At 69.1% G+C, this 57671-nt stretch carries 48 protein-coding genes and 1 tRNA gene (1 of these 49 running past the window's edge); 22 read left to right on the top strand and 27 right to left on the bottom strand.

All coding sequences use genetic code 11. The features are described from left to right. From BMZ18_RS17915 to infC, 17 genes are all read right to left on the bottom strand, one after another. A protein-coding gene (locus BMZ18_RS17915; RefSeq protein ID WP_074922356.1) for a DNA-3-methyladenine glycosylase crosses the window boundary here: on the bottom strand, positions 1 to 248 show its 5' end (the start). The gene continues 385 nt to the left of window position 1, outside the view; the window shows 248 of its 633 coding nt (coding positions 1–248); its start codon is at positions 246 to 248; its stop codon lies beyond the left edge, outside the window. Between the two features lie 47 nt (positions 249 to 295). After that, positions 296 to 517 carry a Trm112 family protein gene (locus BMZ18_RS17910; protein ID WP_068101601.1) on the bottom strand — a complete coding sequence of 74 codons (222 nt, stop codon included), beginning with the start codon at positions 515 to 517 and terminating at the stop codon, positions 296 to 298. Positions 518 to 550: 33 nt separating this feature from the next. Then, the gene (locus BMZ18_RS17905; RefSeq protein ID WP_068365813.1) at positions 551 to 3535 is read right to left on the bottom strand and encodes an AMP-binding protein; all 2985 of its coding nucleotides are present in this window, start codon (positions 3533 to 3535) and stop codon (positions 551 to 553) included. A gap of 139 nt (positions 3536 to 3674) precedes the next feature. Next, positions 3675 to 5117: an argininosuccinate lyase gene (argH, locus tag BMZ18_RS17900; protein ID WP_068365805.1), complete on the bottom strand. Its 1443-nt coding sequence runs from the start codon at positions 5115 to 5117 to the stop codon at positions 3675 to 3677. Next, a complete protein-coding gene (locus BMZ18_RS17895) occupies positions 5114 to 6340 on the bottom strand; it encodes an argininosuccinate synthase (RefSeq protein ID WP_068101606.1) in 1227 nt (408 codons plus the stop codon). Before BMZ18_RS17895 ends, argH begins: the two co-directional genes overlap by 4 nt. A 58-nt stretch (positions 6341 to 6398) precedes the next feature. Continuing rightward, complete coding sequence (locus BMZ18_RS17890; RefSeq protein WP_068365806.1) at positions 6399 to 6917, bottom strand: arginine repressor; 519 nt, start codon at positions 6915 to 6917, stop codon at positions 6399 to 6401. Next, positions 6914 to 7843, bottom strand: a complete 930-nt coding sequence (gene argF / locus BMZ18_RS17885) for an ornithine carbamoyltransferase (protein WP_068365807.1) — start codon at positions 7841 to 7843, stop codon at positions 6914 to 6916. Before argF ends, BMZ18_RS17890 begins: the two co-directional genes overlap by 4 nt. After that, a complete protein-coding gene (locus BMZ18_RS17880) occupies positions 7840 to 9048 on the bottom strand; it encodes an acetylornithine transaminase (protein WP_068101614.1) in 1209 nt (402 codons plus the stop codon). The genes argF and BMZ18_RS17880 overlap by 4 nt, the downstream gene beginning before the upstream one ends. Then, entirely contained in the window at positions 9045 to 9965 is a 921-nt protein-coding gene (gene argB / locus BMZ18_RS17875; RefSeq protein ID WP_068105728.1) for an acetylglutamate kinase, read from the bottom strand. The genes BMZ18_RS17880 and argB overlap by 4 nt, the downstream gene beginning before the upstream one ends. Before the next feature lie 38 nt (positions 9966 to 10003). Next, entirely contained in the window at positions 10004 to 11212 is a 1209-nt protein-coding gene (argJ, locus tag BMZ18_RS17870) for a bifunctional glutamate N-acetyltransferase/amino-acid acetyltransferase ArgJ (RefSeq protein ID WP_068365808.1), read from the bottom strand. Further along, positions 11209 to 12252 (bottom strand): N-acetyl-gamma-glutamyl-phosphate reductase, encoded by a 1044-nt coding sequence (gene argC, locus BMZ18_RS17865; protein ID WP_068365809.1) that lies wholly within the window; start codon positions 12250 to 12252, stop codon positions 11209 to 11211. The genes argJ and argC overlap by 4 nt, the downstream gene beginning before the upstream one ends. Positions 12253 to 12297: 45 nt before the next feature. Continuing rightward, the gene (gene pheT / locus BMZ18_RS17860) at positions 12298 to 14820 is read right to left on the bottom strand and encodes a phenylalanine--tRNA ligase subunit beta (RefSeq protein WP_068365810.1); all 2523 of its coding nucleotides are present in this window, start codon (positions 14818 to 14820) and stop codon (positions 12298 to 12300) included. 78 nt (positions 14821 to 14898) lie between these two features. Beyond that, a complete protein-coding gene (gene pheS / locus BMZ18_RS17855; protein ID WP_068365811.1) occupies positions 14899 to 15969 on the bottom strand; it encodes a phenylalanine--tRNA ligase subunit alpha in 1071 nt (356 codons plus the stop codon). A 117-nt stretch (positions 15970 to 16086) separates the two neighbouring features. Further along, positions 16087 to 16923, bottom strand: coding sequence for a TrmH family RNA methyltransferase (locus tag BMZ18_RS17850; protein ID WP_068365814.1), 837 nt, complete (start codon positions 16921 to 16923; stop codon positions 16087 to 16089). Further along, positions 16920 to 17306 carry a 50S ribosomal protein L20 gene (rplT, locus tag BMZ18_RS17845; protein ID WP_068101628.1) on the bottom strand — a complete coding sequence of 129 codons (387 nt, stop codon included), beginning with the start codon at positions 17304 to 17306 and terminating at the stop codon, positions 16920 to 16922. The genes BMZ18_RS17850 and rplT overlap by 4 nt, the downstream gene beginning before the upstream one ends. Positions 17307 to 17357: 51 nt before the next feature. After that, positions 17358 to 17552 (bottom strand): 50S ribosomal protein L35, encoded by a 195-nt coding sequence (gene rpmI, locus BMZ18_RS17840; protein WP_068101631.1) that lies wholly within the window; start codon positions 17550 to 17552, stop codon positions 17358 to 17360. A gap of 71 nt (positions 17553 to 17623) precedes the next feature. Then, positions 17624 to 18271, bottom strand: coding sequence for a translation initiation factor IF-3 (gene infC, locus BMZ18_RS17835; RefSeq protein WP_068105734.1), 648 nt, complete (start codon positions 18269 to 18271; stop codon positions 17624 to 17626). Positions 18272 to 18657: 386 nt separating this feature from the next. Here infC and BMZ18_RS17830 point away from each other — a divergent pair, with 386 nt between their 5' ends. Then, positions 18658 to 19059 (top strand): DUF1844 domain-containing protein, encoded by a 402-nt coding sequence (locus BMZ18_RS17830; RefSeq protein WP_170851511.1) that lies wholly within the window; start codon positions 18658 to 18660, stop codon positions 19057 to 19059. 52 nt (positions 19060 to 19111) lie between these two features. Here BMZ18_RS17830 and uvrA read toward each other — a convergent pair whose 3' ends face one another. Beyond that, a complete protein-coding gene (uvrA, locus tag BMZ18_RS17825; protein ID WP_068366646.1) occupies positions 19112 to 22024 on the bottom strand; it encodes an excinuclease ABC subunit UvrA in 2913 nt (970 codons plus the stop codon). A gap of 236 nt (positions 22025 to 22260) precedes the next feature. On the opposite strand from uvrA, the gene BMZ18_RS17820 reads away from it, so the two are divergent. The 3 genes from BMZ18_RS17820 (at position 22261) to BMZ18_RS17810 (ending at position 26578) form a co-directional block, all read left to right on the top strand. Beyond that, on the top strand, positions 22261 to 22947 hold the full coding sequence (locus BMZ18_RS17820; RefSeq protein WP_068366649.1) for an MBL fold metallo-hydrolase: 687 nt from the start codon (positions 22261 to 22263) through the stop codon (positions 22945 to 22947). A 153-nt stretch (positions 22948 to 23100) separates the two neighbouring features. Next, positions 23101 to 24135, top strand: a complete 1035-nt coding sequence (locus BMZ18_RS17815; RefSeq protein ID WP_074922354.1) for a DoxX family protein — start codon at positions 23101 to 23103, stop codon at positions 24133 to 24135. Positions 24136 to 24256: 121 nt separating this feature from the next. Continuing rightward, positions 24257 to 26578, top strand: a complete 2322-nt coding sequence (locus BMZ18_RS17810) for a HelD family protein (protein ID WP_074922352.1) — start codon at positions 24257 to 24259, stop codon at positions 26576 to 26578. Positions 26579 to 26671: 93 nt separating this feature from the next. On the opposite strand, the gene BMZ18_RS17805 is transcribed toward BMZ18_RS17810, so the two are convergent. After that, positions 26672 to 27124: a universal stress protein gene (locus tag BMZ18_RS17805; protein ID WP_068101644.1), complete on the bottom strand. Its 453-nt coding sequence runs from the start codon at positions 27122 to 27124 to the stop codon at positions 26672 to 26674. Positions 27125 to 27351: 227 nt separating this feature from the next. Between BMZ18_RS17805 and BMZ18_RS17800 the strand changes: the two genes are divergently transcribed. Next, complete coding sequence (locus tag BMZ18_RS17800; RefSeq protein ID WP_068366746.1) at positions 27352 to 30270, top strand: alpha/beta fold hydrolase; 2919 nt, start codon at positions 27352 to 27354, stop codon at positions 30268 to 30270. Next, positions 30267 to 31151, top strand: a complete 885-nt coding sequence (locus tag BMZ18_RS17795; protein ID WP_074922351.1) for an ABC transporter permease — start codon at positions 30267 to 30269, stop codon at positions 31149 to 31151. Before BMZ18_RS17800 ends, BMZ18_RS17795 begins: the two co-directional genes overlap by 4 nt. A 50-nt stretch (positions 31152 to 31201) precedes the next feature. Here the strand turns inward: BMZ18_RS17795 and uvrB are convergent, their stop codons facing one another. Then, complete coding sequence (gene uvrB / locus BMZ18_RS17790; RefSeq protein WP_068365671.1) at positions 31202 to 33364, bottom strand: excinuclease ABC subunit UvrB; 2163 nt, start codon at positions 33362 to 33364, stop codon at positions 31202 to 31204. Positions 33365 to 33456: 92 nt separating this feature from the next. On the opposite strand from uvrB, the gene BMZ18_RS17785 reads away from it, so the two are divergent. Together BMZ18_RS17785 and BMZ18_RS17780 are read left to right on the top strand one after the other, a co-directional pair. Then, positions 33457 to 34980, top strand: a complete 1524-nt coding sequence (locus tag BMZ18_RS17785) for an ATP-dependent DNA ligase (RefSeq protein WP_068365672.1) — start codon at positions 33457 to 33459, stop codon at positions 34978 to 34980. A 41-nt stretch (positions 34981 to 35021) separates the two neighbouring features. Further along, positions 35022 to 35543, top strand: a complete 522-nt coding sequence (locus BMZ18_RS17780) for a ribonuclease FAU-1 family protein (RefSeq protein ID WP_068365673.1) — start codon at positions 35022 to 35024, stop codon at positions 35541 to 35543. A 4-nt stretch (positions 35544 to 35547) separates the two neighbouring features. On the opposite strand, the gene coaE is transcribed toward BMZ18_RS17780, so the two are convergent. Further along, positions 35548 to 36765: a dephospho-CoA kinase gene (gene coaE, locus BMZ18_RS17775; protein ID WP_068365674.1), complete on the bottom strand. Its 1218-nt coding sequence runs from the start codon at positions 36763 to 36765 to the stop codon at positions 35548 to 35550. Between the two features lie 196 nt (positions 36766 to 36961). Between coaE and BMZ18_RS19535 the strand changes: the two genes are divergently transcribed. Next, positions 36962 to 37186, top strand: coding sequence for a hypothetical protein (locus tag BMZ18_RS19535; RefSeq protein ID WP_068101662.1), 225 nt, complete (start codon positions 36962 to 36964; stop codon positions 37184 to 37186). A 150-nt stretch (positions 37187 to 37336) separates the two neighbouring features. Here the strand turns inward: BMZ18_RS19535 and rpsA are convergent, their stop codons facing one another. After that, positions 37337 to 38809: a 30S ribosomal protein S1 gene (gene rpsA, locus BMZ18_RS17770; protein ID WP_068101665.1), complete on the bottom strand. Its 1473-nt coding sequence runs from the start codon at positions 38807 to 38809 to the stop codon at positions 37337 to 37339. A gap of 234 nt (positions 38810 to 39043) precedes the next feature. Here rpsA and BMZ18_RS17765 point away from each other — a divergent pair, with 234 nt between their 5' ends. Continuing rightward, positions 39044 to 39931 (top strand): class I SAM-dependent methyltransferase, encoded by an 888-nt coding sequence (locus tag BMZ18_RS17765; protein WP_068365676.1) that lies wholly within the window; start codon positions 39044 to 39046, stop codon positions 39929 to 39931. 28 nt (positions 39932 to 39959) lie between these two features. Here the strand turns inward: BMZ18_RS17765 and BMZ18_RS17760 are convergent, their stop codons facing one another. Beyond that, positions 39960 to 41063, bottom strand: a complete 1104-nt coding sequence (locus BMZ18_RS17760; RefSeq protein ID WP_068365677.1) for an isocitrate/isopropylmalate dehydrogenase family protein — start codon at positions 41061 to 41063, stop codon at positions 39960 to 39962. A gap of 20 nt (positions 41064 to 41083) precedes the next feature. Between BMZ18_RS17760 and BMZ18_RS17755 the strand changes: the two genes are divergently transcribed. Beyond that, positions 41084 to 41626: a 2'-5' RNA ligase family protein gene (locus tag BMZ18_RS17755; protein WP_068365678.1), complete on the top strand. Its 543-nt coding sequence runs from the start codon at positions 41084 to 41086 to the stop codon at positions 41624 to 41626. Here BMZ18_RS17755 and BMZ18_RS20230 read toward each other — a convergent pair. Beyond that, a complete protein-coding gene (locus tag BMZ18_RS20230; protein WP_261776763.1) occupies positions 41614 to 41739 on the bottom strand; it encodes a hypothetical protein in 126 nt (41 codons plus the stop codon). The two genes, BMZ18_RS17755 and BMZ18_RS20230, sit on opposite strands and share 13 nt — an antisense overlap. 82 nt (positions 41740 to 41821) lie before the next feature. Here BMZ18_RS20230 and BMZ18_RS17750 point away from each other — a divergent pair, with 82 nt between their 5' ends. Beyond that, on the top strand, positions 41822 to 42820 hold the full coding sequence (locus BMZ18_RS17750) for a GlxA family transcriptional regulator (protein WP_068365679.1): 999 nt from the start codon (positions 41822 to 41824) through the stop codon (positions 42818 to 42820). Positions 42821 to 42964: 144 nt separating this feature from the next. Continuing rightward, positions 42965 to 43336 (top strand): thioredoxin, encoded by a 372-nt coding sequence (gene trxA, locus BMZ18_RS17745; RefSeq protein WP_068101671.1) that lies wholly within the window; start codon positions 42965 to 42967, stop codon positions 43334 to 43336. Between the two features lie 121 nt (positions 43337 to 43457). Here the strand turns inward: trxA and polA are convergent, their stop codons facing one another. Then, positions 43458 to 46196, bottom strand: coding sequence for a DNA polymerase I (polA, locus tag BMZ18_RS17740; protein WP_068366716.1), 2739 nt, complete (start codon positions 46194 to 46196; stop codon positions 43458 to 43460). A gap of 209 nt (positions 46197 to 46405) precedes the next feature. Here polA and BMZ18_RS17735 point away from each other — a divergent pair, with 209 nt between their 5' ends. Genes BMZ18_RS17735 through BMZ18_RS17720 form a run of 4 tightly spaced genes read left to right on the top strand, consistent with a single transcriptional unit; the run spans position 46406 to position 50594 of the window. Then, positions 46406 to 47788, top strand: a complete 1383-nt coding sequence (locus BMZ18_RS17735) for a branched-chain amino acid ABC transporter permease (protein WP_170851510.1) — start codon at positions 46406 to 46408, stop codon at positions 47786 to 47788. Position 47789: 1 nt separating this feature from the next. Continuing rightward, positions 47790 to 48782, top strand: coding sequence for a branched-chain amino acid ABC transporter permease (locus tag BMZ18_RS17730; protein ID WP_068101674.1), 993 nt, complete (start codon positions 47790 to 47792; stop codon positions 48780 to 48782). Continuing rightward, positions 48772 to 49788 carry an ABC transporter ATP-binding protein gene (locus BMZ18_RS17725; RefSeq protein ID WP_068364153.1) on the top strand — a complete coding sequence of 339 codons (1017 nt, stop codon included), beginning with the start codon at positions 48772 to 48774 and terminating at the stop codon, positions 49786 to 49788. Before BMZ18_RS17730 ends, BMZ18_RS17725 begins: the two co-directional genes overlap by 11 nt. Next, positions 49785 to 50594 (top strand): ABC transporter ATP-binding protein, encoded by an 810-nt coding sequence (locus BMZ18_RS17720; protein WP_068364150.1) that lies wholly within the window; start codon positions 49785 to 49787, stop codon positions 50592 to 50594. The genes BMZ18_RS17725 and BMZ18_RS17720 overlap by 4 nt, the downstream gene beginning before the upstream one ends. Before the next feature lie 74 nt (positions 50595 to 50668). Here the strand turns inward: BMZ18_RS17720 and BMZ18_RS17715 are convergent, their stop codons facing one another. Then, positions 50669 to 51862: an ABC transporter substrate-binding protein gene (locus BMZ18_RS17715; RefSeq protein ID WP_235606538.1), complete on the bottom strand. Its 1194-nt coding sequence runs from the start codon at positions 51860 to 51862 to the stop codon at positions 50669 to 50671. On the opposite strand from BMZ18_RS17715, the gene BMZ18_RS20120 reads away from it, so the two are divergent. Then, entirely contained in the window at positions 51855 to 52112 is a 258-nt protein-coding gene (locus tag BMZ18_RS20120) for a hypothetical protein (RefSeq protein ID WP_235606539.1), read from the top strand. The two genes, BMZ18_RS17715 and BMZ18_RS20120, sit on opposite strands and share 8 nt — an antisense overlap. A gap of 88 nt (positions 52113 to 52200) precedes the next feature. Here BMZ18_RS20120 and BMZ18_RS17710 read toward each other — a convergent pair whose 3' ends face one another. Then, complete coding sequence (locus BMZ18_RS17710) at positions 52201 to 52803, bottom strand: ANTAR domain-containing response regulator (RefSeq protein WP_068364147.1); 603 nt, start codon at positions 52801 to 52803, stop codon at positions 52201 to 52203. Positions 52804 to 52924: 121 nt separating this feature from the next. Here BMZ18_RS17710 and BMZ18_RS17705 point away from each other — a divergent pair. The 4 genes from BMZ18_RS17705 to BMZ18_RS20115 all read left to right on the top strand — a co-directional run bounded on the left by BMZ18_RS17705 (position 52925) and on the right by BMZ18_RS20115 (position 57633). Next, positions 52925 to 52998, top strand: a tRNA-Leu gene (locus tag BMZ18_RS17705). 753 nt (positions 52999 to 53751) lie between these two features. Further along, positions 53752 to 56859: a type I restriction-modification system subunit M gene (locus tag BMZ18_RS17700; RefSeq protein WP_244516593.1), complete on the top strand. Its 3108-nt coding sequence runs from the start codon at positions 53752 to 53754 to the stop codon at positions 56857 to 56859. Continuing rightward, positions 56856 to 57371, top strand: a complete 516-nt coding sequence (locus tag BMZ18_RS17695) for a type I restriction endonuclease (protein ID WP_244516592.1) — start codon at positions 56856 to 56858, stop codon at positions 57369 to 57371. Before BMZ18_RS17700 ends, BMZ18_RS17695 begins: the two co-directional genes overlap by 4 nt. Before the next feature lie 25 nt (positions 57372 to 57396). Next, positions 57397 to 57633, top strand: coding sequence for a hypothetical protein (locus BMZ18_RS20115; RefSeq protein WP_244516591.1), 237 nt, complete (start codon positions 57397 to 57399; stop codon positions 57631 to 57633). The last annotated feature ends 38 nt before the right edge of the window (positions 57634 to 57671 follow it).

The following is a 57671-nucleotide window of genomic DNA, read 5'->3' as shown; positions in this document are numbered from 1 at the left end:
CACACGATGTTCGCGCATCGGTGCATCCCGTAACTGAGGTAGACGTAGAGCCGGCCCGCCGGACCGAACATCACGGAGTTCCGCGGTGTGGGTCCGCGGAACGAGTGCGCCGCCGGATCCGGCCACGGTCCGGCCGGGTCACCCCCGTACGCCTCGACTTCCACGATGCGCACGGCGACGTCGCCGTGGCGGAGGACGCCGCCCAGGATGCGCCGGGCGGCCGTGACCGGGTCGGACCGACCGAGCACGGACGCGAGGTCCGTGTCGGACGCGTCGTCCGCATCGCCCTCCGAGGTCAGACCGCGGCCTCCGGCTCGACGGCGCGCGCGAGGATGTCGGCGTGTCGAGCATCGTCGGCATCGCGAGCATCGTCGACGAGCAGCACCGGAATACCGTTCTCGATCGGGTAGATGCGGCGCAACCGAGGGTTGTAGAGCAGCTCGTCCTGGATCAGCAGCAGCGGACCCTTGTCCTGCGGGCACGCCAGAATGCTGTGCAGGCGGGCGTCGACACTCATCGGAACTCCTGTGCTCGGGGGAATGCTGTCACCCTACGATCCCGAGCGGCCGACGGACGAAGCACCCGCCGACGTCGAGAACCGGTCCGCCGCGACCGCCTTGGTCAGGCGGCGGTACTCCCCCGATCCGTCGGCGTAGAAGGCGCGCGGGCCCGGCGCCGGCAGTCCGGCGGCGCGCAGAGCCTCGTCGACGGGCCGGAACGCGGCGCTCACCGGAATGTCGGCCACCACGTGGACGAGGTCCGGTCGCTGCTCCGCGGGCAGCGCGGCCAGTGCCTCGCCGACGGCCCGTGCTCCGAGACTCATCCCCGGACGCAGCGTCACGGCGCACACCGCCCACTGCTCGCCGGGATCGCCCACGCCGTAGGTCACGGCGAGGTCGACCTGGTCGAGGCCGGACACGGCGTCGACGACGGGCTGCGGGTAGACGGGCCCGTGCGCCGTGAGCACCACCGACCGCTTGTTGCCGAGCAGCCAGAAGTCACCGCCCTCGTCCCGGCGGAACATGAGTTCGGTGGGTGTCCAGACGTCCCCCGCCTCGAACACACCGCGCATGTAGGAGCCGCTGACGTCGTCGAGTCCGGGACGTCCCAACAGGACGCCGGGCTCGTCGTCGGCGCAGTCGCGGACGAACCCGTGATCGTCGGTGACGAACCGCGCGGTGACGGGGTCGTACGCCGCCAGGGCGACCCGCCCGCTGCCGGGGAGGGGACGGCCCTTCGACCCGATCTTGACGCCGGCGACGTTGGCCAACACCACGTCGCCCTCGGTGGAGGCGTAGAACTCGAGCACCCGGGCAGGGGCCAGGCGGTCGACCGTGCGTCGCCAGAGGTTCACCGGCATGCCGGACCCGATGAACAACCTGATCGGATGCAGCCGCGGCTCGGGAAGATCGGGGTGATCCAGGAGGTCTCGCATCATGGCCCAGGTGTAGGACACCACGGTCACGCCGTAGCGCTGGACCTCGTCCGCGAATCGCTCGGGTGCCAGCCCCCGCGAGAGCGCGATCCGTGATCCGCCCGCGAGCGCGCCGCCCACCGCGACCAGCAGCCCGGCCGAATGATGCAGCGGGGCAAGGCAGTAGACGGTGTCACTGCGGGAGAGCCCCGCCGAGCCGGCGGTGCCGAATGCCGACAGTGCCCACCGGTAGTTGGTGACGTATTTCGCGTCGAGGGTGTCCCCGGATCCGCTGAACAGGACGAAGGCGAGTTCGCGCGCGCGGCCCGGGTTGGGGACGTACCACCCCGGGAGGTCGATACTGCTCGGATCGACCTGCTCGAGATCGACCACGGTGTCCGACGTCGGGACCGACAGGGCGCGACTCTCGCCGCCGCCGAGGACCAACACCTCGAAGCCCAGGTCGACGGCCGAGTCCAGATTCTCCGGGTCGACGATCACCATCTCCGCACGGCCGAGACGCATCGCGACGCCGACGTCCGGTGAAGGCTGCACGAGGACGGCAACGGCGCCGATACGGGAGAGGGCGGCGACGGCTGCGAGCGCGCTCGGCCGGGTCTCCATCAGCACCCCGATGTGCATGGCCGGTCGGATTCCGTGCGCGATCAACCCGCGCACGACGTTGTCGATGCGCTCGTTCACCGCCGCGTACGAGTACACCCGGTCGTCGAAGACGAAGCACTCCGCCGACGGCGCACGACGGTTCTGTTCGGCGAGCAGGCGTCCCATCGACACCGGGGAGTGCGGCTGGAGCTGGCCGAGCCTGGCCAGCTTCGGCAGCGTGCGCACGGCTTCGGTCGAGATCTCTCGCGAGCCGCGGACCGCTCCGGCGGCGGCGGACACCGCGCCGCGGCCGATTCCGACCCCCACTTCGGCGATGGTCGCCGCGGTGTGGACCAGTCGCGCGCTGACCGACACCCCGCTTTCCGACGGGGGGTGGTCGTCGTACGACATCGCGCGGACCTCGAGGGGTCGCGGTCCGTTGCCCTCGCGCCAGTCGATCCACTTGGACGTGATCGGCCACGTCTGCGTCGCCGCCGTGCTGCCGACGACGAGGCCGAAATGACCGGCCCGCAGGTCCGCCTCGAACACCTGCGCACGCGGCGCGGCCCGTCGGATACCCCGAACCGCGAGCGGTTGGCCGATGTCGTCGACCTCGCCGACGAACGCGAGGATCGGGACCGTCAGCTCGGTCAACGACACGACCTTGCCCCGGATCGAGAACCCGCCGGTCATCATGCGGTTGTGGACGACGAACTGGGTCAGCAGTTCGGCCACCGCCGGGCCGGACCAGGCCACCCACCCGTCCATGGCGAGGAATCGACGCTGCGATTCGCGCGGCAGCAACGCATCTCGGTCGTGGAGCTGGAGCAGGAAGTCGATCCGACTCTTCACGGTCTTGGCCGGGTCGAGCAGTTGGAACCCGGTGCGAGCCATCCAGTCGGTCACCGCGAGCCGCGTGAACACGTGCTCCGCGAGGAACTCCGCACCGCGCGTGGCCACCCCCGCCGGGATGCCCAGTGGGAGTGCGGCGAGCGTGTCGACGGGACTGCCGAAGGTGACGATGCTGGCGATGTTGCGACTCGAGCGGTACGCAGCGGCCTGGTAGCAGAACATCCCGCCCTGCGAGTAGCCGGCGAGGTGCACGTCGCGACCGGTCTCCCGGGCCACGAGGTCGACGATCTCGCTGATCGCCACGATGTGGTCGGTCAGAGTGCGGTTCCAGCCGCCTTCCTCGGTGGCGGGCGAGCCGAAGTCGACCACCCACGGGTCCATGCCCGCGGCGTGAAGCAGGCCCACTCCCCCCTGATCACGGGTGACGTCGTACACGTCCGCCGCCATCATCATCGGCGGGACGAGCACGACCGGCGGTCCGGACGGGTTCTCGTCGGCGAAGTACCGACGCAGTCGGTACATCGGATCCCGCGCGACGACGGTGAACGACGACGGCACGGCGTCCGTCTCGAGCCCGCCGAGGCGGAGAACCTCGAGCCCGTTCTGCGCGGTGGCGACGACGCGACGCAGCGACGTCGTCACGGACCCGGCGTCGAAACCCAGCACCTGTTCTCCTCCGTCACCGAACACTGCGCGCACCGATCACCGAGCACGGCACGCACCGACCCACTCGCCGCCGGCGCCCCGCCACCGGCGGATCACAGCGTCTCACACCGGCACGGGGTCTCCCGCGGACTCCGCCGGATCAGGCCTCGGGCCACTCCCGCAACCGCGCTGCGAGCACCCGAACACCGGCCAACTGCTCGGCGACGCGGACCGGAGCGGTACCGCCGCGACTGTCTCGCGACGCGATTGACCCGTCGACGGTGAGCACGCTGCGCACCTCCGGACTCAGGGCCGGATCGATCGCGGCGAACTGGTCGTCGGTGAGCTGATCCAGCTCGCGTCCGCACTCCTCCGCGACGCGCACGCAGGCACCGGCGACCTCGTGGGCGTGCCGGAACGGAACACCCTGACGCACCAGCCATTCCGCGATGTCCGTGGCCAGCGTGAAACCGGCCGGCGCGAGATCCCGGAGGCGGTCGGTGTGGAACTCCAGCGTGCCGATCAGGCCGGTCAGTGCGGGCAGGAGCAGATCCAGTTGGAGCACGGAGTCGATCACCGGCTCCTTGTCCTCCTGCAGGTCTCGGTTGTACGCGAGGGGCTGCGCCTTCAACGTGGCCAGCAGACCGGCGAGATTGCCGATCAGTCGACCGGTCTTGCCCCGCGTCAATTCCGCCACGTCGGGGTTCTTCTTCTGCGGCATGATCGAACTGCCCGTGGACCACGCGTCCGCGAGTGTCACGTAGCCGTACTCGGGCGTGCTCCAGGAGACGATCTCCTCGGCGAGCCGAGACAGATCGACGGCGGTCATCGCGAGGACGAACGCCGCCTCCGCCGCGAAGTCGCGCGAGCTGGTCGCGTCGATGGAGTTCTCGGCCGACCCGTCGAACCCCAGTTCGGCGGCGATCTTCTCCGGGGACAATCCGAGCGAGGACCCCGCCAAGGCGCCGGACCCGTAGGGCGACACCGCCGCTCGCCGATCGAAGTCCCGGAACCGTTCGACGTCCCGCAGCAAGGGATGTGCGTGCGCGAGCAGGTGGTGAGCCAGCAGAACCGGCTGCGCCGCCTGCGAATGCGTCTTGCCGGGCATCACGGCGTCGGGGTGCGCCGCGGCCTGTCCGGCCAGCGCGTCGACGACGTCCAGTACGCCGATCGACACGCGGCGGACCGCGTCGCGGAGCCACATGCGGAACAGGGTGGCCACCTGGTCGTTGCGCGACCGTCCCGCCCGCAGCCGACCGCCCAGTTCGGGACCGACGCGCTCGATCAGACCTCGTTCGAGCGCGCCGTGCACGTCCTCGTCGGACTCGGCCGGCCCGAAGGCGCCGGAGTCGACGTCGGCGGCCAGCGCGTCGAGACCGGCGAGCATCGCCTCGAGGTCCGGCGCGGTGAGCAGACCCGCCGAATTCAGCACGCGCGCATGCGCTTTCGACGCTCGCACGTCGTACGGCGCCAACACCCAGTCGAAATGGGTGGACTTGCTCAGGGCGGCCATGGCGGCCGCGGGGCCGGACCCGAACCGGCCGCCCCACAGGGCGCCCGTGTTGGTGCCGTGCCCGGCGGCGCCGGTCGGCTGGTCCGTCACAGGTCCGACTGTCCCTGTGCACCGACGGCGCCGCGGTCCCGACGCGCGGCGATCTTCGACGACAGACCGTGCAGCTGCACGAATCCCTTGGCGGACGACTGATCGAAGGTGTCGCCGGCGTCGTACGTCGCGAGGTTGAAGTCGTAGAGCGACTCGCCCGAGCGTCGTCCGTTCACCACGATGGACCCGGCGTGCAGGACCAGGCGGATCTCACCGGAGACGTGCTGCTGGGTGTGCTGCACGAAGGTGTCCAGCGCGCCCTTGAGCGGGGAGAACCACAGACCGTCGTAGACCTGCTCGGCCCACTTCTGGTCGGTGTGGCGCTTGTAGCGACCGAGCTCGCGCTCGAGGGTGACATGCTCGAGCTCCTCGTGCGCGCGGATGAGCACCATGGCGCCGGGGGCCTCGTAGACCTCGCGGCTCTTGATGCCCACGAGTCGATCCTCGACCACGTCCAGGCGACCCACGCCCTGCTTGCCGGCGCGGGTGTTGAGCTCTTGGATGGCCTGCAGCACCGACACCGGGCGCCCGTCGATAGCCACGGGACGGCCCTTGTCGAAGGTGATCACCAGCTCGTCGGGCGCGGTGAAGTTGGCCGTCGGGTCCTCGGTGTAGTCGTAGACGTCCTTGGTCGGCGCGTTCCACAGGTCCTCCAGGAAGCCGGTCTCGACGGCACGGCCCCACACGTTCTGGTCGATGGAGAACGGGGACTTCTTGGTGACGTTGATCGGGATCGCGTTCTCCTCGGCGAAGGCGATGGCCTTCTCGCGGGTCCACGCGTAGTCGCGCACCGGCGCCAGCACGTCGAGTTCCGGTGCGAGCGTGTTGAACCCGACCTCGAAGCGCACCTGGTCGTTGCCCTTACCGGTGCAGCCGTGCGCGACGACGGTGCCGCCGTGGGCGCGTGCGTTGTCGACGAGGTGCTTGACGATCAGCGGGCGGCTGATCGCCGAGACCAACGGGTACCGGTCCATGTACAGGGCGTTCGACTGGATGGTCGGCAGGCAGTACTCCTCCGCGAACTCGTCGCGGGCGTCGACCACCACGGACTCGACGGCGCCGCAGTCGAGTGCTCGCTGGCGGACGACGTCCATGTCCTCACCGCCCTGGCCCAGGTCGATCGCGACGGCGACGACCTCCTTGCCGGTCTCGCGGCCGATCCAGCTGATGGCGACGGAGGTGTCGAGTCCACCGGAGTAGGCGAGGATGACGCGTTCGGCCATGAGGTTGAGCTCCTTGTGTGTCGTGGTTCGGTTCGCGCGAATTCCGTGGTGCGGAACGTCAGTGCGCGAGATGTTCGATGCGGTCCGCGAGGTCGCGTCCGGTGAGGGGTTCGCGGGCGATCACGAAGATCGTGTCATCCCCCGCGACGGTCCCGACGACGTCGGGCAGCGATGCGCGGTCCAACGCGCTCGCGAGATAGTGCGCGGCCCCCGGTGGTGTCCGCAGCACGGCGAGGTTGGCACTGGCGTCGGTGGACACCAGCAGCTCGCCGAGCAGCCGGGACACCCGTCCGGTCCCGCCGGACACCCCGCGGACGGGGCTGCCGTCCTCGGGGACGAGGTAGACGCCCGGTCCACCGTCCGCTCCGCGCAGTTTGACGGCCCCGAGCTCGTCGAGGTCCCGCGAGAGCGTGGCCTGGGTGGCCTCGATGCCCTCGGCGGCCAGCAGATGCTGCAGCTCGGGCTGCGACCGCACCTGGTGCTCGCCCAGCAGCGCGACGATGCGCGCCTGCCGCCCGGCACGGGTGGACGCCGTGACCGGCCCCCGCGACTCCGGCTCGGTTCGGGGGGACGTCACCGCGACTGCTCCAGCAACCACACCAGCACCGCCTTCTGCGCGTGCAAGCGGTTCTCGGCCTCGTCCCACACGCCGCTGTGCGGTCCGTCGAGGACGGCGTCGGTGATCTCCTCACCGCGGTGGGCGGGGAGGCAGTGCAGGACGAGCACGTCGGACGCGGCGCGCGCGAGAAGGTCCTCGTTCACCTGGAACGGACGCAGCGGACCGATCCGATCGAGCCCGTCGTTCTCCTGACCCATCGACGTCCACGTGTCGGTGACCAGGACGTCCGCATCGGTGGCGGCCGCGATCGGATCGGAAGTCACAGTCACCGACCCGCCGGTCTCGGCGGCGCGGGCCTCGCCGGCCGCGACCACGTCGGCGTCGGGCAGGAAGCCCTCCGGTGCGGCGACGGTGACGTGCATGCCCGCCGTGACGCCGCCGAGCACGAGCGAGTGCGCCATGTTGTTGGCGCCGTCACCGAAGTACGACAGCCGCAGCCCGGCCGTCCTGCCCTTGCGTTCGGCGATGGTCTGCAGATCGGCGAGCACCTGGCAGGGATGGAACTCGTCGGACAGGGCGTTGACGATGGGCACGGTCGCGCCCGTCGCCATCTGCTCGAGACGCTTCTGCCCGAACGTCCGCCAGACGACGGCGTCGACGTACCGGGACAGGACGCGCCCGGTGTCCTGGAGGGTCTCCTCGCGGCCGAGCTGGGTGCTGCGACCGTCGACGACGACGGCGTGTCCGCCGAGCTGGGCCACACCCATCTCGAAGGAGAACCGCGTCCGGGTGGAGTTCTTCTCGAAGATGACGCCGACGCCGCGCGGACCCTCCAACGGCCGCCGGGAGAACGGGTTCTTCTTGAGTTCCGCTGCGAGAGCGAGGATCTCGGCCTGCTCGGCCGGACTCAGATCGTCGTCCCGCAGGAAGTGTCGGAGCGTCACTGCGCTGCCTCCTTCGGTGCGGCGGCCCCGTCGAGGACCGCCGGCAGTGCGGCCACCAGCGCGGCGGCCTGATCGTCGGTGAGAATCAGCGGCGGCGCCAACCGGACGACGTCCGGCTGTGCCGCATTGACGAGGAACCCCGCGTCGCGCGCGAGCCGTTCCACCTCGGGTGCGACGGGTGCGGTCAGCACGACGCCGAGCAGCAGACCCGCGCCGCGCACGTGGTCGACCAGCGGATGACCGAGGCTCTCGATGTCGTGGGCGAGCGACTTGCCCAGCCGGTCCGCCCGCGCCAGTAGATCGTCCTCGCCGATCGTCCGCAACACGGCGAGCGCCGCGGCGGCGCAGACCGGGTTGCCACCGAACGTCGTCCCGTGCTTGCCCGGCGTGAGCAGCTCCGCCGCGCGGCCGACCCCGATGGTGGCGCCGATGGGCAGTCCGCCGCCGAGGCCCTTGGCCAGGGTGATCACATCGGGCACGATGCCGTCGCGCTGATGGGCGTAGAACCAGCCGGTCCGGCCGATACCGGTCTGCACCTCGTCGAGAACCAGCAGCGCACCCCGGGCAGCGGTGATCTCGCGCGCGGAGGCCAGGTACCCCGCCGGCGGCACGACGACTCCGCCCTCTCCCATGATGGGTTCGAGGAACACCGCGGCGGTGGTCTCGTCGACGGCGGCGTCGAGCGCCGCGACGTCCCCGAAGGGCACGTGCGTGACACCGCCCGGCAGCGGCTCGAACGGGGTGCGCTTGTCCGGCTGTCCGGTCAGCGCCAGGGCCCCCATGGTGCGACCGTGGAACGCCTTCTCGGCGGCGACGATGCCGGGGCGGCCGGTGAGCCGGGCCATCTTGAACGCGGCCTCGTTCGCCTCCGTGCCCGAGTTGCAGAAGAACACGCGCGCATCGGTGCCCGGCGCGTGGCCGAGGTGGTGGAGGAGCTGCTCGGCGAGGGCGACGGAGGGCTCGGACGCGTAGAGGTTCGACGTGTGGCCGAGCGTCGAGAGCTGTGTCGTCACGGCCTCGACGACGGCCGGGTGCGCGTGGCCGAGGATGTTGACCGCGATGCCCGCGAGGAAGTCGACGTAGTCCTTGCCGTCCGCGTCGGTCACCACGGCGCCCGCACCGCGCACCAGCGCGACGCGGGGCACGCCGTAGTTGTTCATCAGCGCGTCCGCGAAGCGGTGCTGGAGCTGCTCGGTGGCGGTCACGGGACCACCCGCGTCGTGTCGGACACCATGGTTCCGATCCCTTCTCCGGTGAACAGTTCGAGCAGGACCGAGTGCTCGGTCCGGCCGTCGACGACGTGCGCGCTCGGCACACCGCCGCGTACGGCGCGCAGGCAGGCTTCCATCTTGGGCACCATGCCGGCGTCGAGGGTCGGCAGCAGCTGCTCCACCGAGGCGGTGTCGATCTCGGAGACGAGCGAACTGCGGTCCGGCCAGCGGGTGTAGAGGCCCTCCACGTCGGTCAGCATCACCAACTTCTCCGCGCCCAGCGCCTCGGCGAGAGCCGCTGCGGCGGTGTCCGCGTTGATGTTGTGCACCACGCCGTCCGCATCGGGAGCGATGGTGGAGACCACCGGGATGCGTCCCGCGTCGATGAGATCGTGCACCGCGTCGGGATTCACGCTCGTGACGTCGCCGACCAGCCCGATGTCCGTCGCCACCCCGTCCACCTGCACGGTTCGCCGCGTCGCGGTGAACAGGCCGGCGTCCTCGCCGGAGATGCCGACCGCATACGGTCCGTGCGCGTTGATCAGCCCGACCAGTTCGCGGCCCACCTGACCGAACAGCACCATGCGGACGATGTCCATGACCTCGGGCGTTGTCACGCGGAAGCCGCCGCGGAACTCCCCGACGAGCCCGAGCCGAGAGAGCATCGCGGAGATCTGCGGGCCGCCGCCGTGCACCACCACGGGATGCACGCCCACCGTGCGCAGGAACGCCATGTCCGCGGCGAAGGCGGCCTTGAGGGTGTCGTCGACCATCGCGTTGCCGCCGTACTTGACGACGACGATCCGGCCGGACCACCGCTGCAGCCACGGCAGGGCGCCGGCGAGCACGCGCGCCGTCTCGGCGGCGCCCGCCGACCCCGTCTGCTCACGGTCGGCGCCCACCGACCCCATGTGCTCACGGTCGGCGCCGGCCGACCCCATGTGCGCCGTCACGACGAGTACGCCGAGTTCTCTTCGACGTACCCGTGCGAGAGGTCCGTCGTGCGAATGGCGGCGGCCGCGTCCCCGACGCCCAGATGCACGTCGACCGCGATGTCGGTCGCCGAGAGGTCCACCTCGCGCGCCCCCGGCGCGCCCATGCCGTCCACGCAGACCGGCCGGCCCTGGAACGAGACCGAGATGCGGTCGGGTTCCATGTCCACCGGCGCCGTTCCCACGGCGGCGAGCACCCGGCCCCAGTTCGGGTCGGAGCCGAAGAGAGCCGTCTTCACCAGCGAGTCACGAGCGATCACCCGGGCCGCCACGACGGCGTCGTCCTCGCTGCGCGCGCCCCGCACGGTGACGGTGACGCGCTTGGTCACGCCCTCGGCGTCCGCCATGAGCTGATCGGCGAGGTCGTCGCAGACCGCGAGCACGGCGGCGTCGAGGTCCTCCTGCGTCGCCGCCACCCCGCTGGCACCCGACGCCAGGAGCAGCACGGTGTCGTTGGTGGACGTGGCGCCGTCCACGTCGAGACGGTCGAAGGACCGCGACGTCGCATGCCGGAGCGCGCGGTCGAGCTGCTCGGACGTGGCGACGACGTCGGTCGTCACCACGCACAGCATCGTCGCCAACGAGGGGGCCAGCATGCCTGCACCCTTGGCCATGCCGCCGACGTTCCATCCACCCGGATGGTGGAGGGCGGCCTGCTTGGGCACGGTGTCGGTCGTCATGATCGCGTAGGCCGCGTCGGTGCCGCCAGAGATGCCGCCCGCGAGCTCGTGCACGATCTCGGTGACGCCCGCGAGCAGAGCGTCCATGGGGAGCCGGTCCCCGATGAGGCCGGTGGAACAGACGGCGATCTCTCCCGCGCCGGTCTCGGAGCCCCAGTCGCTGAGCACGTCGGCGAGATGTTCGGCCGTGCGATGGGCGTCCTGGAAGCCCGGTGCCCCGGTGCAGGCGTTGGCGCCGCCGGAGTTCAGGACCACGGCGCGCAGTGCGCCGGAGGACAGCACCTGCTGGGACCACAGCACCGGCGCAGCCTTGACCTTGTTGGTGGTGAAGACGCCCGCCGCCGCGTGATCGGGACCCTCGTTGAGGACGAGCGCGAGGTCGGGCTTGCCGCTCGCCTTGATGCCGGCGGCGATGCCCGCGGCGCGGAAGCCGGCTGCGCAGGTCACCCCCTGCGTGCGCACCAGAACGCCGGACTCCGCGGTCACGGTGCCACCCCCACGGTGTCGAGCCCGTCGGTCTCAGGAAGACCGAGGGCAAGGTTCATCGACTGCACGGCCCCGCCGGCCGTGCCCTTGGTGAGGTTGTCGATCGCGGCAAACGCGATCAGTCGGCCGGCGTCGGCGTCGACGACCACCTGCAGCTGCACGGCGTTCGATCCGATCACCGATCCGGTCTGCGGCAACGACCCCTCCGGTAGCAGGTGCAGGAACGGCTCGTCGGCGCAGAACTCCCGGTACACCGCCCGGGCCTGCTCGGCGGTCGCGGTGGTGGGAGCGGAGCACGTGGCGAGGATGCCGCGCGGCATGGGTGCCAGCACGGGGGTGAACGACACCGTCACCTCGGTGCCGGCGATCGCTCCGAGGTTCTGCGCGATCTCGGGGGTGTGCCGGTGCGCGCCGGCCACGCCGTAGGGCCGGACCGAGCCCATGACCTCCGACCCGATGAGATCGACGCGCGCGGATTTCCCGGCGCCCGACGTGCCGCTGACGGCGACCACGCTCACCTCGGGCGAGACGATGCCGGCGGCCACTGCGGGCGCCATCGCGAGAGTCGACGCCGTCGGGTAGCACCCCGGCACCGCGATGCGTGTCGCGGTGGACAGGGCGGCCCGAGCGCCGGGGAGTTCGGGCAGGCCGTACGGCCAGTGGCCGGCGTACTCGCCGCCGTACCACCGATCCCAGGCGGCCGCATCGGTGAGACGGAAATCCGCGCCGCAGTCGACGACCAGGGTCGACTCGGGCAGCGCCGCGGCGATCTCCGCCGACTTGCCGTGCGGCAGGGCCAGGAAGACCACGTCGTGCCCGGCCAACCGCTCCGGCGAGGTGTCGGTCAGCTCGCGGTCGGCGAGCGGCACCAGGTGCGGGTGATGCTGGCCGAGCAGGGTGCCGGCGTTCCCGCCGGCGGTGAGGGCGCCGAGCGACAGGCTCCCGTCGCGGTAGCCGGGGTGCCCGAGCAGGAGCCGAAGGATCTCCCCCCCGGCGTAGCCGCTCGCCCCGGCGACGGCAATCGTCCGTGCGGTGGTCATGTGATGATTATGCACCACCGTGCAAGCTCATTCGACAGGGGGCGGCTACCGCAGGTGCGCGCCGACCGCCGACGCAGCCGCCGCGACGGCTGCGTCACGCGCGGCGCTGGCCTCGTCCTCCGTGAGCGTGCGGTCCGGGGCGCGGAAGCGCAACGCGAACGCGAGGGACTTCCGGTCCGCACCCACCTGATCGCCGGTGAAGACGTCGAACAACCGGATGTCCTCGAGCAGCCCGCCCGCCCCTGCGACCAGCGCCTTCTGCACGTCCGCAGCCGCCACCGCGCGATCGACGACCACCGCGACGTCCTGCAGCACGGCGGGGAACGGGGAGACCGTCGGAGACGGCAGCACCTCCCGGACCTCGATCGCGTCCAGATTCAGCTCGACGGCGCAGGTGCGCGGCGGCAGGCCGGCCCGCTCGAGCACCCCGGGGTGCAACTCCCCCGCGTGACCGACCACGACGCCGTCGACCACCAGTTCCGCACACCGCCCCGGATGCCACGGCAAGTACTGCGCGGCGCGCAGTTCGAGGTCCACGCCGCACGCGTCGGCCACCGTTCGCGCAGCCGCGAAAGCGTCCGCCGCCTCGGCCGGTCGCCCCGGACCCCAGGGACCCGACGCGGTCACCGCACCGGTCAGCACCACACCGACATGGACGGGCTGGGCGGGCAGCGACTGGGTGAGCGCGGCGATCTCCTCCTCCGTCGGACGACGGTCCACTGCCAGTGCGTCGACGGGACGGGTGCCCTCACCGGGCAGCACGACCTGGGCGATCGAGAACAGCGCCAGATCGCGCTGTCCACGAGAGACGTTGCGCTGCAGGGTCTCCAGCAAACCGGGAAGGAGCGTCGTGGCCAATGCGGGCCGGTCCGCCTCGAGCGGATTGAGCACCGTGGTGGTCACGCGTCGAGTGTCGTCGGACGGCAGACCCCACACGTCGAACACACCCGCGGGCAGGAACACCGGATTCAGGATCTCGACGTGTCCGGTGTAGGCCAACGCCCGGCCGATCGCTCGACGACGGCGCTGCACGGGCGTGAGTCCACGCCCGGCGGGTGCCGAGGGAAGCACCGACGGGATGTTCTCGAGCCCCTCGAGCCGCAGCACCTCCTCGACCAGGTCCGCGGCCTGGGTCAGGTCCGGTCGCCAGGTCGGCGGGGTCACCACCAGCACACCGCGACCGGCCTCGGACACCTCCACCCGCGTCTCGCACCCGATTTGCGACAGGCGACGCACCGAGGTCCCCGCGGGGTACTGCACCCCGGCGACCCGATCCGGTCGATCCAGGTCCATCCGCACGGCGGGGAAGGTGTCGGCCGCGCCGACGTCGGTCAGCGTCGACTCCACCCGACCACCGGCGATCGACACCAGCAGCGACGCCGCACGATCGAGCGCGCGCACCGGCAGCGCGGAATCGACGACCCGCTCGTACCGCCGGCTCGCCTCGCTCGGCAGCTTGTGGCGTCGAGCCGTGCGGAAGACCGCGAGCGGGCTCCAGATCGCCGCCTCGAGCACCACGTCGGTGGTCGCGTCCGAGACTTCGGTGGAAGCGCCGCCCATTACACCGGCGAGCGAGACGACCCCCGAGTCGTCGGCGATGACGACGTCCTCCGGATCGAGCGTGCGCTCGACGTCGTCGAGGGTGCGCAGCGTCTCCCCCGCCGCAGCACGACGAACCACGAGCGGCCCCTGCAACGCGGCGGCATCGAACGCGTGCAACGGCTGGCCGAGCTCGAGCATGACGTAGTTCGTGACGTCGACCGCGGCCGAGATCGGTCGGACGCCGGCGAGCAGGAGCCGTCGTTGCAGCCACCACGGCGAGCGTGCCCCCGCGTCGATACCGACCACGCGGCGCGCGGCGAAGCGCGTGGCGCCGGACTCCGCGCGCAGATCGACCTCCCACGCGGGACCGTCCGCCGCAGCCGCCGGCACCACCGGGTGCCGGGCATCCGCCGGGTCGGCGTAGTCGAGGTCGAAACCGCACGCGAGCTCGCGCGCGAGACCGCGCACGCTGAGGGCGTATCCGCGGTCGGGCGTGACGTTCACGTCGAAAACCGTGTCGTCGGTGCCCAGCACCGCACGGGCGTCGTCACCCGGCGTGACGACGGCGTCGGTGCCGGCGACCCGGGTGTCGGCGGGCAGCGTGAGAATGCCCGAATGGTCGGCGCCGATGCCCAGTTCGGAGACCGAGCAGATCATGCCGTCGGACGTGCGGCCGTAGGTCTTCCGCGCCGCGATGGCGAACCCGCCGGGCAGCACGCACCCGGGCAGCGCCGCGACCACCAGGTCCCCGACGACGAAATTGCGCGCACCGCAGACGATGCCCCGCGGCTCCGCCTCCCCGACCTCGACCAGACAGAACCGGATCGGCTTCTTGAACTCCGTCAGTTCCTCGATGGACTCGACGCGGCCGATCACCAACGGACCCGTGATCTCGGGCAGCGGCAGCACGTCCTCGATCTCGAAGCCCACCCGGACGAAGCCGGCGTCGAGCTCGTCGGCGGACACCTGCCATCCGGGAGCGGCCTTGGAGACCACCTCGGTCAACCAGGACTGGGGAACGCGCACGGCGGGAGCTCGCTTTCGTGAATCGGGTGGAGCGTGAATCGAGGGCGTGGAGACCGGAGGCGTGGGGACCGAGCGGTGTCAGCCCTGCACGCCGAACGGCAGTCCGAAGCGGACGTCGCCCTCGACGATGTCGCGCATGTCCGGGATGTCGTTGCGGAACTGCAGGGTGCGCTCGAGGCCCATGCCGAACGCGAACCCGCTGTAGACCTCGGGATCGACCCCGCACGCCCGCAGCACGTTGGGGTTGACCATGCCGCAGCCGCCCCACTCGACCCAGCCGGCCCCGCCCTTCTTGCGCGGGAACCAGACGTCCACCTCGGCGGAGGGCTCGGTGAACGGAAAGTAGTTGGGACGCATACGCGTTCGCGTCTCCGGTCCGAACAACGCGCGGGCGAACGCATCGAGGGTGCCGCGCAGATGGGCCATCGTCAGACCCTTGTCCACGGCGAGCCCCTCCACCTGATGGAAGACGGGTGTGTGGGTGGCGTCGAGCTCGTCGGTCCGGAAGGTGCGGCCGGGGCACACCACGTAGATCGGCAGTTCGCGCTCGAGCATCGACCGCACCTGCACGGGCGACGTGTGGGTCCGCAGAACCTGACGTGACCCTTCCGGGGCGACGTGGAAGGTGTCCTGCAGCGTCCGCGCCGGGTGATCGGGCAGGAAGTTCAGGGCGTCGAAGTTGAAGTGCTCGGCCTCGACCTCCGGGCCGTCGGCCACCTCCCACCCCATGGCGACGAACACGTCGGACACCTGGTCGGCGATGACGGTGATGGGGTGCCGCGCTCCGATGGGGCGACGAACGGCCGGGAGAGTGACGTCGATGGCCTCGGCCACCAGGGCGGCGGCGTCACGTTCGGCGGCCAGGGCCTCGCGGCGGGCGTCGTGCGCCTCCTTGACGCGGTCGCGCGCCATCTTGACCTTCTTGCCCGCGTCCGCACGCTCCGACTTCGGCAGCTGCCCCAGGGCACGCTGGGCCAACGCCAGCGGCGCCTTGGGCCCGATGTGCGCGGTCTTCGCCTCGGTCAGCGCGTCGAGGTCACCCGCTGCGTCGAAGGCGGCCTGCGCCTCGGCGACCGCGCCGTCGAGGGCGTCGTCCGTCAGCAGCCGGGCCTCGTCCCCATCCTGGCCCGCGCTCTCGTCCCGCTCCACGTCGACTGTCTCCGTTCGTCTCGACCGCCGTCGGACGGCGATCGCTGTGCGGCCCGCCCGAGCAGGTTCTTCTCGGGGGGAAATCCTAGGCGATGGGCACCGATCGACCCGCATCCCTCACGGTCGCCGGCGACGGTGGACGCGGGCGCTGGCGTAGAGACACAGCGTGGCAGCCGTGGCCAGGTTCAGACTTTCGGCGCGGCCGTGGATCGGAATCGACACCCGGTGATCCGCGGCCGACGCCACCTCGGCGGACAACCCGTGGGCCTCGTTGCCGAAGAGCCACGCGGTGGGACCGGCGAGCAGATCGTCGGCGTCGTCGAGGTCCACCTCGCCGTCCACGGTGGTGGCCACGACGGTGAGGCCGGCGCCGCGCACGGCGTCCAGCACCGCGTCGATCGAGCGTTCCCGCGCGACGGGAAGGTGGAACAGACTGCCCGCGGACGCCCGCACGGCCTTGCCGTTCTCGGGGTCCACGCTGTCCCCGGCGAACACGGTGGCGTCGGCTCCCGCGGCGTCGGCCACCCGCAGCAGCGTGCCCGCATTACCGGGCTCGGCGATCTCGACGGGAACCGCCACCAGCCGTTGCCCCGGGGCGACGGCATCCGCCACGCCGACGACGACCGACCGCGCGACGGCGATCAGACCGGGCGGGGTCACCGTGTCGGACAACGCCGCGGCGGCGCGATCGGTGACGACGTCGACCGGCACTCCGGCGGCGCCTGCGGCCGTGACCGGTCCCCCGTCGCGGTCGACCCAGCGCTGCGTCGCGAAGAGGCGCAGGGCGGCGCCGGCGGCGACCGCCTCGACGACGGCGTTCTCACCCTCGGCGAGAAACAGTCCGGTCCGGCGACGTTCGGCACCGCGATGGAGCTTCACAGCCGACACGACCCGCGGTGTCCGCTCGGTGAGCGGAGCCGCGGGTCGCGTGGAGCTGTCGGGGGAGCCGGTCAGGCTGCTTCTCCCGGCTGGTTCACATCGGCGGGCAGAGCGGCCTTGGCGATCTCGACCAGGCTCGTGAACGCCGCTGCGTCGGACACGGCGAGCTCGGCGAGGATCTTGCGGTCCACCTCGACACCCGCGATCTTCAGGCCCTGGACGAAGCGGTTGTAGGTGATGTCGTTGGCGCGGGCCGCCGCGTTGATACGCGTGATCCACAGCTTGCGGAAGTCACCCTTGCGCGCCCGGCGGTCCCGGTAGGCGTAGGTGAGCGAGTGGAGCTGCTGCTCCTTCGCCTTGGTGTACAGACGCGAGCGCTGTCCGCGGTAACCGCTGGACGCCTCGAGAATCGAACGGCGCTTCTTCTGGGCGTTGACCGCCCTCTTGACGCGTGCCACTGGTGAATCCTTGTCGATCTGGGGCCGTGGGACGGCCCGGGTTGGAGGGTGTCAGAGACCGAGCAGCCGCTTGACGCGGGGAACGTCGTTCGCGCTCACGACGGCCTTGCCGTCCAGGCGGCGGGTGACACGCGAGGACTTGTGCTCGAGCAGGTGGCGACGGCCGGCCTTCTGGCGCAGGATTTTTCCGCTACCCGACACCTTGAATCGCTTCGACGTACCACTGTGCGTCTTCGACTTGGGCATGAATCCTCAGTTCTGTGTTGCGTCGACCCGCATCCGAGCGTGCGGATCGACCGTGTACGGACCGGGGCGCGCTACGCGCCCGGTGTGGGTGAAGCGGGAGGGGCAGCGGGAGCTGCCGGACGTGCCTGCGACTGCTCGGCGGCCTTGGCGCGAGTCTTGGCACCCTTGTGCGGGGCCAGAACCATCGTCATGTTGCGGCCGTCCTGCTTCGCGGACGTCTCGACGAATCCGAACTCCGCGACGTCTGCACCCAGACGCTGCAGCAGGCGGTAACCCAGCTCCGGGCGCGACTGCTCGCGTCCTCGGAACATGATGGTGACCTTCACCTTCGAGCCGGCTTCGAGGAAGCGGACCACGTGGCCCTTCTTCGTCTCGTAGTCGTGATCGTCGATCTTGGGGCGGAGCTTCTGCTCCTTGATGACCGTGAGCTGCTGGTTCTTGCGCGACTCACGAGCCTTCTGCGCTGCCTCGTACTTGAACTTGCCGTAGTCCATGATCTTGCAGACCGGCGGACGGGCATCGGGGGCGACCTCGACCAGATCGAGATCGGCCTCCAGAGCCAGGCGTAGCGCATCTTCAACACGCACGATCCCCACCTGTTCTCCACCCGGTCCGACAAGTCGGACCTCGGGAACGCGGATGCGATCGTTGATGCGAGTCTCAGTGCTGATGGGGCCTCCTCGGTAGTGCGGTGACGGACTGTGCCGGACCGGCGCCAGTGCGCCTCGCCTTCCGTCGACACCCCGAGCCGGTGAGATATTCCCGAGCAGTGCTCGGGCCCATCGACGCGAAAGACCCCGTGGCCACGATTCCTCGTGGACAGCGGGGTCCGGTACCGACCGGTCCACCCGAGCCGGAGCTCGACGACGCCGACACGAAACTCGACGTCACGCACCGCAGTGCGAGGGACCGGACCACTGAACGGCGAACCGAACAGAGGTGGGAGACGGACTCCACTTGCGGCCTCCGGGCGAACTGGTCACCTGAAGGCGGTCGTGGCGCAACGATACCACTCGGGCCGCCGGTGACCGAATCGCGTCGGCGCTACCGAGCGGTGTCGTTCCCACCCACCCACCGGCCTGTTCGCGCGTGAGAAGGTGAGTTCATGAGCGACGCGGCCGACGCCGGCATTTCCTCCGACCCCACCGACTCGTCCCCCAGCGACCCGTCCCCCACCGGGCCCACGGCCGTGCGCGAGCTCGCCGACGTTCCTGCGGTCGAGGTCATCAGCCGCTCGGCGGTGATGCTCATGAGTTCCGCCGCGGAGAAGCTCGGCCTCTCCGACGAGGATCCCGAGAACAGCCCCCACCTCGATCTGGACGAGGCCCGACGCGTCATCACCGCCCTCGCGGGACTGGTGACGGCCTCGGTGGAGTTCCTCGGACCGCACGCCGGCCCCATCCGAGAAGGCCTGCAGGCGCTGCAGCGCGCGTTCCGCGAGCAGTCCGCGCACCCCGACGCACCGGGCGCCGGACCCGGCGAGAAGTACACCGGGCCCGTGTACTGACGATCGGGGGTCGGACGATCGAGGGCTCGACCGGTTCCGGGTCGAGGCGGGCTCAGACTCCGACGGGCTTGCGCTTCCGACGAGTCCGCACGGCCGGCGCCGGCGGCGCCTGACCCAGGACCTCGCGCAGGAACTTGCCGGTGTAGCTCTCCGGCGTCGCCGCGATGTCCTCGGGCGTGCCCTCGGCGACCATCGTGCCGCCGCCGGACCCGCCCTCGGGTCCCATGTCGATGACCCAGTCGGACGTCTTCACGACGTCGAGGTTGTGCTCGATGACGATGACCGTGTTGCCCTTGTCGACAAGCCCGTTGATCACCAGCAACAGCTTGCGGATGTCCTCGAAGTGCAGCCCGGTGGTGGGCTCGTCGAGAATGTAGACCGTGCGGCCCATCGACCGCTTCTGCAACTCCGCGGCCAGCTTGACGCGCTGGGCCTCACCGCCGGACAGGGTGGTCGCCGGCTGACCGAGGCGGACGTAACCCAGGCCCACCTCGTTCAACGTCTTGAGGTAGCGGTGGATCGAGGTGATCGGCTCGAAGAAGTCCGCCGCCTCCTCGATGGGCATGTTCAGGACCTCGGCGATGGTCTTGCCCTTGTAGTGGACCTCGAGGGTCTCCCGGTTGTAGCGGGCACCGTGGCACACCTCGCACGGGACGTACACGTCGGGCAGGAAGTTCATCTCGATCTTGAGGGTGCCGTCCCCGGAGCACGCCTCGCACCGACCGCCCTTGACGTTGAACGAGAACCGTCCCGGCTGATACCCGCGCACCTTCGCCTCGGTGGTCGCCGCGAAGAGAGTCCGGATCTTGTCGAACACCCCGGTGTACGTGGCCGCGTTGGACCGCGGCGTCCGACCGATCGGTGACTGATCGACGCGGACGAGCTTGTCCAGCTGGTCCAGACCGTTGATCCGGGTGTGCCGACCGGGCACCTGCCGAGCACCGTTGAGCTTGTTGGCCATGACGGTGGCCAGGATGTCGTTCACGAGAGTCGACTTGCCGGATCCCGAGACCCCGGTCACCGAGGTGAGAACGCCGAGCGGGAAGCTCACGTCGATGCCCTGCAAATTGTGCTCGCGCGCACCCACGACCGTCACCTTGCGCTTCGGGTCGACGGCGCGTCGAGCCTCGGGCACGGCGATGGCGGACCGACCGGAGAGGTACGCGCCGGTCAGGCTCTCCGTGTTCTCGAGCAGTTCCTTGTACGTGCCGCTGTGGACGACCCGGCCGCCGTGCTCGCCGGCGAGGGGGCCGATGTCGACCACCCAGTCCGAGGTGCGGATGGTGTCCTCGTCGTGCTCGACGACGATGAGCGTGTTGCCGAGGTTGCGCAGACGGGTCAACGTGTCGATCAGGCGCCGATTGTCGCGCTGGTGCAGGCCGATGGACGGCTCGTCGAGCACGTACAGCACACCGACCAGGCCGCTGCCGATTTGCGTGGCCAGCCGGATGCGCTGCGCCTCGCCGCCGGACAACGTGCCGGCCGCACGCGAGAGCGTGAGGTACTCGAGGCCCACGTCGAGCAGGAATCCCAGGCGCGCCTGGATCTCCTTGAGCACCTGGCCGGCGATCGCCTCCTCGCGGGTCCCGAGGGTCAGCGTGTTCAGGAACCGCGAGCAGTCGGCGATGGACAGCGCACAGACCTGCGCGATCGAGAGCGCCCCGAAGTCACCTGCGGTGATGCTCACCGACAGGATCTCCGGCCGGAGGCGAGCGCCGTCGCACACCGGGCAGGCCACCTCCCGCATGTATCCCTCGTACCGCTCCTTCATGGCGTCGGACTCGGTCTGATCCATGCGGCGGTGCAGGAAGGGCATGACGCCCTCGAACTCCGCGTAGTAGGACCGCGTGCGCCCGTAGCGGTTCTTGTAGCGAACGTGGACCTGGTGCTCGCTGCCCTCGAGGACCGCTCGCTTCACCTTCGCCGGGAGCTTGCGCCACGGGGTGTCGATGTCGAAGCCCATCGCGTCGGCCAGGCCGCCGAGCAGCCGGCCGAAGTACTCCGACGTCTGCCCCATCGACCACGGGGCGATGGCGCCGTCGGCGAGGGACAGGTCCGGATCCGGCACCACGAGATCCGGATCGACCTCCTTGCGGACTCCCAGGCCCGCGCACTCCGGGCACGCGCCGTAGGGCGAGTTGAAGGAGAAGGACCGGGGCTCGAGCTCGTCGATCGACAGGGCGTGACCGTTGGGGCACGCGAGCCGCTCGGAGAACCGCCGCTCGCGGTCGGCCGCACCCTCCTCCCGATCGACGAAGTCGAGCACCACGATGCCGTCGGCGAGGCGGAGCGCGGTCTCGACCGAGTCGGTCAGCCGCTGCTTCGACGACGCCTTGACCGTCAGGCGGTCGACGACCACCTCGATGTCGTGCTTGTCCTGCTTCTTCAGCTTCGGCGGATCGGTCAGCTGGTGCACCGTGCCGTCGACACGAATTCTGGAGTAGCCCTGCGTGTTCAGCTGCTCGAACAGGTCGACGAACTCGCCCTTGCGCGTCCGCACCACGGGTGCGAGAACCTGGAAGCGCAGGCCCTCCTCCATGTCCAGCACCTGATCGACGATCTGCTGCGGCGTCTGCTTCGCGATGCGCTCACCGCACTGCGGGCAGTGGGCGGTGCCGGCGCGGGCGTAGAGCAGACGGAGGTAGTCGTACACCTCGGTGATGGTGCCGACGGTGGAGCGGGGGTTGCGGTTGGTCGACTTCTGGTCGATCGACACCGCCGGGGACAGGCCCTCGATGAAGTCCACGTCCGGCTTGTCCATCTGGCCGAGGAACTGGCGCGCGTAGGCGGACAGCGACTCGACGTAGCGCCGCTGTCCCTCGGCGAAGATCGTGTCGAACGCGAGCGACGACTTCCCGGATCCGGACAGGCCCGTGAACACGATCAGGCTGTCTCTGGGCAGGTCGACGTCGACGCCCTTCAGGTTGTGCTCACGTGCGCCTTGCACGACCAGGCGATCCGCCACGGTCCGTCCTCTCGTCTCGCACGGCCGATCACCGTGCTGTCCGTACTGTCCCCGCGCCGTCGCAGTCCCGCGCCACTGTCCCCACGCCGTCGCGCGTCGGGTTCCTCCGACCGTCCGATTCGGCACCGAGGACCGCTCCCGACCATAGGCCGGACCACCGACACGTCGTGCCACACGTCGGCGCACGGCCCGGTCTCCGGCGCTCGACGGCGTCCGACGTGGGTAATCTCACGCTCATGAGCCCCACCGAGCGCACCGTGTCCGACGACTACACCGGCGACGTGTCCGACGGGAGCGCACAGCGGCGAACGCTGTCGCATGCCGCGATCGTGAAGACCTCGGTGGGCCCCATGGACAACAACGCCTATCTGGTCGTCTGTTCCCGGACGGGTTCCGCGCTGCTGATCGACGCCGCGAACGACGCCGAGACGTTGCGTGCGCTCGTCGCCTCCGCTGCGCCGCGCGTCGAGCTCGTCGTCACCACACACCAGCACGCCGACCACTGGCAGGCGCTGTCGGCACTCGTCGACGCGACGGGCGCGCCCACCGCGGCGCACCCGCTCGACGCGGACCCGCTCCCCGTCGTCCCCGACACGCTGCTGCACGACGGTGACCGTGTGACGGTCGGCGACGTGGACGTCGACGTGATCCACCTCCGCGGGCATACGCCGGGCTCGATCGCCCTGGCGGTGACGGACCCGGCCGACGGCCGCGTCCACCTGTTCACGGGCGACTCCCTGTTCCCCGGCGGCGTCGGCAAGACCGACGGGCCGGAGAACTTCGAGTCGTTGCTGAACGACGTCGAGACCAAGTTGTTCGCGCGGTTCGACGACTTCACCGTCGTCTATCCCGGCCACGGCAAGGACACCACGCTCGGTGCCGAGCGCCCGCACCTCGGGGAATGGCGCGAGCGCGGGTGGTGACCGTGCGCGGTCACAGCAGCCGACGCCCGTCACGGGGATTGACTCGGGGGGCCCGGGGGTACTGCTACCGGTGATGCGGACCGGTCGCCCTCGTCGGCGGCGGGTTCGCACACCCGTTCCACCGTCCCAGACCGCCGTTCTGCAGGAGGCTCAGTGATTGTCCGCCGGATCGCCCGACCGATGCTTGCATCCATCTTCGTCGCGGGGGGCGTGGACGCACTGCGCAACCCGTCCGGCCGAGCGAAGGCCGCGAAGCCGCTGATCGACAAGAGTCAGGACGTCCTTCCCGACGAGGTCACCCAGAACGTTCCCGACGATCCGGAGACGCTCGTCAAGATCAACGCGGCCATCCAGATCGGTGGCGGCGTTCTGCTCGCGACGGGCAAGGCGCCGCGCATCGCGTCGGCCGTCCTCGCCGGCAGCCTGGTGCCGACGACCCTCGCGGGTCACGCCTTCTGGGAGGAGACCGACCCGGAGGCCAAGGCTCTGCAGCGCACCCAGTTCCTCAAGAACGTCAGCCTGCTCGGTGGTCTGCTGATCGCCGCCGTCGACACCGAGGGCAAGCCTTCCGTCGCCTGGCGCAGCAAGCGCGCCGCGCGCAACGCGAAGGTGGCCGTCGCCGGGGCCATCCCGCTCGCGTCGTCCTCGGACACCTCCGACACGCTGGCGTCCGCAGGCCACAAGGCGAAGGAGTTCGCCGAGGTCGCGGCCGAGCGCGTGCAGCCCTACGCCGAGGTCGCGGCGCACAAGGGAGCCGAGCAGGCCGCCGTTCTCGCGAACGTCGCGCAGGACCGCGGCGGGAAGCTGGCCGAGCTGGCCAAGGAGCGCAGCGCCAAGTGGGCCGACCTCGCGGCCGCCCGCGCCTCCGACCTCGCCGAGGTCGCCCAGGACAAGGGCAGCAAGTACGCCGACGTGGCCGTCGCTCGCGGTGCGGATCTGGCGGAGCGGGCCCGCAAGGACGGGTCCGACCTGCTGGACGAGTACGGCAAGAAGGCCCGCAAGGCCACCAAGAAGCAGCGCAAGGAAGCGCGCAAGCAGCTCGAGCAGGCGCGCAAGGACTACAAGAAGAAGTACGCCTCGGCAAGCAAGGACGCGCAGAAGCAGCTCCAGTCGTCGCTGAAGGACGCCGAGAAGCGCGCCCGGTCCGCGCGCGCGCAGATCGAGAGCACCGTGCACCAGTACGTCTGATCCCCGGATCGGTCAGCAACTCCGTCGACGGCCGACGCCCTCCCTCCCGGAGGCGTCGGCCGTCGTCGTGTGCGACGCCCGTAGACTCTTCTGGCTCTCGTTTCTGCCTTCAGGAGGCCCAGTGCCGGATCCGGCCACCCCCTCGTCCCCCGGCGAACCCGACGGCCCCACCCCTGCCGTCGACCCCGCGCTGGCCGACGAACAGCGCCACCTCGACGTGCTCTACCGACGTCTCGACGAGCTCCGCGCGTACGCGAAATCCCGTCTGGGCACCGTGCTGCTCGAGACCGGCGGGACGCCGCAGGCCCGCAGCGAACGGGAATCGTTCAGCGCGCTGTACACCGAGGACCTGGCCAAGTACGACTCGTCGGAGAACGGGCTGTGCTTCGGCCGCATCGACGTCGACGAGGACGACGCCCCCCGGTACATCGGGCGACTCGGCATTCTCGACGAGGACAACGACTTCGAGTCGCTCCTGTACGACTGGCGCGCACCGCTCGCGCGTCCCTTCTACCTGGCCACACCGGCGGCCCCGGAGGGCGTGCGGCGCCGCCGCCACCTCCGCACGCGCGGCCGCACCGTCACGGGAGTCGCCGACGAGTTCCTCGATCTCGACGCGGCCCGCGATGCGGGCGTGGAGATCGGCAGCGACGGCGTGGCCGGCGAGAGCGCGTTGCTCTCCGCGTTGAACGCCGCGCGGACCGGGCACATGACCGACATCGTCGAGACCATTCAGCGCGAGCAGGACGACATCATTCGGTCCACCCACCGCAGCGTGCTGGTGGTGCAGGGTGGGCCGGGCACCGGCAAGACGGCCGTCGCGCTGCATCGCGCGGCGTACCTGCTGTACACGTACCGTCAGCAGCTCGACAAGAGCGGCGTGCTGGTGATCGGCCCCAACTCGACCTTCCTCGACTACATCGGTCAGGTGCTGCCGTCGCTCGGCGAGACGGGGGTGTTGCTGGCCACCGTCGGCACGCTCTTCCCGGGTGTCGACGCGAGCCGGTCCGAGACGGCGCGCGAGGCGGAACTCAAGGGCGACCTCGCCGTCGTCGATGTTCTCGTCGCCGCCGTGCGCGACCGCCAGGAAGTGCCGCGAGAGCCCGTCGTCGTCCAGTTCGACGGCTATCCCCTGCGCATCGACCGGAAGACGGTGACGCGAGCGCGCGGCCGCGCGCGATCGTCGCGCCGCCCGCACAACCTCGCGCGCCCGATCTTCGTGTCCACCATGATCGACCTGTTGGCCGACCAGTTCGCCGCGCAAGTGGGCGGCGACGTGCTCGGTGGGGCGAACCTGCTCAGTCGCGACGATCTGGCCGACACCCGCGACGAGATGCGCGCGGACCCCGACATCCAGCGCGAGCTGGCACGCCTGTGGCCGGACCTGACCGCCCAGCAGGTGCTGGCGGACCTTCTCGCGTCTCCGGAGCGGCTGCGTACCGCGACCCCGACCTGGTCCGACACCGACCGGCAGGCTGTCGCGCGCGCGGACGACGGCCGCTTCGCCCCGTCGGACGCTCCCCTGCTGGACGAGCTGGCAGAGCTGCTCGGCATCGACGATGCCGCGGAGCGGGAACGGGAACGGCGACGCTGGCGCGCGGAGATCGAGGACGCACAGGGTGCGCTGGACATCCTCACCGGCTCGGCACCGCAGGACCTCGAGGACGAACTGGACCCCGAGATCCTCATGGCCTACGACCTCGTCGACGCGGACCGGCTGGCGCAACGACACGAGAACACGCGTCGGTTGACCGCAGCGGAGCGCGCCGCCGGCGACCGAACGTGGACCTACGGACACGTCATCGTCGACGAGGCTCAGGAACTGTCGCCGATGGCCTGGCGCATGGTGATGCGACGTATCCCGAACCGGTGGATGACGCTGGTGGGAGACGTCGCGCAGACCGGTGCGCCCGCCGGCACGACGAACTGGCAGGACGTGCTCGGGCCGTACGTCGCGCGTCGCTGGAAATTGACCGAGCTGACGGTCAACTACCGCACGCCCGCCGCGATCATGGAACTCGCGCATCGGGTGCTGGCCGAACTCGACCCGGCGGCCACTCCGCCCCGATCGGTCCGGGAGGGCACCGACGCCCCCCGGGCGGACCACGTGCCGGCCGCCGATCTCTCGGCCGCCGTCGGACGGCACGTCGCCACCCATCCGCGCCCGGGCACCTCGGCGGTCCTGGCTCCCGCCGCGCTCGTCGAGCCGCTCCGCGTGTGGGCGAGCGCCGACGTCACGGTGAGCACCGTGCGCGAGGCGAAGGGACTGGAATTCGATTCGGTCGTCCTCGTCGAACCCGCCGGCATTCTCGCCGACTCCGCCCGCGGACTGAACGATCTCTACGTTGCCCTCACCCGGGCCACACAGCGGGTGGACATCGTGCACTCACTCCCGCTGCCCGACGTTCTGGGCGACGTTCCCCCGTACTCGGCCCGACCGTAGGGGCGACTGGGGGCGCCGCAGGGGCGACCTGGTGACGGTTCACCACCCGACGCCGCGAGCGGCGCGGGCGGTGAACGCCTCGGGAACCGTGACTCAGCGTGTGGTGTGGACGATGAGAACGTCGCACCGCGCCTTGCGCGCGGCATCCGACGGCACCGATCCCAGCAGCCGGCCGGTCAGCGAGTTCAGGCCGCGGTTGCCCACCACCAGCAGGTCCGCCTTCGTCTCACCGACGAGCTCGAGCAGAGCGTCGACGGGGTTGCCGACGACGGGACGCTCCTCGATGGAGGTGGCGCCGGCGGACGTCGCCCGCTCCCGCGCCGTGCGCAGGATCTCCTGTGTCGGAGCGGATCCCGTGATCTGGTAGGCGTCCTCGCCGAGGACGTCGGCATCGTGGCCGGACGCCTTCGAGTCCGCCGGGTAGTAGGCGCATGCGATGAACAAGGTGGCGTCGGCGTCCCCCGCCAGCGCCGCCGCCTTCTCCACGGCCCGCAAGGACGAATCGGAACCGTCGGTTCCGACGACGACGGTGCGGTAAGCGCTCATGCATTCCTCCAGTGGGTCGATCGACAGGACGTTGTCGAGACGAAGGGTCCGAGATCGGACGGTGGTCGAGTGTCGGATAGACCTTAGTCGCAGGCCGAATGCCCCGACACGGCTTCGGGTAAGCCACGACGTCCCGGGTCGGTCGCCCCGGCGTTCCACCGGGCGCGCAGCGGGCGCACGGTCGGCCTCGGCGGCAGCCGACGGCCCGCTCGCCTACATTCGTTGCCATGCCCCGTCCCCGCGTCCGACCGTCCGGACGTTCTCTCCTCGCGCGCCCCGTCGTCATCGGACTCGTCGTTCTGGTGGTCCTGGCGATCGTGGGTGTCGTGGCCCTGCGCACCACCGCCTCCGACACGACGGCCGTGCGCACCGAGGAGGTCGTCCGCGAGGTACCGGAGGGGCCGGGGTCGTCGTCGACCGTGCAACTCGACGCCACCGTCTACCTTCCGGACGTGCCCGAGCCCGCCCCGGCGGTGATCCTCGCGCACGGCTTCGGCGGCGACAAGAGTTCGGTGGACGGTCAGGCGCGGGACCTCGCGTCGCGCGGACTGGTGGTCCTCGCGTACAGCGCCCGCGGATTCGGCGCCAGCACCGGGCGCATCGGACTGAACGATCCCGACCGTGAGGTCGCCGACGCTCGGGCGCTGATCGACTACCTCGCCACCCGGCCGGAGGTGCAACTGGATGTCCCCGGCGATCCCCGGGTCGGTGTGGCCGGTGGGTCGTACGGCGGCGCGCTGGCGTTGATGGCGGCGGGCACCGATCCGCGGATCGACGCGGATGCGGCGTCCATCACGTGGAACGACCTGAACCAGAGCCTGTTCCCCAACTACTCCGCCGCCGCCGGATCGGGGACACCGACCACGACGCCCGCGCCGTCCGAGAACGGTGATGCGGGCGTCCTCAAGCGCGGGTGGGCAGGAATCTTCTTCGGCGCCGGCGTACTCCCGGCCGGTGGCGGTGGCAGTACCGATGCCGGTAGCGACACGTCGGGCGCGACCACGGCCGGGCAGGGTGCATCCGCACCCGTTCTCGACCCGTCCGATCCCGCGGCCGCCTGCGGCCGATTCGCCCTGAACGTCTGCGCCGCCTATGCCACCTCCGCGGTGGGTGGACAACCGTCACCCGAGACCACCGAGCTGCTGCGCCAACGCTCGCCGTCGTCGGTCGCGGCGTCCATCACCGCACCGACCCTGTTGGTGCAGGGCCAGCGTGACACCCTCTTCGGCCTCGAGCAGGCCGACGCCACAGCTCGTCAGATCGCCGACGCCGGTGGCTCGGTTCAGGTGCGGTGGTTCGACGGCGGCCACGACGCCGGAGGGACCGGTCCCGTCGCCGATGCCGCCGTCGCCGACTTCCTCGTCGACCACCTGACGGGTGACCCCCATCCGGCGGATCCGTCATTCGCCTACACCCTCGCCGGAGACCCGACGGACCAGGGCGACCGGGCGCGGGACCTCGTGGCAGCGCGCTACCCCGGCCTGTCCGGAGAAGCGGACACCGAGCGCACCGAGTTCGCACTCACCTCCGCCACCGGCACGCCCACGCAGATCATCGCCCGCCCACCGGGTGCGTCACCGTCCGCGGTGTCGTCGTTCCCCGGTGTGGGATCGCTCAGCGGGCTTCCCGGTGGAGCATCGGACGCACTCGGGCCGCTGCTCGCCGGCGACCTGCCCGGCCAGACGGCATCCTTCGTCAGCGAGCCGCTGGAGCGGTCCTTCACCGTCACCGGATCGACCACCGTCGACGTCACGGTCGGTCCGACCACCGCCGAGAGTGGAACGGTGCTGTTCGCCAAGCTCTACGACGTGTCCGACGACGGACGGCGGACGCTGCCGTCGGGTCTCGTGTCGGCCGTCCGAGTGGCGCCGTCGGCGACCCCGACGACGGTGACGGTGTCGCTGCCCGCGATCACCCACCAGATCGCGGCCGGCCACCGCATCGAGGTGGCGTTCGCCACCACCGATCAGAACTACGCGGTTCCGCTGGAGCCTGCCGCGATCTCCGTCGCCCTGACGGACGGGCGGGTGGCGCTGCCCACGGTTCCCGCCGAGAACACGACGTCGTCGTTCCCGGTGGTTCCGGTCGTCGGGATCACCGCACTCGCGGCGCTGGTGGCGGCACTGGCCGTGGCGGCGACCGTCCGCGCACGCCGACGCACGGCCGCGGACGTCGACCCCGCGCTGACCGACGTTCCCCTCGTGATCACCGATCTGGCCAAGAACTACGCCAACGGATTCCGAGCCGTCGACGGTGTCTCGTTCCGCGTCGAGACCGGCCAGGTTCTGGGACTGCTCGGTCCCAACGGCGCGGGCAAGACCACCACGCTGCGCATGCTCATGGGTCTGATCACCCCGTCGGCGGGGTCGATCCGCGTGTTCGGCCACGCCGTGACCCCGGGCGCTCCCGTGCTGTCGCGGCTCGGATCGTTCGTCGAGGGCTCGGGCTTTCTCCCGCACCTGTCGGGCCGGGACAACCTCGAGCTGTACTGGCGCGCCACCGGCCGTCCCCTCGCGGACGCGCACCTCGAGGATGCGCTCGACATCGCGGACCTGGGACGGTCCGTCGATCGCAAGGTGAAGTCCTACAGCCAGGGCATGCGGCAGCGTCTGGCCATCGCTCAGGCGATGCTGGGACTGCCGGACCTCATGGTGCTGGACGAACCGACCAACGGGCTCGACCCGCCGCAGATCCGCACGATGCGCGACGTCCTCATCCGGTACGCGCGCACCGGTCGCACGGTCCTGGTCAGCAGCCACCTGCTGGCCGAGGTCGAACAGACCTGCACGCACGTCGTCGTGATGAACAAGGGCGTCGTGGTCAGCGCCGGGACGGTCGAGGACCTGATCGGGGCGAGCGGTCCCGTGGAGTTCCGGGTCGACCGGCCGGCGGACGCCGCCGAGGTGCTGCGGCGCCTCGACGGCGTGGGCGAGGTGGTCGTCGACGAGGACACCGGAGCCGTCAAGGCACAGCTGGGCGCCACGGATCCCGCCGTGGCGATCCGGACGCTGGTGACGGGCGGTATCGCGGTGTCGTCGGCGTCCCGGTCCACCCGCCTCGAGGACGTGTTCCTCGAACTCGTCCACGACGACACGGCATCCGGTGACCGTCCGGAACCGACGACGACGTCAGGAGCACGCGCGTGAGCAGCACCGAAACCCAGCAGTCCGGCTCTGCCGGGGCCGGCGACGGGCGGGTCGCGGGGTTCGACGCCGGCCGCACCCTGTCGATCCGCACCGAGCTGACCCGTCAGTTCACCCGCCGCCGCACGCAGGTGTCCCTCGGGTTCCTGGCCCTGTTGCCGGTGATCCTGGCCATCGCGTTCGCGGTCGGCGGGTCGGAATCCGACAGTGCCAGCGGCAGTCTGATCGAGTTGGGGACGCGCAGCGGCGTCAACTTCACGGTGTTCGCGCTGTTCGTCTCCGTCGGGTTCCTGCTGATCGTCGTGGTCGCGCTGTTCTTCGGGGACGCGGTGGCCAGCGAGGCGTCGTGGTCGTCGTTGCGTTACCTCCTGGCGGTCCCCATTGCGCGCGGACGACTGCTGCGGCAGAAGGCGATCGTGTCCGCGATCCTGTCCGTGGCGGCGCTGGTCACGTTGGTCGGTGTCTCGCTCGTGCTCGGCAGCGCGCTGTACGGGTTCGGCGCGCTGGTGTCCCCGTTCGGCGACTCGTTGGCCTTCGGGACCTCGCTGGGGCGGCTCGCGATCGGCGTGGTGTTCATCGCGATCAACCTGACCTGGGTGGCCGGCCTGGCGATGGCCCTGTCCGTCTCGACCGACGCTCCGCTCGGGGCGGTGGGCGGGACCGTCATGGTGTCGATCGTCGCGCAGATCCTCGACCAGATCACCGCCCTGGGCTCGCTGCGCAACGCTCTGCCGGGGCATTACTCCACCTCGTGGACGAGCGTCCTCTCCCCCACGCTCTCGTGGAACGACCTGCTGGACGGGGCGTTCTCCTCCCTGGCCTACGCCACGCTGTTCGGCATCGTGGCGTGGCGGCGCTTCGCCACGAAGGACATCACCAGCTGACCGGAGCGGACGTCATCAGCTGAGCGGGGCGGCCGCCGCCGATCGTCGTGTCACGACAGACCGGCGGCGTCCATCCCCCGCAGTTCCTTCTTGAGGTCCTGGATCTCGTCGCGCAGACGCCCGGCCAACTCGAACTGCAGCTCGCGCGCCGCGTTCATCATCTGGTCGGTGAGCTGCTTGACCAGGTCCGCCAGTTCCGCACGCGGCATCGTCGAGACGTCTCGTCCCTCGACCACACCGCTGCTGCCCGCGCGGCCGGCCTCACCCGGAGCACGCCGCCCGCGGCTCGCGTTGCGACCGGACCCGCCGATGTCGATGACGTTGTCGGTGTCCTCCGCCTCCTCGTAAACCTGGTCGAGGATGTCCGCGATCTTCTTGCGGAGCGGCTGCGGATCGACCCCCATCTCCTCGTTGTAGGCGATCTGCTTCGCGCGCCGGCGCTCGGTCTCGTCGATCGCGTACTGCATGGACTCGGTGATCGTGTCCGCGTACATGTGGACCTGGCCCGACACGTTGCGCGCCGCGCGACCGATGGTCTGGATGAGGCTGGTCCCGCTGCGCAGGAAGCCCTCCTTGTCCGCATCCAGGATGGCGACGAGCGACACCTCGGGAAGGTCGAGACCCTCACGCAGCAGGTTGATGCCGATGAGCACGTCGTACTCGCCGAGGCGCAGTTGCCGGAGCAACTCCACCCGTCGCAGCGTGTCGATGTCCGAATGCAGGTAGCGCACGCGAACGCCGAGTTCGAGGAGGTAGTCGGTCAGGTCCTCGGCCATCTTCTTGGTGAGGGTGGTGACCAGGACGCGCTCGTCCTTCTCGGTGCGCTCCCGGATCTCGTGCACCAGATCGTCGATCTGCCCCTTGGTGGGCTTGACCACGATTTCCGGATCGACCAGCCCGGTCGGCCGGATGACCTGCTCGACGAACTCGCCGCCGCTCTGCCCGAGTTCGTACTTGCCCGGGGTGGCGGACAGGTACACGGTCTGGCCGATGCGCTGGGTGAACTCCTCCCAGGTCAACGGACGGTTGTCCGTCGCGGACGGCAGGCGGAAGCCGAACTCCACGAGGTTGCGCTTACGGGACATGTCGCCCTCGTACATGGCGCCGATCTGGGGCACCGTGACGTGCGACTCGTCGATCACAAGGAGGAAGTCCTCCGGGAAGTAGTCGATCAACGTCGCGGGCGCGGTGCCGGCGGGACGGCCGTCGATGTGCCGGGAGTAGTTCTCGATGCCCGAGCAGAAGCCGACCTGCTTGATCATCTCCAGGTCGTACTGCGTGCGCATACGCAGCCGCTGGGCCTCGAGCAACTTGCCCTTGTTCTCCAGGTCGGCCAGCCGCTCCTCGAGCTCCGCCTCGATGTCCCGAACCGCGCGCTCCATACGCTCGGGACCCGCCACGTAGTGCGTGGCGGGGAAGATGCGCACACTGTCGACCTCCCGCACCACGTCCCCGGTGAGCGGGTGCAGGTAGTACAGCGCCTCGATCTCGTCACCGAAGAACTCGATCCGGACGGCCAGTTCCTCGTAGGACGGGATGATCTCGACGGTGTCGCCGCGCACCCGGAAGGATCCGCGGGTGAAGGCGAGATCGTTCCGGGTGTACTGCACGTCGACGAGCAATCGCAGGAACTGATCGCGCGGGACGTCCTGGCCGACCTTCAGATACACCGACCGGTCGACGTAGGACTGTGGGGTGCCGAGACCGTAGATGCAGGACACCGACGCGACCACCACCACGTCCCGCCGCGAGAGCAGGTTGGCCGTGGCCGAGTGCCGCAGGCGCTCGACGTCGTCGTTGATCGACGAGTCCTTCTCGATGTAGGTGTCGGTCTGCGCGATGTACGCCTCGGGCTGGTAGTAGTCGTAGTACGAGACGAAGTACTCGACGGCGTTGTTGGGCAACATCTCTCGGAGTTCGTTGGCCAACTGGGCGGCGAGGGTCTTGTTCGGCGCCATGAGCAGCGTCGGACGCTGGACCTGCTCGATCAACCACGCCGTGGTGGCCGACTTGCCGGTACCGGTGGCGCCCAGGAGAACGACGTCTTTCTCCCCACCGTTGATCCGGCGGGCGAGCTCCTCGATCGCGGCCGGCTGGTCGCCGGCCGGGGAGTACTCGCTGACGACCTCGAAGGGCCGGGTGCTGCGCTCGATCTCGCTCACGGGCCGGTGCTCGGAGTGTGCGAGAACCGGTTGTTCAGCCGCAAATGCCATGACACCAGAGTAGGCCCGACCACCGACACGAACCGGGCCCGGAACCGACAGGGACGGCCACCGGTGTCGGTCCCCGAGTCCAGAATGGCCCCATGGACCTCGCGCGCATCGTCGACACCTCGGCCACCGTGGCCGCCACGCGTTCACGCAAGGCGAAAGTGGCCGCCCTCGCCGAACTGGTCGGCGGGTGCACCGCGGACGAGGTGGGACTGGTGGTGCGTTACGCCTCGGGGATGCTTCGCCAACGGCGCACCGGGCTCGGCTGGCGGGGCCTCGCCCGCCTGCCCCGTCCGGCGGAGGCCTCGACGTTGACCGTGACCGAGGTCGACGGCGTCTTCGAGCGCCTGTCGGAGCTGTCGGGCCCGGGATCGCAGCGAGCGCGAGCGGAGGAGACGGAGCACCTCTTCGGCCGGGCGACCGCCGCCGAGCAGACCTGGCTGCGCGGACTCGTCACCGGCGAACTGAGGCAGGGCGCCCTGGACGCGCTCGTCCAGGAGGCCGTCGCCGCGGCGACCGATCTTCCCCTGGCCGCGGTGCGGCGCGCCGCCATGCTGTCCGGATCCACGCCCGCCGCGGCGGAAGCCGCCGTGACCGGCGGCGAGGACGCCCTCGCGGCGATCGGACTCACCGTGGGACGGCCGGTCTCGCCCATGCTCGCCTCGAGCGCCCCCACCGTCACCGACGGTGCCGTCAAGGCGGCCGGGACCGCCGGCGGTCCGGTGGCCCTCGACACCAAGCTCGACGGGATTCGCATCCAGGTGCACCGCACGGGCGACGAGGTGTCCATCGCGACGCGCAGTCTCGACGACATCACCTCTCGACTCCCCGAGGTCGTCGACTACGTGCGCTCATTGCCCGTCGACTCGGTGGTACTCGACGGCGAAGCCCTCGCGCTGGGTGACGACGGCCGCCCCCGCCCGTTCCAGGACACGGCCTCGCGCACCGCGCAGGCCACCGGGGTGGCGGTGACGCCGTACTTCTTCGACGTCCTGCACGTCGACGGCGACGACCTGCTCGACCGCCCGTGGGCCGACCGCATCGCGGTGCTCGATCGCTTGGTCGACGCCGACCACCGCGTGCCGCGCCTGACGACGGCCGACGCCGCGGAGGCGGAGCGGTTCGCCGCGTCCGCCGTCGCCGCGGGGCACGAGGGCGTGGTGATCAAGAACCCGGCGGCGAAGTACGAGGCCGGTCGACGCGGGGCGGCGTGGGTGAAGGTCAAGCCCGTCTTCACCGTCGACCTCGTGGTGCTCGCCGTCGAATGGGGGTCGGGTCGGCGGACGGGCCTGCTGTCCAACCTCCACCTCGGCGCCGTCGATCCCGCCGGGGGGTTCGTCATGCTCGGCAAGACGTTCAAGGGCATGACGGACGAGATGTTGGCATGGCAGACCGAACGCTTCCTGGGCCTCGAGACGCACCGATCCGACCACGTCGTGCACGTGCAGCCCGTGCAAGTGGTCGAGATCGCGATCGACGGGCTGCAGCGCTCCACCCGTTACCCCGGCGGCATCGCGCTGCGCTTCGCCCGCGTGGTGCGCTACCGCGACGACAAGACCGCCGAGCAGGCCGACACCGTCGAGAGTGTGAAAGCGCTCTTCGGCACCCCGCCCACGTAACGACGCGCCCTCGTGAGTCGCTGCGCCGGTACGGTCCACGCATGACGTCCGCGAAGCAGGTGCACGTGCATCCGCCCAAGGTCGAGGTGTTCGACACGCTCGCGCGCACCAACACCGACCCCAAAGGGTTCGTCCGTCCTGTCGACGTGTACGAGGCACACCCGTGGGGGCTGTACATGGCTCGCCCCGCCGATCACCGACAGTTCCACTACGTCGAATCCTGGCTTCTGCCCGATCTCGGCCTGCGCGCGACCATCTTCCACTTCGTCCCCGAGCATCGGCGCGATCAGGACCGCTACGTCGACGTCGGCGAGTACGTCTCCGACGGAACGGTGTGGCGGTCGACCGATCACTACCTCGACATCGTCGTCCGCACCGGTCGCGGTCAGGAACTGCTCGACGTCGACGAGCTGTTCGGCGCGGTGCGGGCCGGTCTGGTGAGCGACGACGTGGCCGAGGCGGCCGTGTCCCGTGCCGCCGATGCGCTCGACGGGATCGCCGCGGCCGGGCACGATCTCGACGCCTGGCTCCACGGCCGAGGGATGCCCGTCACCTGGCGCTGACGACTCACTCCGGCTGCCACCCGGTGGACTCCGCCCACTCCAGGACGCGGGGGTAGGCGCCCTCGAAGTACGGCCCCTTCGCCGCCGCGTACGCCGCGACGGCGTCGGCCGGATCGTCGATCCCGTCCACCTCGTGCGCGGCACGCTCCTTCACGGCGAGATACTCCGCGCGGGCAGCGGGATCGGCCCGCAATCGATCGCGAAACATGAGGGCGAACCGTTGCCCGGGCCACCCGTCGACCCGCAGGTGCACGAAGGCCGGTCGGCCCGGATCGGCACTGCCGTGCATCCGCTTCTCCCACAGCGCGGAATCGGCTTCACCGGGCACCGACGACGGATGCGGATCGTCGGATACAGCCCGGTCCAGGACAGGAAAAGCCGCGCCGGTCAACGGCTCTCGCAGGGCGTCGGCGTCGGCGAACGAGCGGACCGTGATCTGGATGTCGAGCACGTCCTTGGCCGGGAAGTCCGGGACGGACGTCGATCCGATGTGGTCGATGCGCACGGCGCGATCGCCGCACGCGGCGCGCAGCCGACCGATGAGCCGCTCCGCCTGCGCGCCCCACGTCGGGTCGGCTGCCGCGATCGCCACCGGCCGACGGGCGACCACACCGTCGCGGACGTTCCGCGCGAACGGCACCAAGCGCGAATCCCACAGCGTGCGAACGGCTTCGACGAGGTCGTTCGCGGTCCCGGAATTGTCCAGCCACACGTCGGCGGCGGCGCGACGCTGACCGTCGGTGGCCTGCGAGCGGATACGCGAGCGCGCGTCGGCCTCGTCGACCCCGCGCGACTCGACCAGCCGGCGGATGCGCTGATCCTCGTCGAGGTGCACGACGATCACGAGCGGAAAGAACGGGGCGGCACCGGTCTCCACGAGGAGCGGGATGTCCTCGACGACGATCGCGTCCGCGTCGGCCTCCGCGATCAGTTCCTCGCGACGGGCGCCGACCAGAGGGTGGACGATTCCGTTGAGTGCGAGCCGCGACTCGTCGTCGGCAAAGGCGATGGCCCCCAACGCCGGTCGGTTCAACGTGCCGTCCTCCGCCAGAATGCGATCGCCGAACCGCTCGACGAGCGCCGTCAGTCCGGGCGTTCCCGGCTCGACCACCTCGCGGGCGATCGCGTCCGCGTCGACGACGACGGCACCGAGGTCGGCGAGTGCTCGGGCAGCGGTCGACTTGCCCGCACCCATGCCTCCGGTCAATCCGATTCTGATCACGTGCTCCAGTGTGGCGAACCCCTCGCCCGCGTGCAGCGAACACGCCGCGAATCACCAGTATCAAATACCCCGTGTTTCCCAACCCGTCGGTTATCTTCGAGGCGCACAACCGGCTTCGACGCTCGCTTCGGCGCGACGAGCCGGAGCAGGCCGGCACCGGCCGAGACGACACGACGCGACAGGCGGGGACACGGGCATGAACACGATCGCAGGAGAGAGGCGAACGCAGCCGGGGCGGCATCGCCTGGGCATGCCGGACGGCGTCCACTGCATTCTCATCCCCGAGGTCGCCGACGCCCTTGCCGAGCACCGTCGCAACTGGTTCACCTCCTTGCTCAGCCCCGCGCGCCACAGCTTCGCGACGATGCGCAAGCGCGGCAGCGCTCTCGGCACCGGGTGGAGTCCCGCCACCGCCGGCTGACCCCCGTACCGTCGTCACGACCCGGTCCTCGTCGTCGAGGGCCGGGTCGTTCTGCGTTCGCGCCGCTCGTTCCCGGCTGGTTCCCCGGATACGGGTCAGGCCCCGAACCGCGATGCGGTTCGGGGCCTGACTCGGTGAACTACCGGCGAATTATGCTCCGCCGGACAGCTTCTCGCGGAGAGCGGCGAGCTGCGCGTCGCTGGCGAGCGATCCACCGGTGGACTCCGACGCGGCTGCGGCGGGCGCACCCTGCGTGGATCCGGTCTCCGAGGAGTAGCCGGCGGCAGCGTTGGCTGCCTCCTGCGCCTCGTCGGCGGCGGTCTTCTCCATCTGAGCGGTGTGCATCTTGTGACGACGCTCGGCCTCGGCGTACCGGCCTTCCCACTCCTCACGCTGCTTGTCGAAGCCCTCCAGCCACTCGTTGGTCTCCGAGTCGAAGCCCTCGGGGAAGACGTAGTTGCCCTGCTCGTCATACGAGTCGGCCATGCCGTACTTGGACGGATCGAACTCGGCGCTGTAGTCCTCGTTGGCCTGCTTCAGCGACAGCGAGATGCGGCGACGCTCGAGGTCGATGTCGATGACCTTGACCAGCGCATCGTCGCCGACGGTGACGACCTGGTCCGGGACCTCCACGTGGCGCTCGGCCAGCTCGGAGATGTGCACCAGACCCTCGATGCCCTCCTCGACGCGGACGAACGCGCCGAACGGAACGAGCTTGGTGACCTTGCCCGGCACGATCTGGCCGATCGCGTGGGTACGGGCGAACTGACGCCACGGGTCTTCCTGCGTCGCCTTGAGCGAGAGGGAGACACGCTCGCGGTCCAGGTCGACGTCGAGAACCTCGACGGTGACCTCGGTGCCGACCTCGACGACCTCGGACGGGTGATCGATGTGCTTCCAGGACAGCTCGGAGACGTGAACCAGACCGTCGACGCCGCCGAGATCGACGAACGCACCGAAGTTGACGATCGACGAGACGACGCCCTTGCGAACCTGGCCCTTCTGCAGCTGGTGCAGGAACTCGCTGCGGACCTCGGACTGGGTCTGCTCGAGCCACGCGCGACGCGACAGGACCACGTTGTTGCGGTTCTTGTCGAGCTCGATGATCTTCGCCTCGATCTCCTTGCCGACGTACGGCTGCAGATCGCGGACGCGACGCATCTCGACGAGCGACGCGGGGAGGAAGCCGCGGAGGCCGATGTCGAGGATGAGGCCACCCTTGACGACCTCGATGACGGTGCCCTTGACGGCCTCGTCCTTCTCCTTGAGCTCCTCGATGGTGCCCCAGGCACGCTCGTACTGAGCGCGCTTCTTCGACAGGATCAGTCGACCCTCCTTGTCCTCCTTGGTGAGGACGAGAGCTTCGACCTCATCGCCCACGGAGACGACCTCGTTGGGGTCGACGTCGTGCTTGATGGAGAGCTCGCGGGAGGGGATGACGCCTTCGGTCTTGTAACCGATGTCGAGCAGGACCTCGTCGCGATCGACCTTGACGATGGTGCCCTCGACGATGTCGCCATCGTTGAAGTACTTGATCGTCGCGTCGATGGCGGCGAGGAAATCCTCGGCGGAGCCGATGTCGTTGACGGCTACCTGCGGCGAGGTGACGGTGGATGAGGCCATGTGGTGAGGTGCTCCGGACGGGTTGGTGTCGGTGGATGGATGTTCGGTCGGACAGACCCTCGTTTGCCGGGACACGTGGCGACCGCTGCCGTAGATTCGGCAGCGAACCGATGCTCGGATCCGAGAGTCACGAGCGCCAGGCCCCTCGCACGTGACGTGCGGAGGGCAGACATTCGCGTATCGAAGACTACTCGGTGCCGCGTGGCGCGGGCAAACCCGGTTACCGTGTGGCGCGTGGCAGCCGACTCTCCTGGTTCGACCTCCTCCTCCCCGGCCCGACCGGTATCGTCCGCGCCGGCCCGGCGGCGTGTCGATTCCGCCGCCAGCGAGCGCGCCTCCCGGTCCTGGTGGGACGTCGACGCCGGGGACTACCACCGGACGCACGGTGAATTCCTGGGCGTCGACAGCCCGACGGGCGAGTTCGTGTGGTGCCCGGAGGGTCTGCACGAGGGCGACGTCCACCTGCTCGGCGACGTCCGCGGGCGCGACGTCCTCGAGATCGGGTGCGGCTCCGCACCGTGCTCGCGATGGTTGGCTCATCAGGGAGCGCGGGCGGTCGGACTCGACATCTCGGCCGTCATGCTCGCCCACGGTGTCGCGGCGATCGACCGCGCGAGGGCGAGCGAGCCGGACTCCCCCGCGCCCGCCCTGATCCAGGCCTCCGCGGAGAACCTGCCGTTCGCGGACGCGTCGTTCGACGTCGTGTGCTCCGCCTTCGGGGCCGTGCCCTTCGTCGCGGACTCCGCGCGCGTCATGCGCGAGGCCGCCCGGGTCCTGCGCCCCGGCGGCCGCTGGGTCTTCTCCGTCAACCACCCCGTGCGCTGGATCTTCCCCGACGATCCCGGTCCCGACGGCCTCACCGCCACGATCCCCTACTTCGACCGAACCCCGTACGCCGAGTTCGATCCGGACGGCACCGCGACCTACGTCGAGCACCACCGCACCGTCGGCGACCGCGTGCGGGAGATCGTCGCCGCGGGGCTGACCCTGGTCGACATCGTGGAGCCGGACTGGCCGGAATGGCTGGATCGCGAGTGGGGTCAGTGGTCACCCCTGCGGGGACGACTGTTTCCCGGGACCGCAATCTTCTGTACCGCGAAGCCGGGCACGGCACCCGCGTAGCGGCTGGACTCCGGCAGCCGCGTCGCGGTCAGACTCCCCGGAGCGCGTGCGCAGCGACCGTCTCGACGAACTCCGACGTCGACGCCTGTCCGCCGATGTCCGCGGTCGCGACGCCCGACGCGACGGTGTGCTCGACCGCGCCGCGCACGCGGTCGGCCACCCGCGCGAAGTGGCCGGGACCACCGGTGGCGGCGGCGTGGTCGAGCATCGCGGCGGCCGACAGCATCAAGGCGGTCGGGTTGGCGCGGTTGCGACCGGCGATGTCCGGGGCGGCGCCGTGCGCGGCCTGCGCCATCACCTTCTCCGAGGACGCGTTGATCGACGCGGCCATGCCGAGGGACCCGGACAGCTCACCGGCGAGGTCGGACAGGATGTCGCCGAACATGTTCTCCGCCACGATCACGTCGAAGGTCTCGCCGCTCCGGACCAGCTTGGCGGTCAGGGCGTCGACGTGCTCGTAGGTCACCTCGACGTCCGGGTGTCGCTCGCCCACCTCCGCGCATACGTCACGGAAGAGTCCCGTCGTCAGACGAAGGACGTTGGTCTTGTGGACGACCGTCACCCGACGGCGACGCTGCTCGGCGAGGGCGAAGGCGCTCTCGGCGATGCGCTCGGCCGCCCGCCGGGTGAACACGCCCACGGCCAGGGCGACGTCCGGCGTCGGCATGAATTCCCCGGATCCGACGGCCATGTTGCGATCCGCGTAGAAGCCCTCGGTGTTCTCCCGCACCACGACGAGGTCCATCCGCGGGGACACGGCGCGGACGCCGGGCAGCGCGCGCGCCGGACGGATGTTGGCGTAGAGATCGAAATGCTTGCGGATGCGGCCGCCGGGCGTGAGGTCTCCGCGACGCTCCGGCGGGTACGACGCGCTGTCGTGCGGCCCGAGAATCCACATGTCCAAGTTCTCGAGGGCGGCGATGGTGCCGGCCGGCACCGCGTCGCCGTGCTCGTCGAGGGCCTCGCGGCCGAACGGCAGCCAGGCCCAGTCGGGCCCCGTCGTCCCGACGCCCTCGAACGCGGCGTCGACGACCTGGACGACGCCCGGGACGATCTCCTGTCCGATTCCGTCGCCGGTCAGCACGCCGATCCGCGGTCCGTGCCCCGACCCCGTGTTTCCTGCGTCCGTCATGACCGCCATCATTGCTCACCATGGTGCAGTCGCTCGAACTCCTGCTGGACCCCGAGAGCGATGCGGCCGTCCGGCGCGACTGGAACTACCTCGCGGAGTTGGGTCTGCCCAGCCAGGCGCGGCACACCGGGGCCTCGAATCGTCCCCACGTGACGGTCGCCGTGGCGTCGGCGTTCGACGTCGGCACCGAAGACCGGCTCGTGGAGCTCGTGACCTCCGACGACACCGTGCCCGGCACGCTGCGCCTCGGCGGCCTGGTGGTGTTCGGTGGCGCGCGGGTGACGCTGGCCCGCGCGGTGGTGCCCTCGGCCGAGCTGCTGGAGTTCCACGCCCGAGTGCACGACCGGCTGGGCGACTCCCCCGGAGTGCCGCCGCATCTGCTGCCCGGCCGGTGGACGCCGCACGTCACGCTGGCGATGAGGGGCAAACCGCACGAGATCGGTTCGGCTGCAACGGCTCTGAGCCCTGGACTGCACGATCTGAACGCCGCGGTCGCGGGCGTGCGGCGGTGGGACGGCGACGCGAAGCAGGAGTGGCTGCTCGGCGACGGTCAGAACCGATAGTCGCCGTGGCGCGTCACCTCACGATGGGTGTCGGGCACGCGATCTGTCAGCGCCAGCGCGGCCAGGACGATGTAGACGGTCAGGACGGCGAGAAGAAGCACCAGGAATGTCATACGAGACATGTTCCGTCGCAGCGTTTCTCGCGGCCAGTGGCAGAAATGACATGTTCCGTCGTTTTTCTGCCATACTGACGTGGTGCTGACGAAGGTGGTCGTCCCACTCCTGCCGTTGACCGAAGCGTTCGAACTCGGCGTCGCGTGCGAAGTCTTCGGCTTCGACCGGTCCGACGAAGGGCTGCCGGTCTACGACTTCTCGTTGATCGCGGCCGTCCCCGAGCCGATCCGCACGCGGTTCGGATACGACATCGACGTGCCCTACGACCTCGATCGACTCGACGACGCGGATCTGATCGTCGTGTCCGCAGGCGGCACCGCGGCGTCGCCGGACGGGACGTACGTCTGCGGAACCGGCGACGGGTACGACCTCGAGCCGCTCGCGGAGAAGCTCCGCGCCGCCGTGGCACGCGGCGCTCGCGTCGCGAGTCTGTGCACCGGCGCCTTCGTGCTCGGCGCGGCGGGCCTGCTGGACGGACGTCGATGCACCACCCACTGGCGCCACGCGGCGCAGTTGGCCGAGCGTTTTCCCGCGGCGACGGTCGATTCCAACGTCCTCTACGTCCAGGACGACAACGTCTACACCAGCGCAGGCACCGCTGCCGGCATCGACCTCTGCCTCCACATCGTGCGGTCCGCGCAGGGCGCCGCCGTCGCCAACGGCATCGCCCGACGCATGGTGGTGCCGCCGCACCGCGACGGCGGACAGGCCCAGTACGTCGCCGTGCCCGTGCCCGAGTGCGACTCGGACACTCTCGCCCCGCTCATCGACTGGATCGCCGAGAACCTCCGGGAGGATCTGTCCGTCGACGTCCTCGCAGCGCGGGTGGCGATGTCGCCCCGGACGTTCGCCCGCCGGTTCCAGGCCGAGACGGGCACGACCCCGGCGCGCTGGATCAGTGATCAGCGCGTCCTGGAGGCGCAGCGGCTGCTGGAGGCCACGGACCTGTCGGTGGACGCGGTGGCGACCCGCGTCGGCTTCAGCTCCGCGGCGGTACTGCGGCAGCATTTCCTGCGCCTGCGACGCACCACACCGCAGTCCTACCGACGCACCTTCCGGGCGGCGCCCGTCTCGGTGTGACCCACGGGCGGGAACGATACGGGCGGGAACGACAGGGGCGGGAACGACAGGGGCGGGAACGACACCGCCGGGAATGACACCGGCGGGCGGTCTGTTACACCGCGGGAAGCCCACCGATTCCGACCCCAGCGAGGAGCATCACCAGTGGCTACGCAGACGCTGACCCAGCAGAACTTCGACGAGACCGTGACCGGGAACGACGTGGTTCTCGTCGACTTCTGGGCCGACTGGTGCGGTCCGTGCAAGCAGTTCGCTCCCACCTTCGAGAAGTCGTCGGAGAACCATCCGGACGTGGTGTTCGGCAAGGTCGACACCGAAGCCGAGCAGGGCTTGGCCGCAGCCGCCAACATTCGATCCATCCCGACCCTGATGGCGTTCCGCGAGGGCGTCCTGGTGTTCGCTCAGCCGGGCGCGCTCCCGCAGTCCGCGCTCGAGGACCTCGTGGGTCAGGTCAAGGCCCTCGACATGGACGAGGTGCGGAAGCAGATCGCCGAGCAACAGGCTGCGTCGGAGTGACAGAGCAGCAGGCTGCGTCGGAGTAACGTCCGCAGATCACCCGGCACGAAGACGACACGACGGCGCGGAACCCACTGGGTTCCGCGCCGTCGTTCGTCGTCGCCGGTGCGGGGCGCTTCCGTCAGTGAGCGGCGTCGTCCCACGTCCGGCCGAAGCCGACCGACACGTCGAGGGGCACCGAGAGTTCGATCGCACCGGCCATCTTCGCGCGCACCAGTTCCTCGACCTGCTCGCGTTCGGACTCGACGACCTCGAGGACCAGTTCGTCGTGCACCTGCAGCAGCATGCGTGAGGTGAGTCCGGCCTCGACCAACCCGCGCTGGACGTCGATCATGGCCACCTTGATGATGTCCGCGGCCGTGCCCTGGATGGGCGCGTTGAGGGCAGCGCGTTCGGCCACCTCGCGGCGCTGACGGTTGTCGCTGGTGAGGTCCGGCAGGTAGCGACGACGTCCGAACAGGGTGGACGTGTACCCCACCTTGCGCGCGGCCTCGACCACTTTGTGCAGGTAGTCGCGCACCCCGCCGAAGCGGGAGAAGTAGGCGTCCATCTGCTCCTTGGCCTCGTCGGTCGAGATCTTGAGCTGCTGCGACAGTCCGTAGGCGCTGAGGCCGTACGCGAGCCCGTAGGACATCGCCTTGACCCGGCGACGCAACTCCGGGGTGACCTCGTCGATGGGCACGCCGAACGCGCGGGAGCCGACGAAGCTGTGCAGGTCCTCGCCGGTGTTGAACGCCTCGATCAGGCCCTCGTCCCCGGAGACGTGCGCCATGATCCGCATCTCGATCTGGCTGTAGTCGGCGGTGAGCACGGAGTCGTACCCCTCCCCGACGACGAAGCCCTCGCGGATGCGACGCCCGGCCGAGGTCTTGACCGGGATGTTCTGCAGATTCGGTTCGGTGGAGGACAGCCGGCCGGTGGCCGCGATGGTCTGATTGAAGGTGGTGTGGATGCGCCCGTCGCTGCTGACCGACTTGAGCAGTCCGTCGACAGTGACCTTCAGACGCGTCGCGTCCCGGTGGTCGAGCAGGTGCCGCAGGAAGGGATGTTCGGTCTTCTCGAACATCGACTGCAACGCCTCGGCGTCGGTCGTGTACCCCGTCTTGGTGCGTTTGGTCTTGGGCATGTCGAGCTCGTCGAACAGCACCACCTGGAGCTGCTTGGGAGACCCCAGGTTGATCTGCTTGCCGATCACCGCGTACGCGGCCTCGGCCGCCGTGGACACCTCGCCGGCGAACTGGCTCTGCAGATCGTGGAGATGGTCGAGGTCGATCGCGATGCCGGTGTTCTCGACGGTGGCCAGCACCTCGAGGAGCGGCAGCTCCATGTCGGCGAGCAGCGGACGCGACTCGATCTCGTCCAGTTCGGCGTCCAGGGCGTCGGCGAGATCGGCTACCGCGCGTGCCTTGAGAATCTCGCCCTCGGCGACGGCGGCCTGTGTCTCGTCCGCGTCGTCGAGCAGGGACAGCTGGGAGTCGCCGCCGTCCTCCACCCGCAGCTCACGCTTGAGATAACGCAACGACAGGTCGTCGAGGGCGAAACTGCGCTGGCCCGGACGGACCAGGTAGGCCGCCAGGGCCGTGTCACTGGACAGGCCCGCGACCGTCCACCCGCGCCCGCGCAGCGCGTGCAACGCCCACTTGGCCTCGTGGAACGCCTTCGGCCGCTCGGCGTCGGCGAGCCACTGCCCCAGCGCGGCCTCGTCGGACTCGTCGAGCGCGACCGTCTCCACGTAGGCGCCCTCGCCGTCCGCCGCGGCGAAGGCCAGTGCGGTCGCGTCGCCGTCGAACGGCGAGCGCGATCCCACCACGGACAGGCCGGTGCGGCCCTGCGCGGTGTGCGTCTGCAGCCACTCGCCGAGTTCGCCGGGCACGAGCGCCCGCCCGCGAACCTCGAAGCCCTCCTCCGCTTCCGGCTCGGTGGACGTCAGCGTGTCGAACAGGCGATCGCGCAGCACGCGGAACTCGAGATCGTCGAACAGGGCGTGGACCCGCTCGCGGTCCCACGGTTGCAGCTGCAGCTGATCGGGCGTGTACGGCAGGGGGACGTCGCGCACCATCTCGGTGAGCTGGCGGTTGAGCACCACGCTGGAGAGGTTCGCGCGCAGCGCGTCGCCGACCTTCCCGCGAACGGTGTCGACGCCGTCGACGAGGGCGTCGAGACTGCCGAACTGGCTGATCCACTTGGTGGCGGTCTTCTCCCCCACCCCGGGGATGCCGGGCAGGTTGTCGCTGGGATCGCCGCGCAGCGCCGCGAAATCCGGGTACTGCTGCGGCGTCAGGCCGTATTTGGCCTGCACCTCCTCCGGGGTGAAGCGCGTGAGGTCCGAGACACCCTTCCGGGGATACAGCACGGTGACGTGCTCGTTCACCAGCTGGATGGAATCCCGGTCACCTGTGACGACCAGCACCCGGTAGCCCGCCTCCACCGCCTGCGTGGTCAGCGTGGCGATGATGTCGTCCGCCTCGTACCCCGGCTCGGCCATGACCGGGATGCCCAGCGCCCCGAGGACGTCCTTGGTGATGTCGATCTGTCCGGCGAACTCGTCGGGCGTCTTGATGCGGTTGGCCTTGTATTCGGCGTACATGTCCGCACGGAAGGTTTGCCGCGAGACGTCGAACGCCGCGCCGACGTGCGTGGGGCTCTCGTCCCGGAGCAAATTGATCAACATCGCGGTGAAGCCGTAGACCGCATTGGTGGTCTGGCCGCTGGTGGTGCGGAAGTTCTCGGCCGGCAGCGCGTAGAACGCGCGATAGGCGACCGAGTGACCGTCGATCAACATCAGCAGTGGCGACGTCGCGGCCGCCGACTTCCCACTCGTGGACGACGGGGCGGACGAGGTGCTGGCAGCGGGACTCACGCCGCCCAGTCTAGGGACGACCACCGACACCTCGGGGCGGCCCGCGCCCGACTCGCGGCCCACCCGACGGTGGAGGCATCGAAACAAGACCGCAACACCGAAGAAATCGAAGCGGCCCTGTCGGAAACCTCGATCGCTATAGAGTCCGACTCTTGCAGACAGTCGCCGAACACCTCGGCGCCATTCGATCGTCCGAGAGGACCCACCGCGTGCCCCCCTCGAGTCCTCGGCGACCCGGCTCGGCACTGGCTACCGCCACTGCCGTTCGCGCGTTCGTCGTCGTACTCCTGAGCCTGATCACCGCAGCCACGTTCGCCGGCTCGGCCCTCGCTCAGGAGCCCACCACTCCACCGGCCCCGGCCCCCGCCACGTCGTCGGACAGCCCCGGCGCCACCCCGGCCACACCACCCGCCGACGCCGTGAACGTCAGCGGCAGTCTCAACAACGGCGGCGACCGGCTCGTCGGCGTGGACGTCCTCGCCGTCGACGCGTCCGGCGCCGAAGTCGCGCGCACCACGTCGGAAACCGGTGGGCGCTGGACACTTCCGGTGTCCCCCGGCGACTACACGTTCCGCATCGACCCCGAGACGTTGCCGGACGGCGTGTCCGTGCAGGGCGACGTGCAACGCACCGTCGTCGAGGGCCGCGCCAACACGGTCATCTTCAGTTTCGGTGAGGCTCGCACGGCGACGGTGGTGCCGTTCTACGAACAGTTCCTGCGGACCACGATCGACGGCCTTCGCTTCGGTCTGGTGATCGCGCTCGCCGCGATCGGGCTCAGCCTGATCTTCGGCACCACCGGACTGACGAACTTCGCCCACGGCGAATTGGTCACCCTCGGTGCCGTGGCGGCGTGGATCTTCAACGTCACCTTCGGCATCCAGTTGATCCCGGCCACTATCCTCGCCGTGATCGTGGGTGTCGCGGTCGGCTGGTTGAACAACGTCGGTCTGTGGAAACCGTTGCGACGGCGCAAGACCGGCCTGATCGGTCAGCTGGTGGTCTCCATCGGTCTCGCCATCGCGCTCCGCTACCTGATCCTCATCTTCTTCTCCGATCGCTCCGAGCCGTTCGCCGACTACCAAGCACAGCAGCAGCGCGAGTGGGGACCGTTCGCCATCACCGACGTCAACCTCGCCTGCATCGTCATCAGCGTCGTGGTGCTCGTTCTGGTCGCCCTCATGCTGCAGAAGACGCGTATCGGCAAGGCCATGCGCGCGGTGGCCGACAACCGTGACCTCGCCGCGTCGTCGGGCATCAATGTCGAGCGCGTCGTCACCTTCGTCTGGTGCATGGGCGGCGGACTCGCGGCCCTCGGCGGCGTGCTGTTCGGACTCTCCGAACTCGGCGGCCGCGTCCAGTGGGAGATGGGCTTCAAGCTCCTCCTGCTGATGTTCGCGGGCATCACCCTGGGCGGGCTCGGTACCGCCTACGGGGCTCTGCTCGGGTGCGTGATCGTCGGCCTGCTCGTGCAGTGGTCCACGCTGGTCATCAACCCCGACCTGAAATACATCGGAGGACTGCTCGTCTTGATCGTCATCCTCATCGTCCGGCCGCAAGGCATCCTGGGCTCGCGGCAAAGGATCGGCTGACATGGACATCATCGGAGCTCTCCAGGTCTCCCTGGCCCAACTCGTCGGACCGTCGGCGATTTTCTACGCGCTGCTCGCCATCGGCCTGAACCTGCACTTCGGCTACGCCGGACTGCTCAACTTCGGTCAGATCGGATTCGCCCTCCTCGGCGGATACGGCGTCGGCATCATGACCATCACCTACCAGCAGCCGCTGTGGCTCGGCATCATCGTCGGCCTCGCCGCCGCCGGCCTGCTCGCGCTCGTCCTCGGCATTCCCACTCTGCGCCTGCGTGCCGACTATCTCGCCATCGTCACCATCGCCGCGTCGGAAATCCTGCGGCTGGTCTTCCGGTCCACGGCATCGGACGGCGTCACGGGCTCCACCAACGGTCTCTTCGGCTTCGCCGATCCGTTCACGCGCCTGAGCCCCTTCGATTCCGCGAAGCAGTACGACTTCGTCGGAGTGAAGTTCTACGGCGACGACCTGTGGGCCATGGTGGTCGGCTGGTCGTTGGTCCTGGTGCTGTGCGGCCTCGTCTACCTGCTCACCCACAGCCCGTGGGGACGCGTGCTCAAGGCCGTCCGCGAGGACGAGGACGCCGCCCGCTCGCTGGGCAAGAACGTCTTCGTCTACAAGATGCAGGCGCTGGTGCTCGGCGGCATGATCGGCGGCCTCGGCGGTGTGTTCAACGCGCTGCAGACCAAGTCGATCAACCCGGACTTCTACTCCACGGCGCAGACCTTCTTCGCCTTCGGCGCCCTCATCCTCGGCGGCGCCGCGACGGTCTTCGGACCGGTCGTCGGAGCCATGCTGTTCTGGTTCCTGCTCTCGATTCCCGACGTCCTGCTGCGCCAGGCGGCCGCAGGACCCGATCCGCTGATTCCCATGACCGAACAGCAGGTCGGCGCAACCCGATTCGTCCTCCTCGGCATCCTCATCGCGGTGCTGATGATCTTCCGCCCGCAGGGACTGCTGGGCAACAAGCGGGAGGTACAGCTCGATGCCAAGTAGTCAGACCGTGGCGGCGCGGAAGCCGCTCGACGCCGAGACGCGCCGGTCGCTGTTCGCCGGCGTCGCCAACACTCCCGGTGTCGCCAAACCCGATCCGACCCTGGTGGTCGACGGCGTCTCGCGCACCTTCGGTGGCCTGAAGGCCGTCGACGTCGCTCACCTCGAGATCCAGCGCGGGTGCATCACGGGTCTCATCGGCCCCAACGGCGCCGGCAAGACCACCCTGTTCAACTTGCTGACGGGCTTCGACCGCCCGGACACCGGCACGTGGTCGATGGACGGCAAGTCGTTGGGCCGCATGACTCCGCATCAGGTGGCGCGTCACGGCGTGGTGCGGACCTTCCAGCTGACAAAGGCCCTGTCCAAGCTCACGGTGCTCGACAACGTGCGGCTCGGCGCCACCGGTCAGAAAGGCGAGCGCATCCTCAACACGCTGATGCCGTGGTCCTGGAAGGCCCAGGAACGTGAGGTCACCGAGCGGGCGAACGACCTGTTGGCTCGCTTCAAGCTCGACGCCAAGCGTGACGATCTCGCCGGATCGCTGTCCGGCGGACAGCGCAAGTTGCTCGAGATGGCGCGTGCGCTCATGACCGACCCGGCCGTCGTCATGCTCGACGAGCCGATGGCCGGCGTGAATCCGGCTCTGACGCAGAGCCTTCTGGGACACATCAAGTCACTGCGCGACGACGGCATGACGGTGGTCTTCGTCGAGCACGACATGGACGTCATCCGGGACATCAGCGACTGGGTCGTCGTCATGGCCCAGGGCAGCGTCATCGCCGAATCGGCGCCGGAGAACCTGGCCGACAACGAGGCCGTCGTCGACGCCTATCTCGGCAGCCATCACGACCAGGCGCTCGAGTTCGACGAGAACGGAAATCCCGTGGGCGCCACGGCCGAACTGGCCGAGGCGCTCGAACAGGCCGAGGCCGAGACCCTCGAAGCGGGTGGCGACCTCTCCGACGCCGAACCGGAGATCGATCTGGACAGGAAGACCACGTCATGACCGAACCCGCTGCCTCGCAGCTGACTCCGGCCGAACACGCCGCCACGCCGGAGGAGCACCGGCGGCTCGCCACCGACGCTCTCGTCCGCGCCGACGACCTGGTCGCCGGGTACATCCCCGGCGTGAACATCCTGCGCGAGTGCAACTTCTATCTCAACGACGGCGAGATCGTGGGCATCATCGGCCCCAACGGCGCCGGCAAGTCGACGTTGCTGAAGGCGCTGTTCGGCCTGATCCCCATCCGGAGCGGGTCGGTCACCCTGCGCGGGGACAACATCACCTCGGCCGAGGCGCACGTCCTGGTGACCAAGGGCGTCGGCTACGTGCCGCAGACCCAGAACGTCTTCCCCTCGCTGACCATCGAGGAGAACCTCGAGATGGGGATCTACCTGCGCCCCAAGCAGTTCCAGGAGCGATTCGACTTCGTGAGCGAGCTCTTCCCGCTGCTCGGCGAACGGCGCAAGGTCAAGGCCGGGGCGCTGTCCGGCGGTGAGCGACAGATGGTCGCGATGGGCCGCGCCCTCATGATGGACCCGTCGGTGCTACTTCTCGACGAGCCGTCCGCGGGTCTGTCACCCATGTTCCAGGACGAGGTCTTCATCCGCTGCAAGAAGATCAACGCGGCGGGCGTGTCCATCATCATGGTCGAGCAGAACGCACGTCGCTGCCTGCAGATCTGCGACCGCGGCTACGTGCTGGACCAGGGCCGCAACGCCTACACCGACACGGGCGCGAACCTGATGACCGACCCCAAGGTCATCGAGCTCTACCTCGGCACCCTCGCGGGGAGCAAGGAGAAGAAGTAGAGGCCCGCTCCCCCGCACACGAGAAACGGGCCCCGACTCCTCGCGGAGTCGGGGCCCGTTCTCGGTGGGGCGTGTCAGCCGCCGACGACGATGTAGTCCTCGGTGGTCAACGTGTTGTCCGGTCCGAAGACCAGCTTGCCGTAGGAGCCGACGCCCGGCTCACCGGAATCGGTGAACGCGAGCTCACCGGTGACACCGTCGTAGTCGATGTCGGTGCCGGCCTGCACCAGCGGCAGGCACTCCTGGTAGGACGTGCACTTCTGTCCGTCCTTGGTGACCGAGTTGATGTTGGCAGCAATGTCGGTACCCGCGGTCGACTTCGCCTGCTCCGCAGCCAGAGCGGAGACGATCACGGCGTCGTAGGACTCACCGGAGTAGTTGAAGTCCACCAGAGCCGGGTTGATCCCCTTGAGGCGGTTCTGGAAGTCCGCGCCGGTGTCGGTGAGCGGCGTGGTGCCCTTCATCGTGTCCAGCAGGCCCGGTCCGACGGACTCACCGAGCGCGTTGCCCATGTTGCCGTCGACACCGTAGACGGCCATGCCGTCGGACGGTCCGATCCCGATCTCGTGCATGCGGGTGATGATCTTGGCCGACTCCTCGAAACCGATGAGCGCCACCGCATCCGGGTCGAAGTTCTTCACCTGGTCGATCTCGGCGTTGAACGACTGCGCATTGGGGTCGTAGATGATCGTCTGGATCTGATCCGAGGCGATGCCGGCTTCCTCGAGGTTGGCCTGCGTGTTGCGGGCGAGGCCCGTGCCGTAGGGATCGTTCAGCGCCAGGATGGACACGCGCTGGCCGCCGTCCTCGGCGATCAGCTGCGACAGTGCCTGCGCCTGCAGCACATCCGTCGGAGCGGTGCGGAAGTACTGACCCTTGTCCGCGTAGCAGACGAACTGGTCGGAGGTGTTGGCCGGCGAGAACTGCACGACGCCCGCGCTCGCGATCTTGTCGATCACCTTGAGCGACACCGACGACGACGCGGCGCCGACGATGACGGACACACCCGCGGCGAGCTCGCGGTCGACGGTGGTGTTGGCGGTGTCGGTGGTGGTGTCGCCCGAGTCACCGGGGATCAGCTCGACGGGCTGGCCGAGGACACCGCCCGCGGCGTTGACGTCGTTGACGGCCAGCTGGACGCCCGCGACCTCCGGCGGTCCGAGGAAGGCGAGGCTGCCGGTCTCCGGCAACAGCGTGCCGATCTTGAGCGGGGTGGTGACGGGGGTCGCGCCGGCGGTGGCCTGCTCGGGTGTGCAGTCCGTGTTCACCGTCTGCTCCGCGGATGCGGACGCGCCGCCGGAAGCGCTGGTGTCGCCGCCGGAGCTCGAATCGTCGCTCGAAGAACAGCCGAACAGGGCGAGCGACGCCGCGCTCACCACCGCAGCCGTCCGAACGATGGTTCGTTTTGCCATCTGGGGTCTCCTCGAAATTGGGCGCACGGAATCGAAAGCCGTGACGCTCGTGAAGGTGAACTTAGCCCTCACGACGGCCCGGCGACCGGCCGATCGAGGCCTGTGACCCTACTGTGACGTGGGCACAGCCAGATTTGACGTCGTCGTAACGTGGCACCGCCGGGACGGCCCCGGGCGCACCTCGACGACGGTGATCACGGCGTGTCGGAGACCGGCCCGAGGGTCTCGACGACGATGCCCGCGACGGCCTTCATGGTGGTGCGTCGATCCATGGCGGCGCGCTGAATCCACTTGAACGCCTCGGGTTCCGAGAGGGACTGCGACGTCATCAGCAGACCCTTCGCGCGGTCGACGAGCTTGCGCGTGTCCAGTCGATCCTTCAGATCGGCGACCTCGCCCTCGAGCGCGGTGATTTCTGCGAACCGGCTGGTGGCCAGCTCGACGGCCGGCACCAGATCGGTCTTCGAGAACGGCTTGATCAGGTACGCCATGGCCCCGGCGTCGCGGGCCCGTTCCACCAACTCGCGCTGACCGAACGCCGTGAGGATCACCACCGGCGCCACTCGTTCCGCGGCGATCTCGGACGCGGCGTCGATGCCGTCACGCCGCGGCATCTTGATGTCCATGATCACCAGATCCGGCCGCGTCTCGCGCGCGAGGTCGACCGCGCGCTGACCGTCCGCGGCCTCGCCGACCACCTCGTACCCCTCCTCGCGCAGCATCTCCACGAGATCGAGCCGGATGAGCGACTCGTCCTCGGCGACGACCACCCGACGAGCCCGTGACCCTGCACTCATCGCCCACCTCCTCGGGTTCGCCGACCGCCGCGTCGCGCTCGGGCACTGCGAGGGTACCGGTGCGGCTCGGCCCACCTCGATCTTCTACACTCGAACACCGCACCGCTCGCGCGGCGCACACGCCCTCGTATCCCAATTGGCAGAGGAAACGGATTCAAAACCCGTGCAGTGTGAGTTCGAGTCTCACCGAGGGCACCGAACTTCCTGCGCTTTACCAGGGACCCCGGTCGCGAGCCGGAGCAGATGCCTCGACACAGGGTGCCTGCTCACCGTGAAGCGTCCCTGATCCTGTAGATCTACGATCGCACCAGAAGTGTGCCGGTGCGGCTGCACCAAGGATCTTTCACACGAGGACTCGTGAATCCTGTTCGGCCCGCCGGCTCAAAGGCGTCTGCTCCACGCTCTGAGCCGGCCACGACGTCGGTGTGATTCCCGGTTGCATGACGTCCGTTTCGGCCGGCGAGGTTGCCGTTCGCAACATGGCCAGGCCCGACAAGGGCGGTCGCGACCGTCAGCGCACGTACACCTGCTTCGAGCCGTGTTCTAGTACGTCGGACACCCCGAGGCTTGGCGCTGCACAGCCGTCGGGCCCAGACCGAGCCACTAGTAGACGGACGAACGCTCGATAGACGACCCGACGCGCAGCGTGCCGTCCATGGCACGGTATGCGGGTTATTCGACGACTGCCGATCCACGATTGACTCGGGTGCGGCCGAGTTCGACGTCCGAGGGCTCGGGGGTACTGGCAGGTGGGGCGGAGCGACCAAGGGACGCCGTGCCGCATGCGGGCCGAACGTTGGCCAGCCGGGATGAATGACGCAGTTCTTTCGGCGCCCTCTGGCATGCTGAACCGTGATCGAACAACCGACGAAGTAGTCTCGCTCATTTGTTCGAAATACGGTCAAATGGCATCGAAAGATGCCTACAGACACATTAGGAAGACCAGCTGTGGCACTCAAGAAGTCGGATCTTTACTCATCACTGTGGGCAAGTTGCGACCAGCTTCGTGGCGGCATGGACGCCGGCCAGTACAAGGACTACATCCTGACGCTGCTGTTCGTGAAGTACGTGTCCGACAAGGCCAAGACCAATCGAGACGCAAGCCTCATTGAGGTACCCGAGGGTGGCTCGTTCGACGACATGCTTGCCGCCAAAGGTGACAAGGAGATCGGCGATCGTTTCAACAAGATCATCGCCAAGCTTGCCGAGGCCAACGACCTGCGCAACGTCATCGACCAGGCCGACTTCAACGACGAAGAGAAGCTCGGCAAGGGCAAGGAGATGCAGGACCGCCTCTCCAAGCTGGTCACCATCTTCAACGACCTCGACTTCCGAGGCTCTCGCGCCGAGGGTGACGACCTGCTCGGCGACGCCTACGAGTACCTGATGCGCCACTTCGCCACCGAATCCGGCAAGAGCAAGGGGCAGTTCTACACGCCGGCCGAGGTCTCCCGCATCCTCGCCAAGGTGGTCGGCATCGGCCCGAACACCCGCCAGGACCAGACTGTCTACGACCCGGCCTGTGGCTCCGGTTCGCTGCTGCTCAAGGCTGCCGCCGAGGCGCCCCGCGGCATGACGATCTACGGCCAGGAGAAGGACAACGCCACCTGGGCGCTGTCCAAGATGAACATGATCCTGCACGGCAACGAGATCGCCGAGATCGAAAAAGGTGACACCATCACCAGCCCGCAGTTCACCAAGGGTGACCATCTGCGGACCTTCGACTACATCGTCATGAACCCGCCGTTCTCAGTGAAGTCCTGGAACAACGGCCTCGAGAACGACTACGGCCGCTTCGAGTACGGCCGCCCACCGGAGAAGAACGGCGACTACGCCTTCCTGCTGCACGCGCTCACCTCGCTCAAGAGCACCGGCAAGGCTGCGATCATCCTGCCGCACGGTGTGCTGTTCCGTGGCAACGCCGAGGCCACCATCCGCACCCGCCTGCTCAAGCAGGGCTTCATCAAGGGCATCATCGGCCTGCCGGCAAACCTGTTCTACGGCACCGGCATTCCGGCTTGCGTGGTCATCCTCGAAAAAGAGAACGCCCAGGCCCGCACCGGTGTCTTCATGATCGACGCCTCCAAGGGCTTCATGAAGGACGGCAATAAGAACCGCCTACGCAGCCAGGACCTCCACAAGGTCGTCGACACCTTCAACAAGCAGATCGAGATCGACCGCTACTCGCGCATGGTGCCGATGAGTGAGATCGCTAACCCGAAGAACGACTACAACCTCAACATCCCGCGCTACATCGACTCCTCCGAACCCGAGGATCTGCAAGACCTCAGCGCCCACCTGCACGGCGGCATCCCCGACCGCGACCTCGACGCACTCCAGAACTACTGGGACGCCTTCCCGCAGCTGCGCAGCCAGATCTTTGCGCCGAACCGCCCGGGCTACAGCGACCTGGCCGTCGACGTCAGTGCCGTGCAGCAGGCAATCTTCGACGCGCCCGGCTTCCATAAGCTCCGCGACGAAGCCACCGGCATCGTCGAAGACTGGTTCGCATCACACCGCAACGCCCTGGCCAGCATTACCGCCGACACCAAGCCGAACGACCTCATCGCGACTGTCAGCGATGACCTGCTGGCGCGTTTCACACCGATGCCACTACTCGACGAGTACGACGTCTACGAGCAGCTCATGACCTACTGGCATGACACCATGCACGACGACGTCTACCTCCTTATGGCCGACGGCTGGCAGGGCGCCGCCAAGCCGCGTCTGGCGATCGTTGACAAGGAGCGCAGCCTTTCTGAGACCCCTGACCTTGTCATCGGTTCCGGCAAGACTGCGAAAAAGTACAAGATGGATCTCATCCCGCCACAGCTGGTCGTCGCCCGCTACTTTGCAGGTGAACAGGCAGAAGTTGATGACTTCAACGTCACTCTCGCCGCCGCGACGGCCGCGTTGGACGTGCACGCTATGGAGCATGGAAGCGACGAGGGGTTATTACGGGAATCGACCAACGACAAGGGCAAGTACACCCAGCAGCTTGTGAACGCTGTCATCAAGGAAGCAAAAGCTTCGCATGACTCTGAGACCCTCGCCTGCGCACAGGAGGCGCTAGCTCTGGTCAAGGCTGAGGCGGATGCAAAGAAGGCGGCCAAGGAAGCGCAGACGGCGCTCGATATCGCCACGCTATCGAAGTACGGCGAGCTCACTGTGGCCGATGTGGAGCACCTTGTCCTTGACCACAAGTGGGCCATGACGCTCCGTGCATGCACCGCCAACGAGATCGTCGCCGTGGTCAGCGCTCTTATTGCACGGGTCCAACTGCTTGGGGGGCGTTACCATGCCACGCTCGCCGAAATTGACGAGGAGCTCAACGAGGCACGTCACGAACTTGCTGATTCGTTTCGGTTGATGGGGGTCGCAGACTTGGTGAGTGGAAAGCACCGTCTACCGGGATTCAGTGATCCCTGGCCCAGTACGAGGCTTGGCGATCATGTCACCTACGTCAAGACCGTGGCACTCTCGCGAGCACAGCTTGATTCTGAGTCGGCAACGCGATATCTGCATTACGGAGACATCCACACCTCGGAGGCCATTTACCTCGACGCAGCGACGGCATCGATGCCTCGCGCCCGGCCGGGGCTTTTAAAGAATGCTGGCCATCTCGAGCTCGGCGACCTGGTTTTCGCCGACGCTTCAGAAGACCCGGCGGGTGTAGGGAAATCGATCGAAATCACCAGCGTGCCGCCAGAGGGCCTGGTCCCTGGTCTTCACACGATTGCCGCAAGGTTCGACAAGAGCGTCATCGCGGATGGCTACAAGGCGTACTTGCAGTTCATCCCGGAGTTCCGAGATGCATTACTGCGGTTGGCTGCTGGGACGAAGGTGCTCGCAACTACTCGAAGCTACATATCTAGCCTCACTATCAGACTTCCCTCAATTCCAGAGCAGAAGGCCATCGTCGAGGTTCTGCAGCGCACGAACCGAGAGATCGATTTGAGTCAGAAGCGCCTTGCGAAGAGCAAGGACATTCAAGTAGCCATGAGGCAAGAACTGCTCAATGGTCGCACCCGGCTTGCTGTGGAGCCCCCGCTATGAGTGATGTAGGACAGATTGAACGTAAAGCCCAGAACCGCGTGGTGGCGCTGTTTCGCGATCAGCTCGGCTACGAGTACCTCGGCAATTGGGAGTACCGCGAGGGCAACTCGAACGTCGAGACCGCGCTGCTTGCACAGAACCTGCGTGCTCGTGGCTACGACGACAACCTGATCAACCGCGCCCTCGATCAGCTCGGCAAAGCGGCTTCGGTTGGTGCCGGCCACGACCTGTACGAGGCGAACAAGGACGTCTACGGGCTGCTGCGATACGGCGTGAAGGTCAAGCCTGGCGTCGGTGAGCAGACCGAGACCGTCTGGCTGATCGACTGGAAGAACCCCGAGGCGAACCACTTCGTGGTCGTCGAGGAAGTCACTGTCGCCGGCCAGCACACCAAGCGACCCGACGTGGTGCTCTACGTCAACGGCTTGGCGCTGGCCACACTGGAACTCAAGCGCTCCAAGGTCGCTGTCTCTGAAGGCATCCGACAGACTATCGGCAACCAGAAAGCCTGAGTTCATCCGCTCGTTCTTCTCGACCGTGCAGTTCGTCTTCGCTGGTAACGATGTCGAAGGGCTGCGCTATGGCGTCATCGACACGCCGGAGAAGTACTGGCTGGAGTGGAAAGAACCCTCCAACGTTGCTGACCCACTCGATCGGGCCCTGCTGCAGATGTGCAGCAAGCCGCGCCTGCTGGAACTGATTCACAACTTCATCGTCTTGGAGCTTGACCCGGTTTCCCGGACAGTTCGGGTTGGGTGTTCAGGCCACTTGTGAGGTGACCCGTCGATGGTAGGCGTGTTCGTAGTCCACTG

Origin of the sequence: Rhodococcoides kroppenstedtii, assembly GCF_900111805.1 — a bacterium.
Classification (GTDB): Bacteria; Actinomycetota; Actinomycetes; order Mycobacteriales; family Mycobacteriaceae; genus Rhodococcoides; species Rhodococcoides kroppenstedtii.
The sequence above is the reverse complement of the archived record's forward strand: the minus strand, read 5'-3'. Positions and strand labels throughout refer to the sequence as shown.

What these genes read in the sequence shown, in the direction of transcription:
- BMZ18_RS17910 (WP_068101601.1), bottom strand. Translation starts at nt 517, where the DNA reads ATGAGTGTCGACGCCCGCCTGCACAGCATTCTGGCGTGCCCGCAGGAC.
- BMZ18_RS17895 (WP_068101606.1), bottom strand. Translation starts at nt 6,340, where the DNA reads ATGGCCGAACGCGTCATCCTCGCCTACTCCGGTGGACTCGACACCTCC.
- argB (WP_068105728.1), bottom strand. Translation starts at nt 9,965, where the DNA reads ATGGGGTCGGTGGGCGCCGACCGTGAGCAGACGGGGTCGGCGGGCGCC.
- argC (WP_068365809.1), bottom strand. Translation starts at nt 12,252, where the DNA reads ATGACCACCGCACGGACGATTGCCGTCGCCGGGGCGAGCGGCTACGCC.
- rpmI (WP_068101631.1), bottom strand. Translation starts at nt 17,552, where the DNA reads ATGCCCAAGTCGAAGACGCACAGTGGTACGTCGAAGCGATTCAAGGTG.
- BMZ18_RS17830 (WP_170851511.1), top strand. Translation starts at nt 18,658, where the DNA reads ATGAGCGACGCGGCCGACGCCGGCATTTCCTCCGACCCCACCGACTCG.
- BMZ18_RS17820 (WP_068366649.1), top strand. Translation starts at nt 22,261, where the DNA reads ATGAGCCCCACCGAGCGCACCGTGTCCGACGACTACACCGGCGACGTG.
- BMZ18_RS17805 (WP_068101644.1), bottom strand. Translation starts at nt 27,124, where the DNA reads ATGAGCGCTTACCGCACCGTCGTCGTCGGAACCGACGGTTCCGATTCG.
- BMZ18_RS17800 (WP_068366746.1), top strand. Translation starts at nt 27,352, where the DNA reads ATGCCCCGTCCCCGCGTCCGACCGTCCGGACGTTCTCTCCTCGCGCGC.
- uvrB (WP_068365671.1), bottom strand. Translation starts at nt 33,364, where the DNA reads ATGGCATTTGCGGCTGAACAACCGGTTCTCGCACACTCCGAGCACCGG.
- BMZ18_RS17785 (WP_068365672.1), top strand. Translation starts at nt 33,457, where the DNA reads ATGGACCTCGCGCGCATCGTCGACACCTCGGCCACCGTGGCCGCCACG.
- BMZ18_RS17780 (WP_068365673.1), top strand. Translation starts at nt 35,022, where the DNA reads ATGACGTCCGCGAAGCAGGTGCACGTGCATCCGCCCAAGGTCGAGGTG.
- BMZ18_RS19535 (WP_068101662.1), top strand. Translation starts at nt 36,962, where the DNA reads ATGAACACGATCGCAGGAGAGAGGCGAACGCAGCCGGGGCGGCATCGC.
- rpsA (WP_068101665.1), bottom strand. Translation starts at nt 38,809, where the DNA reads ATGGCCTCATCCACCGTCACCTCGCCGCAGGTAGCCGTCAACGACATC.
- BMZ18_RS17760 (WP_068365677.1), bottom strand. Translation starts at nt 41,063, where the DNA reads ATGACGGACGCAGGAAACACGGGGTCGGGGCACGGACCGCGGATCGGC.
- BMZ18_RS17755 (WP_068365678.1), top strand. Translation starts at nt 41,084, where the DNA reads ATGGTGCAGTCGCTCGAACTCCTGCTGGACCCCGAGAGCGATGCGGCC.
- BMZ18_RS20230 (WP_261776763.1), bottom strand. Translation starts at nt 41,739, where the DNA reads ATGACATTCCTGGTGCTTCTTCTCGCCGTCCTGACCGTCTACATCGTC.
- BMZ18_RS17730 (WP_068101674.1), top strand. Translation starts at nt 47,790, where the DNA reads ATGGACATCATCGGAGCTCTCCAGGTCTCCCTGGCCCAACTCGTCGGA.
- BMZ18_RS17725 (WP_068364153.1), top strand. Translation starts at nt 48,772, where the DNA reads ATGCCAAGTAGTCAGACCGTGGCGGCGCGGAAGCCGCTCGACGCCGAG.
- BMZ18_RS17720 (WP_068364150.1), top strand. Translation starts at nt 49,785, where the DNA reads ATGACCGAACCCGCTGCCTCGCAGCTGACTCCGGCCGAACACGCCGCC.
- BMZ18_RS17710 (WP_068364147.1), bottom strand. Translation starts at nt 52,803, where the DNA reads ATGAGTGCAGGGTCACGGGCTCGTCGGGTGGTCGTCGCCGAGGACGAG.
- BMZ18_RS17695 (WP_244516592.1), top strand. Translation starts at nt 56,856, where the DNA reads ATGAGTGATGTAGGACAGATTGAACGTAAAGCCCAGAACCGCGTGGTG.